Annotated in this window: 58 protein-coding genes, 1 pseudogene and 2 riboswitches; of the genes and pseudogenes, 21 read left to right on the forward strand and 38 right to left on the reverse strand. The window is 64.4% G+C overall.

Translation table 11 applies throughout. The annotated features are described in order from the left end of the window. Window positions 1–42: 42 nt before the first annotated feature. From secF to pdxT, 8 genes are all read right to left on the reverse strand, one after another. Window positions 43–1,062 (reverse strand): protein translocase subunit SecF, encoded by a 1,020-nt coding sequence (gene secF, locus ACFC25_RS14925; protein ID WP_337348611.1) that lies wholly within the window; start codon window positions 1,060–1,062, stop codon window positions 43–45. Continuing rightward, window positions 1,063–2,820 carry a protein translocase subunit SecD gene (gene secD, locus ACFC25_RS14930; protein ID WP_376046438.1) on the reverse strand — a complete coding sequence of 586 codons (1,758 nt, stop codon included), beginning with the start codon at window positions 2,818–2,820 and terminating at the stop codon, window positions 1,063–1,065. Between the two features lie 103 nt (window positions 2,821–2,923). Next, window positions 2,924–3,328 (reverse strand): preprotein translocase subunit YajC, encoded by a 405-nt coding sequence (gene yajC, locus ACFC25_RS14935; RefSeq protein WP_337348613.1) that lies wholly within the window; start codon window positions 3,326–3,328, stop codon window positions 2,924–2,926. Window positions 3,329–3,516: 188 nt separating this feature from the next. Further along, on the reverse strand, window positions 3,517–4,605 hold the full coding sequence (gene ruvB / locus ACFC25_RS14940) for a Holliday junction branch migration DNA helicase RuvB (protein ID WP_337348614.1): 1,089 nt from the start codon (window positions 4,603–4,605) through the stop codon (window positions 3,517–3,519). Next, a complete protein-coding gene (gene ruvA, locus ACFC25_RS14945) occupies window positions 4,598–5,242 on the reverse strand; it encodes a Holliday junction branch migration protein RuvA (protein ID WP_376046441.1) in 645 nt (214 codons plus the stop codon). Before ruvA ends, ruvB begins: the two co-directional genes overlap by 8 nt. 90 nt (window positions 5,243–5,332) lie before the next feature. Beyond that, window positions 5,333–5,911 carry a crossover junction endodeoxyribonuclease RuvC gene (ruvC, locus tag ACFC25_RS14950; protein ID WP_066291703.1) on the reverse strand — a complete coding sequence of 193 codons (579 nt, stop codon included), beginning with the start codon at window positions 5,909–5,911 and terminating at the stop codon, window positions 5,333–5,335. A gap of 35 nt (window positions 5,912–5,946) precedes the next feature. Next, a complete protein-coding gene (locus ACFC25_RS14955; protein WP_337348616.1) occupies window positions 5,947–6,702 on the reverse strand; it encodes a YebC/PmpR family DNA-binding transcriptional regulator in 756 nt (251 codons plus the stop codon). A 3-nt stretch (window positions 6,703–6,705) separates the two neighbouring features. Continuing rightward, complete coding sequence (gene pdxT / locus ACFC25_RS14960) at window positions 6,706–7,416, reverse strand: pyridoxal 5'-phosphate synthase glutaminase subunit PdxT (protein WP_376046445.1); 711 nt, start codon at window positions 7,414–7,416, stop codon at window positions 6,706–6,708. Window positions 7,417–7,507: 91 nt separating this feature from the next. Between pdxT and ACFC25_RS14965 the strand changes: the two genes are divergently transcribed. Both ACFC25_RS14965 and ACFC25_RS14970 read left to right on the forward strand, forming a co-directional pair. After that, the gene (locus tag ACFC25_RS14965) at window positions 7,508–8,800 is read left to right on the forward strand and encodes a MurT ligase domain-containing protein (protein ID WP_337348618.1); all 1,293 of its coding nucleotides are present in this window, start codon (window positions 7,508–7,510) and stop codon (window positions 8,798–8,800) included. Beyond that, window positions 8,797–9,546 (forward strand): type 1 glutamine amidotransferase, encoded by a 750-nt coding sequence (locus ACFC25_RS14970; protein WP_376046449.1) that lies wholly within the window; start codon window positions 8,797–8,799, stop codon window positions 9,544–9,546. The genes ACFC25_RS14965 and ACFC25_RS14970 overlap by 4 nt, the downstream gene beginning before the upstream one ends. Before the next feature lie 6 nt (window positions 9,547–9,552). Here the strand turns inward: ACFC25_RS14970 and ACFC25_RS14975 are convergent, their stop codons facing one another. Then, on the reverse strand, window positions 9,553–10,806 hold the full coding sequence (locus tag ACFC25_RS14975) for a CapA family protein (protein WP_376046452.1): 1,254 nt from the start codon (window positions 10,804–10,806) through the stop codon (window positions 9,553–9,555). 83 nt (window positions 10,807–10,889) lie between these two features. Between ACFC25_RS14975 and ACFC25_RS14980 the strand changes: the two genes are divergently transcribed. Further along, window positions 10,890–12,902, forward strand: coding sequence for a M3 family metallopeptidase (locus tag ACFC25_RS14980; RefSeq protein WP_376046455.1), 2,013 nt, complete (start codon window positions 10,890–10,892; stop codon window positions 12,900–12,902). Window positions 12,903–13,036: 134 nt separating this feature from the next. On the opposite strand, the gene pdxS is transcribed toward ACFC25_RS14980, so the two are convergent. The 6 genes from pdxS to ACFC25_RS15010 form a co-directional block, all read right to left on the reverse strand. Continuing rightward, the gene (gene pdxS, locus ACFC25_RS14985) at window positions 13,037–13,963 is read right to left on the reverse strand and encodes a pyridoxal 5'-phosphate synthase lyase subunit PdxS (protein ID WP_337351151.1); all 927 of its coding nucleotides are present in this window, start codon (window positions 13,961–13,963) and stop codon (window positions 13,037–13,039) included. A 136-nt stretch (window positions 13,964–14,099) separates the two neighbouring features. Further along, window positions 14,100–14,729, reverse strand: a complete 630-nt coding sequence (pgsA, locus tag ACFC25_RS14990; protein ID WP_337348114.1) for a phosphatidylinositol phosphate synthase — start codon at window positions 14,727–14,729, stop codon at window positions 14,100–14,102. Beyond that, window positions 14,719–15,306, reverse strand: a complete 588-nt coding sequence (locus ACFC25_RS14995) for an HIT domain-containing protein (protein WP_376046459.1) — start codon at window positions 15,304–15,306, stop codon at window positions 14,719–14,721. Before ACFC25_RS14995 ends, pgsA begins: the two co-directional genes overlap by 11 nt. Window positions 15,307–15,326: 20 nt before the next feature. Beyond that, window positions 15,327–17,336: a threonine--tRNA ligase gene (gene thrS / locus ACFC25_RS15000; RefSeq protein ID WP_337348116.1), complete on the reverse strand. Its 2,010-nt coding sequence runs from the start codon at window positions 17,334–17,336 to the stop codon at window positions 15,327–15,329. A gap of 146 nt (window positions 17,337–17,482) precedes the next feature. Then, window positions 17,483–20,971 (reverse strand): DNA polymerase III subunit alpha, encoded by a 3,489-nt coding sequence (locus ACFC25_RS15005; RefSeq protein ID WP_337348117.1) that lies wholly within the window; start codon window positions 20,969–20,971, stop codon window positions 17,483–17,485. Further along, the gene (locus ACFC25_RS15010) at window positions 20,968–21,300 is read right to left on the reverse strand and encodes a DUF6504 family protein (RefSeq protein ID WP_376046463.1); all 333 of its coding nucleotides are present in this window, start codon (window positions 21,298–21,300) and stop codon (window positions 20,968–20,970) included. Before ACFC25_RS15010 ends, ACFC25_RS15005 begins: the two co-directional genes overlap by 4 nt. Before the next feature lie 165 nt (window positions 21,301–21,465). Between ACFC25_RS15010 and ACFC25_RS15015 the strand changes: the two genes are divergently transcribed. Continuing rightward, complete coding sequence (locus ACFC25_RS15015) at window positions 21,466–21,855, forward strand: hypothetical protein (RefSeq protein ID WP_337348119.1); 390 nt, start codon at window positions 21,466–21,468, stop codon at window positions 21,853–21,855. A 92-nt stretch (window positions 21,856–21,947) separates the two neighbouring features. Here the strand turns inward: ACFC25_RS15015 and ACFC25_RS15020 are convergent, their stop codons facing one another. After that, window positions 21,948–22,268, reverse strand: coding sequence for a chorismate mutase (locus tag ACFC25_RS15020; protein WP_337348120.1), 321 nt, complete (start codon window positions 22,266–22,268; stop codon window positions 21,948–21,950). Between the two features lie 19 nt (window positions 22,269–22,287). Between ACFC25_RS15020 and ACFC25_RS15025 the strand changes: the two genes are divergently transcribed. Further along, window positions 22,288–22,710: a VOC family protein gene (locus tag ACFC25_RS15025; protein WP_376046467.1), complete on the forward strand. Its 423-nt coding sequence runs from the start codon at window positions 22,288–22,290 to the stop codon at window positions 22,708–22,710. Window positions 22,711–22,770: 60 nt separating this feature from the next. Here ACFC25_RS15025 and ACFC25_RS15030 read toward each other — a convergent pair whose 3' ends face one another. Then, complete coding sequence (locus ACFC25_RS15030; protein ID WP_337351147.1) at window positions 22,771–23,520, reverse strand: SOS response-associated peptidase; 750 nt, start codon at window positions 23,518–23,520, stop codon at window positions 22,771–22,773. 118 nt (window positions 23,521–23,638) lie between these two features. On the opposite strand from ACFC25_RS15030, the gene ACFC25_RS15035 reads away from it, so the two are divergent. The 3 genes from ACFC25_RS15035 to ACFC25_RS15045 all read left to right on the forward strand — a co-directional run bounded on the left by ACFC25_RS15035 (window position 23,639) and on the right by ACFC25_RS15045 (window position 25,717). Next, window positions 23,639–23,896 (forward strand): mycoredoxin, encoded by a 258-nt coding sequence (locus ACFC25_RS15035; RefSeq protein ID WP_310163639.1) that lies wholly within the window; start codon window positions 23,639–23,641, stop codon window positions 23,894–23,896. Window positions 23,897–23,993: 97 nt separating this feature from the next. Then, window positions 23,994–25,079 (forward strand): S-(hydroxymethyl)mycothiol dehydrogenase, encoded by a 1,086-nt coding sequence (locus ACFC25_RS15040; protein WP_376046471.1) that lies wholly within the window; start codon window positions 23,994–23,996, stop codon window positions 25,077–25,079. After that, window positions 25,076–25,717, forward strand: a complete 642-nt coding sequence (locus ACFC25_RS15045; RefSeq protein WP_376046474.1) for an MBL fold metallo-hydrolase — start codon at window positions 25,076–25,078, stop codon at window positions 25,715–25,717. Before ACFC25_RS15040 ends, ACFC25_RS15045 begins: the two co-directional genes overlap by 4 nt. Before the next feature lie 43 nt (window positions 25,718–25,760). On the opposite strand, the gene ACFC25_RS15050 is transcribed toward ACFC25_RS15045, so the two are convergent. Continuing rightward, the gene (locus ACFC25_RS15050; protein WP_376046719.1) at window positions 25,761–26,528 is read right to left on the reverse strand and encodes a biotin/lipoate A/B protein ligase family protein; all 768 of its coding nucleotides are present in this window, start codon (window positions 26,526–26,528) and stop codon (window positions 25,761–25,763) included. A gap of 16 nt (window positions 26,529–26,544) precedes the next feature. Between ACFC25_RS15050 and ACFC25_RS15055 the strand changes: the two genes are divergently transcribed. Next, entirely contained in the window at window positions 26,545–26,934 is a 390-nt protein-coding gene (locus tag ACFC25_RS15055) for a DUF2177 family protein (RefSeq protein ID WP_337348125.1), read from the forward strand. 67 nt (window positions 26,935–27,001) lie between these two features. On the opposite strand, the gene ACFC25_RS15060 is transcribed toward ACFC25_RS15055, so the two are convergent. Beyond that, window positions 27,002–27,805, reverse strand: a complete 804-nt coding sequence (locus ACFC25_RS15060) for a thioesterase family protein (RefSeq protein WP_376046477.1) — start codon at window positions 27,803–27,805, stop codon at window positions 27,002–27,004. 158 nt (window positions 27,806–27,963) lie between these two features. Between ACFC25_RS15060 and ACFC25_RS15065 the strand changes: the two genes are divergently transcribed. Continuing rightward, complete coding sequence (locus ACFC25_RS15065) at window positions 27,964–28,641, forward strand: endonuclease/exonuclease/phosphatase family protein (RefSeq protein ID WP_337348127.1); 678 nt, start codon at window positions 27,964–27,966, stop codon at window positions 28,639–28,641. Between the two features lie 23 nt (window positions 28,642–28,664). On the opposite strand, the gene ACFC25_RS15070 is transcribed toward ACFC25_RS15065, so the two are convergent. From ACFC25_RS15070 to ACFC25_RS15080, 3 genes and pseudogenes are all read right to left on the reverse strand, one after another. Continuing rightward, window positions 28,665–29,201 (reverse strand): NUDIX domain-containing protein, encoded by a 537-nt coding sequence (locus ACFC25_RS15070; RefSeq protein WP_376046480.1) that lies wholly within the window; start codon window positions 29,199–29,201, stop codon window positions 28,665–28,667. A gap of 61 nt (window positions 29,202–29,262) precedes the next feature. After that, the gene (locus ACFC25_RS15075; RefSeq protein ID WP_337348129.1) at window positions 29,263–29,454 is read right to left on the reverse strand and encodes a DUF1918 domain-containing protein; all 192 of its coding nucleotides are present in this window, start codon (window positions 29,452–29,454) and stop codon (window positions 29,263–29,265) included. 65 nt (window positions 29,455–29,519) lie between these two features. After that, window positions 29,520–29,812 (reverse strand): annotated as a pseudogene (locus tag ACFC25_RS15080) (SAM-dependent methyltransferase); the annotation flags it as partial. 42 nt (window positions 29,813–29,854) lie between these two features. Here ACFC25_RS15080 and ACFC25_RS15085 point away from each other — a divergent pair. Then, window positions 29,855–30,361 carry a metallophosphoesterase family protein gene (locus ACFC25_RS15085; protein WP_376046483.1) on the forward strand — a complete coding sequence of 169 codons (507 nt, stop codon included), beginning with the start codon at window positions 29,855–29,857 and terminating at the stop codon, window positions 30,359–30,361. Between the two features lie 30 nt (window positions 30,362–30,391). On the opposite strand, the gene ACFC25_RS15090 is transcribed toward ACFC25_RS15085, so the two are convergent. From ACFC25_RS15090 to ACFC25_RS15100, 3 genes are read right to left on the reverse strand one after another with little or no spacing between them, the layout of a single operon-like run. Continuing rightward, window positions 30,392–30,832: a DUF1810 domain-containing protein gene (locus ACFC25_RS15090; protein WP_337348131.1), complete on the reverse strand. Its 441-nt coding sequence runs from the start codon at window positions 30,830–30,832 to the stop codon at window positions 30,392–30,394. Window positions 30,833–30,856: 24 nt separating this feature from the next. Next, window positions 30,857–31,372, reverse strand: coding sequence for a DNA alkylation repair protein (locus ACFC25_RS15095; RefSeq protein WP_376046486.1), 516 nt, complete (start codon window positions 31,370–31,372; stop codon window positions 30,857–30,859). Between the two features lie 2 nt (window positions 31,373–31,374). Further along, entirely contained in the window at window positions 31,375–31,737 is a 363-nt protein-coding gene (locus tag ACFC25_RS15100) for a TraR/DksA family transcriptional regulator (protein WP_376046488.1), read from the reverse strand. 83 nt (window positions 31,738–31,820) lie between these two features. Between ACFC25_RS15100 and ACFC25_RS15105 the strand changes: the two genes are divergently transcribed. After that, window positions 31,821–31,970, forward strand: coding sequence for a hypothetical protein (locus ACFC25_RS15105; RefSeq protein ID WP_376046491.1), 150 nt, complete (start codon window positions 31,821–31,823; stop codon window positions 31,968–31,970). A 24-nt stretch (window positions 31,971–31,994) separates the two neighbouring features. Here the strand turns inward: ACFC25_RS15105 and ACFC25_RS15110 are convergent, their stop codons facing one another. Further along, on the reverse strand, window positions 31,995–33,287 hold the full coding sequence (locus ACFC25_RS15110; protein WP_376046494.1) for a lytic transglycosylase domain-containing protein: 1,293 nt from the start codon (window positions 33,285–33,287) through the stop codon (window positions 31,995–31,997). A 377-nt stretch (window positions 33,288–33,664) separates the two neighbouring features. After that, window positions 33,665–33,867: riboswitch (cyclic di-AMP (ydaO/yuaA leader) on the forward strand. Between the two features lie 3 nt (window positions 33,868–33,870). Here ACFC25_RS15110 and ACFC25_RS15115 point away from each other — a divergent pair. Further along, window positions 33,871–34,716 carry a LysM peptidoglycan-binding domain-containing protein gene (locus ACFC25_RS15115; RefSeq protein ID WP_376046497.1) on the forward strand — a complete coding sequence of 282 codons (846 nt, stop codon included), beginning with the start codon at window positions 33,871–33,873 and terminating at the stop codon, window positions 34,714–34,716. A gap of 69 nt (window positions 34,717–34,785) precedes the next feature. On the opposite strand, the gene ACFC25_RS15120 is transcribed toward ACFC25_RS15115, so the two are convergent. The 4 genes from ACFC25_RS15120 to ACFC25_RS15135 form a co-directional block, all read right to left on the reverse strand. Then, window positions 34,786–36,249 (reverse strand): YdiU family protein, encoded by a 1,464-nt coding sequence (locus ACFC25_RS15120; RefSeq protein WP_376046499.1) that lies wholly within the window; start codon window positions 36,247–36,249, stop codon window positions 34,786–34,788. A 348-nt stretch (window positions 36,250–36,597) separates the two neighbouring features. Continuing rightward, window positions 36,598–37,575: a dienelactone hydrolase family protein gene (locus ACFC25_RS15125; protein ID WP_376046501.1), complete on the reverse strand. Its 978-nt coding sequence runs from the start codon at window positions 37,573–37,575 to the stop codon at window positions 36,598–36,600. Window positions 37,576–37,657: 82 nt separating this feature from the next. Beyond that, window positions 37,658–38,551, reverse strand: a complete 894-nt coding sequence (locus ACFC25_RS15130; RefSeq protein ID WP_376046504.1) for a ribonuclease Z — start codon at window positions 38,549–38,551, stop codon at window positions 37,658–37,660. Between the two features lie 49 nt (window positions 38,552–38,600). Continuing rightward, window positions 38,601–38,813, reverse strand: a complete 213-nt coding sequence (locus tag ACFC25_RS15135; RefSeq protein WP_337348141.1) for a hypothetical protein — start codon at window positions 38,811–38,813, stop codon at window positions 38,601–38,603. A 421-nt stretch (window positions 38,814–39,234) separates the two neighbouring features. Further along, window positions 39,235–39,419, forward strand: a riboswitch (cyclic di-AMP (ydaO/yuaA leader). Between the two features lie 410 nt (window positions 39,420–39,829). Here ACFC25_RS15135 and ACFC25_RS15140 point away from each other — a divergent pair. Continuing rightward, the gene (locus ACFC25_RS15140) at window positions 39,830–40,669 is read left to right on the forward strand and encodes a hypothetical protein (RefSeq protein ID WP_376046506.1); all 840 of its coding nucleotides are present in this window, start codon (window positions 39,830–39,832) and stop codon (window positions 40,667–40,669) included. Window positions 40,670–40,796: 127 nt separating this feature from the next. Here the strand turns inward: ACFC25_RS15140 and ACFC25_RS15145 are convergent, their stop codons facing one another. Beyond that, entirely contained in the window at window positions 40,797–42,293 is a 1,497-nt protein-coding gene (locus ACFC25_RS15145; protein ID WP_337348143.1) for an SPFH domain-containing protein, read from the reverse strand. 146 nt (window positions 42,294–42,439) lie between these two features. After that, entirely contained in the window at window positions 42,440–43,201 is a 762-nt protein-coding gene (locus tag ACFC25_RS15150) for an NUDIX domain-containing protein (protein ID WP_376046509.1), read from the reverse strand. A gap of 75 nt (window positions 43,202–43,276) precedes the next feature. On the opposite strand from ACFC25_RS15150, the gene ACFC25_RS15155 reads away from it, so the two are divergent. Both ACFC25_RS15155 and ACFC25_RS15160 read left to right on the forward strand, forming a co-directional pair. Continuing rightward, window positions 43,277–44,305 carry an SPFH domain-containing protein gene (locus ACFC25_RS15155; protein ID WP_376046512.1) on the forward strand — a complete coding sequence of 343 codons (1,029 nt, stop codon included), beginning with the start codon at window positions 43,277–43,279 and terminating at the stop codon, window positions 44,303–44,305. 9 nt (window positions 44,306–44,314) lie between these two features. Continuing rightward, window positions 44,315–45,214 carry a hypothetical protein gene (locus ACFC25_RS15160; protein ID WP_376046515.1) on the forward strand — a complete coding sequence of 300 codons (900 nt, stop codon included), beginning with the start codon at window positions 44,315–44,317 and terminating at the stop codon, window positions 45,212–45,214. Window positions 45,215–45,256: 42 nt separating this feature from the next. On the opposite strand, the gene ACFC25_RS15165 is transcribed toward ACFC25_RS15160, so the two are convergent. Further along, window positions 45,257–46,075, reverse strand: coding sequence for a CPBP family intramembrane glutamic endopeptidase (locus ACFC25_RS15165; protein ID WP_376046518.1), 819 nt, complete (start codon window positions 46,073–46,075; stop codon window positions 45,257–45,259). 195 nt (window positions 46,076–46,270) lie between these two features. Here ACFC25_RS15165 and ACFC25_RS15170 point away from each other — a divergent pair, with 195 nt between their 5' ends. From ACFC25_RS15170 to ACFC25_RS15180, 3 genes are all read left to right on the forward strand, one after another. Continuing rightward, complete coding sequence (locus tag ACFC25_RS15170; protein ID WP_376046521.1) at window positions 46,271–46,738, forward strand: DUF4383 domain-containing protein; 468 nt, start codon at window positions 46,271–46,273, stop codon at window positions 46,736–46,738. 145 nt (window positions 46,739–46,883) lie between these two features. Next, window positions 46,884–48,413 (forward strand): FAD-dependent oxidoreductase, encoded by a 1,530-nt coding sequence (locus tag ACFC25_RS15175; protein ID WP_376046523.1) that lies wholly within the window; start codon window positions 46,884–46,886, stop codon window positions 48,411–48,413. Window positions 48,414–48,483: 70 nt separating this feature from the next. After that, window positions 48,484–49,221 carry a hypothetical protein gene (locus tag ACFC25_RS15180; protein WP_376046525.1) on the forward strand — a complete coding sequence of 246 codons (738 nt, stop codon included), beginning with the start codon at window positions 48,484–48,486 and terminating at the stop codon, window positions 49,219–49,221. A gap of 58 nt (window positions 49,222–49,279) precedes the next feature. Here ACFC25_RS15180 and ACFC25_RS15185 read toward each other — a convergent pair whose 3' ends face one another. Both ACFC25_RS15185 and ACFC25_RS15190 read right to left on the reverse strand, forming a co-directional pair. Beyond that, window positions 49,280–49,855, reverse strand: coding sequence for a hypothetical protein (locus ACFC25_RS15185; RefSeq protein ID WP_376046528.1), 576 nt, complete (start codon window positions 49,853–49,855; stop codon window positions 49,280–49,282). Window positions 49,856–49,889: 34 nt separating this feature from the next. Continuing rightward, window positions 49,890–50,159 (reverse strand): hypothetical protein, encoded by a 270-nt coding sequence (locus ACFC25_RS15190; RefSeq protein ID WP_376046530.1) that lies wholly within the window; start codon window positions 50,157–50,159, stop codon window positions 49,890–49,892. A gap of 512 nt (window positions 50,160–50,671) precedes the next feature. Between ACFC25_RS15190 and ACFC25_RS15195 the strand changes: the two genes are divergently transcribed. Continuing rightward, complete coding sequence (locus ACFC25_RS15195; RefSeq protein WP_376046533.1) at window positions 50,672–51,142, forward strand: PDDEXK nuclease domain-containing protein; 471 nt, start codon at window positions 50,672–50,674, stop codon at window positions 51,140–51,142. A 62-nt stretch (window positions 51,143–51,204) separates the two neighbouring features. Here the strand turns inward: ACFC25_RS15195 and ACFC25_RS15200 are convergent, their stop codons facing one another. From ACFC25_RS15200 to ACFC25_RS15210, 3 genes are all read right to left on the reverse strand, one after another. Next, on the reverse strand, window positions 51,205–51,639 hold the full coding sequence (locus ACFC25_RS15200) for a hypothetical protein (protein ID WP_376046536.1): 435 nt from the start codon (window positions 51,637–51,639) through the stop codon (window positions 51,205–51,207). Window positions 51,640–51,741: 102 nt separating this feature from the next. Next, the gene (locus ACFC25_RS15205; protein ID WP_376046538.1) at window positions 51,742–52,608 is read right to left on the reverse strand and encodes a hypothetical protein; all 867 of its coding nucleotides are present in this window, start codon (window positions 52,606–52,608) and stop codon (window positions 51,742–51,744) included. Beyond that, window positions 52,592–54,358, reverse strand: coding sequence for an FAD-dependent oxidoreductase (locus tag ACFC25_RS15210; protein WP_376046541.1), 1,767 nt, complete (start codon window positions 54,356–54,358; stop codon window positions 52,592–52,594). The genes ACFC25_RS15205 and ACFC25_RS15210 overlap by 17 nt, the downstream gene beginning before the upstream one ends. A 181-nt stretch (window positions 54,359–54,539) precedes the next feature. On the opposite strand from ACFC25_RS15210, the gene ACFC25_RS15215 reads away from it, so the two are divergent. Further along, complete coding sequence (locus tag ACFC25_RS15215) at window positions 54,540–54,902, forward strand: UBP-type zinc finger domain-containing protein (protein ID WP_376046544.1); 363 nt, start codon at window positions 54,540–54,542, stop codon at window positions 54,900–54,902. Window position 54,903: the final 1 nt, after the last annotated feature.

The raw sequence follows: 54,903 nt of genomic DNA on the forward strand, positions 1-54,903 counted from the left end.
GCATCAGTCTCCTGATGCCGGCCGGCCCCTGTGCTTCGGGTGTCAGGCCTGGGCGGGTTCGGCTGGAGCGGCGGCCTTGGACGCCGCCTCGTTCCGCCGGTGCTCCACGCGCTTGGCCTGCTTCACAAGGTCAGGTTCATTCTGGCGGAGCCAGGCATACATGGGGGCTGCCACGAAGATGGTTGCCGCCGTCCCAATAAGGATGCCGACGAACAATGCCAGCGACAGGTCTCTGAGCGTACCAGCCCCCAGCAGGCCCGCACCGATGAACAGGATGGCGCCCACGGGGAGGATTGCGACCATCATGGTGTTGATGGAACGCACCAGGGTCTGGTTCACCGCGAGGTTGACCTCCTCGCCAAAAGTCCGGCGAGTGGAGGCATCAAGATCGGCGGTGTTTTCGCGGATCTTGTCGAAGACCACCACGGTGTCATACAGGGAGTAGCTGAGCACGGTCAGGAACCCGATGATGGCCGAAGGTGTCACCTCAAAGTCGCTCAAGGCATATACCCCGGCAGTGATGAACATCGTCACCGCCATCCCGGCGATAGCAGAGAGGGACATCTTCCAGGTCCGGAAGTAGAGCGCCATGAGGAGCGCAGCGAGCACCACGAAGATGACCAGGCCGATCAGCGCCTGCTTGGTGACGTCGGCGCCCCAGGTGGGACCCACAAAGGTGGACGTCACCTCGTTGTCAGTGACGCCGTAAGCAGCCGTCAGCCCCTCCTTGATCTTGAGGGTCTCGTCGTCAGTGAGCTTGTCCGTTTGGATGCGCATGGTGGTGCCGGCCACGTTGGCCACGCGCGGAATGCTTCCCGCGACGACATCCTGAACGGCCTTTTCGCCCACGGCGGCATCGGTGGTCTTGACGTTCGACACGGTGAACTCAGAGCCGCCGCGGAACTCGATGCCCAGGTTGAACCCGCCCTTGGCCACCGGGATAAGGATGGACAGGGCAACGGCCACGGCCGCAATGAGGAACCAGATCTTCTTGGCGCCGACAAAGTCGTACGAGCGCTTGCCTGTGTAGAGCTCGTTACCGAAAGTGGCAAAGCTGGACATTTACTTGTTCTCCTTGGATGCGCTCTTGGAGGAGCCGGTAAGCTGCTCCTGCTTCTCCGCGAGGCGGCGTTCCGCGATGGTCATCCTGCGCTCTGCCTCAGCGGCAGCACCGGTGTTCTTTGCCCGGACCGCAGCAGGCTTCGAGTCAGGGGTGCGCAGGCGTCCGGCTCCGCGATACAGCGGCACTGCCCCGAGTTGCTTCGGATCAAGGCCGGAGAACCGGTGGCCCTCTCCGAAGAACCTGGTGCGCGCAAGCATCTGCAGCGTCGGGTGCGTGAACATAAAGACGACAATGAGGTCGGCGATGGCTGTCAGGCCGAGCGTGAACGCAAAGCCGCGGACGTTGCCCACTGCCACAAAGTAGAGCACGAGGGCAGCCAGCAGGTTGACTGCCTTGGAGGCCAGAACCGTCCGCTTGGCGCGCTTCCACCCGTTCTCGACGGCGGAGACCAGGCCGCGGCCTTCGCGCAACTCGTCACGGATGCGTTCGAAGTAGACGATGAACGAGTCCGCTGTCTGGCCGATTGCCACGATAAGACCGGCAACGCCGGCAAGTGAGAGCCGGTAGTTTTCGGTCCAGCCCAGGATGGCGATGGCGAGGTACGTCAGTGCACCGGCCACCACCAGCGAGGCGATCGTGACGAAGCCCAGGGCACGGTATTGGAAGAGCGAATAAACCACCACGAGCAGCAGGCCGATAACGCCGGCCAGGAGGCCCATGCGGAGCTGCTCGCCACCCAGTGTCGCGGAGATCTGCTGCTCACTCTGGATCTCGAAGCTGATAGGCAGTGCACCGAACCGAAGCTGGTCTGAGAGCGCCTTAGCCGTCTGCTCTGTGAAGCCACCGGTGATCTGCGGGCGCCCGTCGGTGATGACAGCAAGGGAGCGCGGCGCGGAGATGACCTGATCGTCGAGCACGATAGCGAACTGTGCCTTGGGGTCGGTGCCGGTTTCGCCGCCGGCTGCCACATAGAACTGGTTCAGGCGTTCGGTGACCTCTTTGAACTTGGCGGTACCTTCGTCGTCGAACTGGATGTTGACGGCCCACTCGTTGGTCACGGCACCCTGCGCGCCCTGCTGAAGCTGGAAGGAGGAGGTGACAATGTTGCTGCCCTTGACCTCCACCGGTCCCAGGATGTATTTAATCGCCGGAGTGGTGGCCGTTGCGGGCTCACAGGTCACGAGCGGCTTGGCAGGGTCGGAGCGCTCCTGCTTGTCCTGGGACGGGTTGTCGCAGTCGAGGGTCTCGAACTGGCGGTAGACCTCGGGCGTGATCCAGTTGGTGTCGCTGCTGTTGGCGGGTTCCGCCGTCGGCTTCGGCAGCTGGTCCTCAGGCGTGAGCGACTCCGTGGGGACCGCCGCGCCTGCTCCGTTGAGGAGAACAGGGCGGAAGTTCATGTCGGCGGAAGCTTGTATCAGGGCCCTCGTCTGAGTGGAGGGCGTGCCCGGAAGGCTGACCACAACGTTCCGGCCTGACTGGGTGCTGATCTCCGCTTCGGCAACGCCGGAGCCGTCCACGCGTTGGCGGATGATGGCCACCGCCTGGTTAAGCTGCTCCTCGTTAATGTCCGAACCGCCCTCAACCTTGGGCGCCAGGATCATCTGGGTGCCGCCTTCGAGGTCCAACGCCAGCTTGGGTGCCCAGCTGGCCTGTCCGGCGATGGTGCCGCCAGCAAGGACAGCCGTCAGCACAGCGAGGACTACGCCAAGCCAGACGAGTACCCTGAGGCCTGATTTTTTGGGGCCAGTTCGTGCCATTGTCGATCTTTCTCTTATTCATGCCAGGAACCGCCGGTGCGAGCAATTGCTCCCACCGGCGGCAACCTGCTGCCGTAGAGGTGCAAAAATGCGTGAGCGGGGACTAGTTGTCCTTCTTCCCCTCGTCGTTGAGGCGCTTCAGGGTCTCGTCCGGGGTCTCGGGGGCAGCGGCGGCGGTTCCGGCAGTTCCGGCGTCCTGCGTGGTCAGCGAGGAGGCGTCGTCAGGGACAACCGTGGGCTCCTCTTCTGCAACAGCAGCCGGCTCCACAATTTTGGTGACAGCCTGGCGGTGAACTGTAGCGAGGTTGCCGGGAGAGAGCTCGAGCACTACCTTGTTCTCTTCATCGTCCATGGAGACAATCCGGCCAAAGAGACCGAAGCTCGTCATGACCTCAACCCCAGGGGCGAACTGGGACTGCAGCGTTGCTTGCTGCTCCTTGGTCTTCTTGTTGCGGCGGAACATCATAAAGATAAAAATTCCGAGCATGGCGAACAAGACGATGTTCATGGGATCCACAGGGATGCTTCCGATCTGTACTGGCGTATTGGTTTAAGGCGCCGTCCTCTTTGAACCGGGTGGCCGGGCGGCGAACCACCTGGCATCCACCGGTAGCTGGTGGAGCCACCTGCGGGAACAAAGACGCGAACGTGCCGGGCGTCATACCCAGTCTAAAGGGAAAAGCTGAAAGGTCGGCGCTATGGGGTGTTGGGCGCCCAGTTGACGCCGTCTTCATCGCCGTCGCTGTCTGGTTCGAACAGGTCCAGCGGTTCCTGGCTGAACACTCCGGACGGGATGGCGTAGCCGAGGTGGGTCCAGGCCGGGGCCATGGCGATGCGGCCCCGCGGTGTCCGGCCCAACAGGCCTTCGCGGACCAGGAACGGCTCCGCGACCGTTTCCACCGTCTCGGTCTCTTCTCCCACCGCTATGGCGAGGGTGGACAGGCCCACGGGCCCGCCGCCGAACTTGGTGATGAGCGCTTCCAGGACGGCACGGTCGAGCCTGTCCAGCCCCCTTTTATCCACTTCATACATATCCAGCGCGGCGGAGGCTGCGCGGGCATCGATCTGTTCGATTCCATGGACCAGTGCCCAGTCACGCACACGGCGGAGCAGGCGGTTGGCGATACGCGGTGTCCCCCGCGACCGTCCGGCGATTTCGCTGAATCCGGCGGAGTTGACCTTCAGGTCCAGCAGGCCGGCGGACCGCCTAAGGACCAACTCAAGTTCCGGAACGGAATAGAACTCTAGATGGCCGGTGAAGCCGAACCTGTCGCGCAACGGACCAGGAAGCAACCCCGCGCGCGTGGTGGCACCCACCAGCGTGAAGGGAGGCAGGTCGAGCGGAATCGCAGTGGCACCGGCGCCTTTTCCCACCACAATGTCCACGCGGAAGTCCTCCATGGCCATGTACAGCATTTCCTCGGCCGGGCGGGACATCCGGTGGATCTCGTCCAGGAAGAGGACCTCCCCTTCGGAGAGGGAGGAGAGGATGGCTGCGAGGTCGCCGGCGTGCTGGATGGCCGGACCGCTGCTGATCCGCAGGGGTGCGTTCATTTCAGCTGCCACGATCATGGCGAGCGTGGTTTTGCCCAGGCCTGGAGGCCCAGAGAACAGCACGTGGTCCGCGCTCCGGCCGCGCATCCGCGACGCCTGCAGGACCAGCGACAGCTGTTTCCGGACACGGTGCTGGCCCACAAAATCATCCAGGTTCTTGGGCCGGAGGGCAGCTTCGATGGCCCGGTCTTCGGGCTCCTCCACGGCCGCCACAACGGACGGGTCAGCCACGGCTGCCTACGCGGTTGCCGGCCCGCGCACCGTCCTGGCCAAGCCAGCGGAGCGTGGTCCGAAGGATTTCCGCGACATTGCCACGGAAAGAGACCTCGGGGTCGTCGGCCAATGCCTTCTCGATGCTGGAGGTGGCGTCCTTTTCCGACCAACCGAGGCTGGTCATGGCGGCCACCACCTGGGGCTTCCAGGCGGCCTCGGCCGGGGTGGCTACACTGGCAGCGCCAAGCGTTCCGTGCGGCACCAGCTTGCCGGCGAGTTCCAACACGATCCGGCCAGCCACTTTAGGGCCGATGCCGGGCACTTTCGTGAACGTTTTACTGTCGCCGGTGTGGGCTGCAACCCGGATGGCCTCCGGTTCATGCACGGCAAGGACTGCCAGCGCCAGGCGTGGACCCACACCGCTGACGCTTAGCAGGACGTCGAAGACTTCGCGTTCGTCGTCAGAAGCAAATCCGAACAGGGTCAGCGAATCCTCCCGGACGATCAGGGAGGTGAAGAGCTTGCCTTCATCGCCGGCGCGGAGGCGGCTGAGGGTCTGGGGCGTGGCGTTGACGCTCATGCCCGCGCCGTTGAGGTCGATCACGGCAGTGGAAAGGCCAACGTGCGCTACGGTTCCGCGAAGGAAACTGATCAAAGCCGGGCTCCTGGTGTACCGCCGGGCTCTTTTGAGCAGAACCGGCTATCCGAACATATCTACGAATACCCTAGCAAGCGCTGCGGCCATTCACCGCGCGCGGCGCGCCTTCGCCTCGGCTTCAGCCCAGGCCCGCTGGGCGGGCGTCAGCGACAGGCTGCCGGGGCCGGTGGTGGCTACTGCGGCGCCGCTGCCAGCACGCCAGGCATGCGTGATGGCCAGCGCCAGGGCATCTGCGGCGTCGGCCGGGCGGGGCGGCGCGTCTAGCCGGAGGATCTTGGTGACCAGTTTGGTCACGGCCTCCTTGTTGGAGTTGCCGCTGCCGGTGACGGCTGCTTTGACTTCCGACGGCGTGTGCAGCGCCACCGGGATGCCGCGCCGGGCCGCGGCGGCGATCACCACGCCGGAGGCCTGCGCCACACCCATCACCGTGCTGACGTTCAGCTGGGAGAAAACGCGTTCGACGGCGAGGACGTGGGGTTCGTAGCGGTCCAGCCAATCGTCGATGGCCAGGGCGATGACCAGGAGCCGTTGGTCCAGGGTTTCGTCCGGGGAGGTACCCACCACTCCGACGCCCACCATGGTGGCCCGCCGGTTCCGCTCGACGTCGACGACGCCAATGCCGCAGCGGGTGAGGCCCGGGTCAACGCCGAGTACTCGCAGCGTCACGCTCCGCCATCCGCCCTAGGCCGCAAAGCGGAAGGTCACTCTGATTCCAGGGCGGCCTGGACTTCGTCGCTGAGGTCGGCGTTGCTGTAGACGTTCTGGACGTCGTCGAGGTCTTCCAGGGCGTCCACAAGCTTCATGAACTTCTTGGCGGCGTCCAGGTCCAGGGGAACCTCCATGGACGGAACGAACTCGGCTTCGTCGGTGTCGTATTCGATCCCCGCTTCCTTCAGGGCGTCGCGGACGGCCTGAAGGTCCTTGGGGTCCGAGTGGATCTCGAAGGTGTCGCCGTTGTCCTTGACTTCCTCAGCGCCGGCGTCGAGGACAGCCATGAGGACGTCGTCCTCGGTGAGTTCCTTCTTGGGCAGGGACACCACGCCCTTGCGGCTGAAGAGGTAGCTGACTGAACCGGGGTCAGCGATGGTGCCGCCGTTGCGGGAAATGGCAAGGCGGACTTCGGACGCCGCACGGTTCTTGTTGTCCGTGAGGCACTCGATGAGCAGGGCCGAGCCCTGCGGGCCGCGGCATTCGTACATGATCTCGGTGTAGTCGACCACTTCACCGGTCAGGCCCGCCCCGCGCTTGATGGCGCGGTCGATGTTGTCGGCGGGAACCGAGGTCTTCTTTGCCTTGGTGACAGCAAGTTCCAGGCTCGGGTTGCCGGCGAGGTCCGGACCGCCCATGCGGGCAGCGACTTCGATGTTCTTGATCAGCTTGGCGAACGATTTTGCGCGGCGGCTATCGAGGATGGCCTTCTTGTGCTTGGTCGTTGCCCATTTGGAGTGGCCTGACATGCTTTACGCTTCTCCTCTGATCATGCGGATAAAAAGTTCGTGTACGCGTTTCTCCCCAGTCACTTCCGGGTGGAAGGAGGTGGCCAGCAGTTGGCCTGAACGCACTGCAACAATTCTAGCCGTCCCCGGCAGGGTTGCCGCGTGGGACGCGTGCTCCGGGTCGGCCGGCTCCACCTGGGCAAGGACCTCCACGCCGGCGCCGGCGCGTTCCACCCAGGGGCCCCGGATGAAGACGGCGTGCACCGGGGCAACACCTGAATCCGTGGCGCTGAAATCCAGGCCTTTGAAATCCAGGTCCGTTTCGAACGATTCTCGTTGGCGCCCGAAGGCGTTGCGCCGGACTGTGATGTCCAGGCCGCCGAAGGTCTGCTGCGGGTTGCCGGCGAGGTCGGTGGCGGGGTCGGCAATCTCGTTGGCCAAAAGGATCATGCCGGCGCAGGAGCCGTAGACGGGGAGGCCTTCGCTGATGCGTTCCTTCAACGGCTCCGCCAGGTCAAAGGCGCGGGCGAGTTTGTCGATCGCCGTGGATTCACCGCCCGGAATGATGAGGCCGTCCAGGCCGTCCAGTTCCTTGGGCCTGCGGATTCCTTCACCGGTTGCGCCGGCGGCCTCCACGGCCCGGAGGTGCTCGCGGAAATCGCCCTGGAGCGCCAGGACGCCGATCCGCAGGCCCGAGCCCACGCGTGCAGAAGCGGCCGAAACGGGGTTTGTCATCCATTCAGCATAATGCGCGAACGGCCGCCGCCAGCGCCGGCCGGCCTCACCGGGCAGGGTTCTATGCCGTTGCTGGGATATATTACAGAGCATGCTTTACATCAGTGTTCCGCTCGGCAAGCTCGTCCGCCGGGTGTCCCGGCTCAGGGGCGGCGGGTCCGCCCTGCCCGGGCTGGTGGTCGAGAAAATCGACCCCGGCTTTATGCAGCGGACGCTCGCTACCCTCCCCCACGGCGTGGCGGTGGTCAGTGGAACCAATGGCAAAACCACCACCACCAAGATGGTGGTCGAACTCCTGGAAAGCCAGGGCCTGAAGGTTTTTACCAACCGGACCGGCAGCAACTTCACCCGGGGTGTGGCCGCTTCCCTGCTGGGCGAGGTGGACTGGCGCGGAAGGCTGAGCGCCGACGTCGCCGTCCTGGAACTGGACGAAGCCCATGCCGTGCACTTCGTAAACCGTGTGCCGCCCCGCTACAGCCTCCTGCTGAACGTGCTGCGCGACCAGCTGGACAGGTTCGGCGAGATCGACAAAACGGCGCAGCTGCTGCAGCACATCGCCGCAAAAACCACAGGCACAGTGGTCCTTAACCGCGAAGACCCCCGGGTGGCCCGCATCGCGGACACCCTCACCGGCCAGGACGTGCAGTACTTCGGCCTGGACGACTCCCTTCTCAGCACCTTCCCCAACGATGACGACATGCGGGCTGCCCCCGGCAGCCCCGTGCCCGCCGCCCTCCCCGCAAAGCCGGCTGCCGACGTCGTGCTCCGCAAAGTGGGGCCGGACACCGCCGACTTTGAGTACGACGGCGTCACGGTCACCACCGCGATGAAGCTCCGCGGCGTCTACAACATCTTTAATGCCGCGGCCGCGTTGGCCCTCGCCCGGAGCATCCTCGGAAGCGGCGCCGCGACCGCTGACCACAGCACGCTGCTCACGGCCCTGTCCAAGGTGGAGCCGGCCTTCGGCCGGGGAGAAAGCCTGACAGTCGACGGCCAGCCCCTGGACCTGGTGCTGGTCAAGAACCCCAGCGGTTTCCGGCTGGGACTGAAGTCCTTTCCCGCGGGCGGCTACGCCACCATGATCGCCATCAACGACAACTACGCCGACGGCCGGGACATGTCCTGGCTCTGGGACGTGGAGTTCGATTCGCTCCGCAACGGCGGCGTAGACCAGCTGACGGGCTCCCGGGCTTATGACATGGCGCTGCGGCTGCAGTACGACGACGTCCCCGTCGGGGCGGTCCAGACCGAGATCGCACCGGCGCTGTCGGCGTTCATCCGCGAAGCCAAGGGCAAACCGAAACGGATTTTCTGCACTTACACAGCCATGATGGCCATCCGCCGCGAGCTGTCCAAAATCACCACGGTAGAGGTGGTCTCATGAGCCCGGATACGCAGGACCCACACGACAGCAAGGGCACCCTCCGTGTCATGCAGCTTTATCCGCGGGACATGAACATCTACGGTGACTGGGGCAACGCGCTGGTCCTCAAGCAACGGATCAAGTGGCATGGCTACACTCCTGAACTGCTCGAGTACAACGTGGGCGACGACTTCCCTGACGAAGTCGACGTGATCCTTGGCGGCGGCGGGCAGGACAGCGGCCAGCTGATTATCCAGGACGACCTTCAATCACGCGCCGGCGTCCTGACCGACCTCGCAGAAGATGGTGCACCGATGCTGCTCATCTGTGGGCTCTACCAGCTGTTCGGGCGTTTCTTCAAAACACGCTCGGGCTCGGTCATTCCGGGCATTGGCGTGCTGGACGTGGAAACTCACGGTACTGACGAGCGCCTCATCGGCAACGTCAAGGTGGCCACTGCCGAGTTCGGCGACGTCCTCGGGTACGAGAACCACAGCGGCCAGACCACGCTGGGCAGCGGCGTCCGCCCGCTGGGAACGGTGGCCAAGGGAACGGGAAACAACAGCCGGGACGGCCATGAGGGCGCGCGCTACAAGAACGTGGTGGCCAGCTACTTGCACGGATCGCTTCTGCCCAAGAACCCTGCCATTGCAGACTTCCTCATCCGAACCGCCGCCGAACGCAAGTTCGGGACTTTTGTTCCCGGTGGGCCTGACGACCACTTCGCCGCGCTGGCCAGGGAGCACGCCGCCCGGCGCCCGCGCTGAGGGCCTCTACGGTTCCTTGGTGATCAGGAGTTCGTGCGCTCCTGCCGTGGCTGCCCCCATGGACTCCACAACGGTGGCGGTCCTTAGCCTGGTGGCAGCGTCCGCCTCGGGCGTGGCACACACACCCTGGGGTGCATCCGATGCCACGGAGCACCAGCGGTACGGATCACGGACGATGACCGACGGTGCCCAGGCGAGGTCGGAGGCGGTCCATCTGCCCGACGCGTCCTGGCTGAACTGGGCCCGCACCAACAGGCCCTCATTGTTGACGACATACCAGGGCGACAGTTCGGTGACGCCGTTGCCCAGCCCGTAGACAATCCACGTGCCTTTGTAGTTCTCGATGGGCAGCACGGAGTGGGTGTGGTGGCCGTAGATCATGGTGAACTGCCCGCTGTCCACCAACGCGTGTGCCACCTCCTGCTGCTGGGCGTTGGCTTCGCTGGCGTACTCGTCCCCGGCGTGCATGGCACCGAGCACGATGTCAGCGCCAAGAGCCCGCGCCTTGATTGCCTTGGCGATCATGGTGGGTGCGTCGAGCATGTCCACTTGCCACGGGTATTCCGGGTAGAGCCCGTTGAGGCCGTAGGTTCCCTGGATGATGGCGATCTTGGCGGCCGGAGTCTGCAGGATCAGGATGCCCTGCGACTCAGCTTCCGTCCGGTAGGAACCGGTGTGCTTCAGCCCGGCGGCGTCCAGGGCATCCAGCGTACGCAACAGGCCGTCCGTGCTCCGGTCGATGGTGTGGTTGCTGGCGGTGGTGCAAGCCTGGTACCCCACTGCCTTGGAGGCGGTGATGATCTGCGGCGGGACATTGAACGACGGGTAGGCCGAGAAAGGACCTTCAGGTCCTGCCACCGGTGTTTCCTGGTGGCAGATTGCAAGGTCGCTGGCTTGGATGTACCGGCGCTGGCCTTCAAGGAGCGGTGTGAAGTCCAGCCCGGGTTTGCCCGCCGCGGCCGCGTCCTGCTGGGCCTGCTGCCAGAGCTGGGTATGGACCAGCATGTCGCCGGTGACCAGTACGGACGTGCAACGCAATGTTGGACACGCCGGTCCGGCGCCCGGGGTGGGGGTGGGTGTGGGAGTTGGGGCCGGCGTCGGAGTGGCACTGGGCTGGCCAGTGCCCGCACTGGTGCCGGCACTTGCTGATGGCTGGGTCTGTTCGGCTATCAGACCGCAGCCCGCCATGGCCCCGGCAAAGATGACCGCGGACAAGGCCGCGCCGGCACGCGCGGCAGTGGCGCCAATTCTGTTCCCCATAAGCGCAATTCTAAGTTTGGAAACAGGCAGAAGCGCGCATTTGGCTCATTGAGATGCGCGGCCACATATGAAAGCTTTACTTCATGACGAATCCGCTCCTCAGTCCCAGCCCGTTGCCGTTCCAGTTACCGCCCTTTGCCGGGATCTCCGAACAGCACTACGCCGAGGCGGTGCACGCAGGGCTGGCCGGGCACCTCGCCGAAATCCAGGCCATCGTGGACAATCCAGAGCCCGCGACATTTGCGAACACCGCCGTGGCCATGGAGCAGGGGGGCAGGTTGCTGGAACGGGCGGCCGCGTCCTTTTTCACCCTGGTGTCAGCAGACGCCTCCGACGCGATCCGCGGCCAGGAAACAGCGCTGACGCCGCTGCTCACTGCACACCAGGACGAGGTCTACCTGAACCGCGCCCTTTTCGACCGTTTTGCAGCCATTGACACCACTGGCCTGGAGCCGGAAGGAGTGCGGCTTGTTGAGGAATACCTGAAGGAGTTCCGGCAGTCGGGGATCCAACTGGACGCCACGGACCAGGAACGGCTGAAGGCTGTGAACGCGGAGCTCTCCAGGCTCGGCACAGAGTTTGGGCAACGGGTGAAGGAAGCCATGAAGTCTGCGGCCCTCCTGCTGGACAGTGCTGAGGACCTGGCCGGCATGCCAGCCGACGACATTGCCGGCGCCGCCGAAGCCGCCCGCGCCGCCGGGCACGAAGGCAAGTTCCTCCTGACGCTGATCCAGCCGAGCAACCAGCCCGCCATGGCCGTCCTCGAAAACCGGGATGTCCGCCGTCGGCTGTTCGAATCCTCCATCGGCAGGGGCAGTGACGGGGGCAGCCTGGACGTCCTGGAACTCGTGCGGTCCATGGCCGGACTCCGCGCCGAGAAGGCCAGGCTGCTGGGCTTTGCCAACTACGCCGAACTCGTGGTGGACCGGCAGACTGCCCCGGATTTCGAAGCTGTGCAAGCCATGCTGAACAGGCTGGCCCCCGCCGCCGTCCGGAACGCTGACGCTGAGGCCGCGGCACTGGCTGACCTCGCCGGGCACCCCTTGGAGGCCTGGGACTGGGCCTTCTACTCGGCCAAGGTCCGGCGCGAGAAATACGCTGTTGATGAGCAGGCCCTCCGACCCTACTTCGAGCTGGACCGGGTGCTCAAGGACGGGGTCTTCCATGCGGCCACATCCCTCTTTGGCATCACCTTCCACGAACGGGCAGAGCTGGAAGGCTACCACCCGGACGTCCGCGTCTGGGAGGTCCGGAACGAAGACGGCAGCCCGCTGGGACTGTTCCTGGGCGACTACTACGCCCGGGAGTCCAAGCGAGGAGGTGCCTGGATGAACTCGCTGGTTGAACAATCCGGCCTGCTGGGGACCCAGGCGGTGGTCATCAATAACCTGAACATCTCCAAACCGCCGGCCGGGGAACCCACCCTCCTGACGCTGGATGAGCTGCGCACTACCTTCCACGAATTTGGGCACGCGCTTCACGGGCTCTTCTCCAACGTGACGTACCCGCGCTTTTCCGGCACGGGTGTCCCCCGGGACTTTGTGGAGTACCCGTCGCAGGTCAACGAGATGTGGATCCTGTGGCCGGAGGTACTGGCAAACTACGCGCGGCACCACGCTACCGGCGAGCCGCTCCCCCAGGAGGTCGTTGACAGGCTGAACGAGTCACGGCTGTGGGGCGAGGGATTCGCCACCACCGAGTACCTGGGCGCCGCGTTGCTCGACCTTGCCTGGCATGTGTTGGACGAAACCGGCATCCCGGACGATGTCCTGGCATTTGAGGCCAAATCCCTCGCCTCGGCCGGAGTGGCCCATGCCCTGATTCCGCCCCGCTACCGCACCGGGTATTTCCAGCACATCTTCGCCGGGGCAGGATACGCGGCCGGCTACTACTCGTACATCTGGAGTGAAGTCCTGGACGCGGAAACCGTGGACTGGTTCACCGAAAACGGTGGCATGACCCGCGCCAACGGCGAACGCTTCCGCCAGGAACTGCTTTCACGCGGGAACAGCCGGGACCCGCTGGAATCATTTCGCATGCTCCGGGGACGCGACGCCCAACTGGAACCCCTCCTGAAACGCCGCGGCCTCGAGTAGCCCCTCATCGATTGCTCCGTAGCCGCCGTTTTGAGGCCTCATAAGGGCGGTTGCGGAGCAATCGATGGGAAGAACGACGGCGGGTGGCCACCTTGGGAAAGGTGACCACCCGCCGTCGTACTGCTTTGGAGCTGTTACCAGCCGCGCTCTGCGAGGCGGTGGGGCTGCGGGATCTCGTCAACGTTGATGCCCACCATGGCTTCGCCGAGGCCGCGGGAGGCCTTGGCGATGACGTCGGGGTCATCGAAGAAGGTGGTGGCCTTCACGACGGCGGCGGCGCGCTGGGCGGGGTTGCCGGACTTGAAGATGCCGGAACCGACGAACACGCCGTCGGCGCCGAGCTGCATCATCATCGCCGCGTCCGCCGGGGTGGCGATGCCGCCGGCGGTGAAGAGCACCACCGGAAGCTTGCCGGTGGTCGCGATTTCCTTGACCAGTTCGTACGGGGCCTGCAGTTCTTTGGCCGCGACGTAGAGCTCATCCTCGGGCAGGGCAGCGAGCTTGAGGATTTCGGCGCGGATCTGGCGCATGTGCCCGGTGGCGTTGGAGACATCTCCGGTGCCGGCCTCGCCCTTGGACCGGATCATTGCCGCGCCCTCGTTGATGCGGCGCAGCGCCTCACCCAGGTTCGTGGCGCCACAGACGAAGGGAACGGTGAAGTTCCACTTGTCGATGTGGTTGATGTAGTCGGCCGGGGTCAGGACCTCGGACTCGTCAATGTAGTCCACGCCCAGGGACTGCAGGATCTGGGCTTCGACGAAGTGGCCGATCCGGGCCTTGGCCATGACCGGCACGGACACGGCGTCAATGATCTTGTCGATCATGTCGGGATCGGACATGCGGGACACGCCGCCCTGGGCACGGATATCGGCCGGAACGCGTTCCAGCGCCATCACTGCCACGGCACCGGCGTCTTCGGCGATGCGGGCCTGTTCGACGTTGACGACGTCCATGATGACGCCGCCCTTGAGCATCTCAGCCATGCCGCGCTTCACACGGCTGCTGCCCGTGACGCTGTTCGCGGACGAACCGGCTTCGCTGCTTACATCAGGTGTAGACACAAAAACCCCTATGGGTAGATAGATGACCTTCGCCGGGCGTGAGGGCGGCACAAAGCCGAAATGAACACGCACCGGATTGCCGGATCCATTGACCGGGCAGTCCTAATACTAGTCCCACTGCGGGCGGCGGGCTTAATCAGGCTTCATCCGTTGTTGCCGCTCCGGCCAGGGACTGGCGCCGGACCGAAACGATGCGTTGGATCACCGTGACGAGGCTGGCAACGGCAAGCACTGCGAGGGTTGCCTGCAGGACAATAAGAGGCAGGCCCAGACCGGTGAATCCTGTAACGACCAGCACCGAAACAAGCCGTTCGGCGCGTTCGGCGATCCCCACGTTTGCGGTAAAGCCCAATGATTCGGCCTTGGCACGCGCGTAGGAGACCACCATCCCCAGGACAAGGCAGACCATCGCTCCAATGCCGATCACCAGGTCCGCACCACCGGTGAAGAACCAGATGGCGAGGCCTGCAAACAGTGCACCGTCGGCGATCCTGTCAAGCGTGGAGTCCAGGAAATTCCCCCACCGCCCGCCGGTGTCCCGCATCCTGGCCATGATGCCGTCCAGCACATCGGAGAAGATAAAAGCTGTAATGAACAGCGTTCCCCACCACAGCTGGCCGAGCGGGTAGAAAACCAGGGCGCCGGACACCACGCCAACCGTACCTACCACCGTGACGGCGTCGGGGGAAACACCAATTTTCAGGAGCCAGCGGGCAAGCGGTGTAAACAGCGCGGTGAAGAAACCGCGCGCGTGCCTATTCAGCATCCGTCTCCCCGGGCCAGGCCTCGGCCACCTGCCGGCGCACCTCGTCGAGGGTCTGGGTGATGGCTTTAGTCTGGGCGATGATCGGGAAGAAATTACCGTCCCCGCCCCACCGGGGAACGATGTGCTGATGCAGGTGCGCCGCGATCCCCGCGCCGCCCACGACACCTTGGTTCATGCCCAGGTTGAAGCCTCCAGGGTTCGACACCTTGCGCAGCACTTTCATCGCGGTCTGCGTCAGCTCGGCGAACTCGGCGGTCTCGTCCAACGTGAGGTCTGTGTAGTCCGGCACATGCCGGTAGGGGCAAACCAGGAGGTGGCCGGGGTTGTACGGGAACAGGTTCAGCACCACATAGCAGGTCTTCCCCCGGTAGACGATGAGGGCTTCCTCATCGCTCCGGCCGGGGCCCACGCAGAACGGGCAGTCGTTTTCATTCTTGAACTGGTGCTGGCCGCCCTTGATGTACGCCATCCGGTGCGGAGTCCACAGGCGCTGGAAGGCATCCGGGACACCGGCGAGGTCAAAGTCGTCGGTCACGCCGGAATCGCCTGGATGCCCTGCGCCTGTGTTCTCCTGCACCGTATTCTTATCCGTTTCCGCTAGCTGGTCCGGTTACGGACGGCTTCTGTGATCCGCTTGACGGCCTCGGCCACCGGCACACCGTTGTCCTGGCTTCCGTCACGGAAGCGGAAAGACACTGCGCCTGCCTCGGCGTCGTCGCCCCCGGCGATCAGGACGAACGGGATCTTGTCCTTGCTGGCAGTGCGGATCTTCTTCGGGAACCGGTCCGACGACGTATCCACCTCGGCGCGGATGCCCACCGCCTTGAGCTGGTCAACGACGTCGAACATGTATTCGTTGAACGTTTCGGCTACCGGGATGCCCACTACCTGGACAGGGGAAAGCCACGCGGGGAACGCGCCGGCGTAGTGCTCGGTGAGGACACCCATAAACCGTTCGATGGAACCGAACAGCGCACGGTGGATCATCACCGGACGCTGGCGGGTGCCGTCGGCTGCCTGGAATTCCAGCTCGAAGCGTTCGGGCAGGTTGAAGTCCAGCTGGATAGTGGACATCTGCCACGTACGGCCCAGTGCGTCCTTGGCCTGGACGGAAATCTTCGGTCCGTAGAAGGCTGCTCCGCCCGGATCCGCTACCAGTTCCAGGCCGGATTCCTCAGCCACTTCGGCGAGTGTCCGGGTGGCTTCCTCCCAGGCGGCGTCCTCACCCACGTACTTCTCCGGATCCTTGGTGGAGAGCTCCAGGTAGAAGTCGTTCAGGCCGTAATCCTTGAGCAGGTCCAGCACGAACGTCAGGGTCTTGGTGAGTTCGTCCTTCATTTGCTCGCGGGTGCAGTAGATGTGGGCGTCGTCCTGGGTCATGCCGCGGACGCGGGTCAGGCCGTGCACCACGCCGGACTTTTCGTAGCGGTACACGGAACCGAATTCGAAGAGCCGCAGCGGCAGTTCGCGGTAGGAACGTCCACGGGAGCGGAAGATCAGGTTGTGCATAGGGCAGTTCATCGGCTTCAGGTAGTAGTCCTGGGCCGGCTTGCGGATAGTACCGTCAGCGTTGAGTTCCTCATCCACGCGCATGGCCGGGAACATGCCCTCCTTGTACCAGTCCAGGTGGCCCGAGACTTCGTACAGATGGCCCTTGGTGATGTGCGGGGTGTAGACGAACTCGTATCCGGCGTCGACGTGGCGCTGCCGCGAGTAGTCCTCCATCTCCTTGCGGATGATGCCGCCCTTGGGGTGGAACACCGGCAGGCCGGAGCCCAGCTCGTCCGGGAAAGAGAAGAGGTCAAGTTCGACGCCGAGCTTGCGGTGGTCACGTCGCTCTGCCTCCGCGATGCGCTCCTGGTAGGCCTTCAGCGCGTCCTTGGTGGGCCAGGCGGTGCCGTAAATGCGCTGCAGCTGCTGGTTCTTCTGGTTGCCCAGCCAGTACGCGGAGGAGGACCGGGTGAGCGCGAAGGCGTTGGAGATGAGCTTGGTGTTGGGCAGGTGCGGGCCGCGGCAGAGGTCGCACCATACAGTGGTGCCCTCTTTGCGCTCGACGTTGTCGTAGATGGTGATATCGCCGGCGCCGACCTCGACGTTGACGCCCTCGCCCGCCTCGGCAGCCTGGTTCTTCTTGCCCAGAAGTTCGAGCTTGTAGGGCTCATTCTTCATTGATTCGCGGGCCTCGTCCTCGGAGACCACGCGGCGGACGAACTTCTGGTTCTGGTTGATGATCTTGAGCATCATCTTCTCGAGGGTCTTGAGGTCCTCGGGGGTGAACGGTTCCGCGACGTCGAAGTCGAAATAGAAGCCGTCGGTGATGTAGGGACCGATACCCAGTTTGGCCTCAGGGCGCAGCTGCTGCACGGCCTGGGCCATGACATGGGCGGTGGAGTGGCGCAGGACGTTCAGGCCGTCAGGGGAATCGATGGTGACGCCCTCGATGTCGGCGCCTTCGGGCAGCTCCTGGTCCAGGTCCTTCAGCTCGCCGTTGACGCGGGCTACAACAACGTCGCGGCGCTCAAAGAAGAGTTCCGCACCGGTTGTCCCGGTAGTCACCTTGGTCTCTTCGCCATCGACGATGAGGGTGATCTGCTGGGCATCTGACACGGGTGTCTCCTATTCAAAGTTAAGGCTTCATAGCTTGTGGCGTACGGGGACCACAGCCAGCCATCGTCAATGCTATCGGTTTCCCAAGGGGCCGACCAACGGGACCCGCAGTCCCCGGGGGCCTCGTTTGGCTGGGGTGGAGCGACTCAGCCACCCATCCCGGTGATGGCCAGGCTGCGGTTGATTCCGTCCAGGGGATGGGGTACATCGGTTGTCTCGGGGCTGGAGGCCGGGAACGGGAGGGTCTCCACCCGGCTCAGGTCCCAGGCCATGTTGGCGCTGAGGCTGATTCCCCGGGGACCTGTCCGCCTGGTGGTGCCGCGGATAAGCAGCAGCCTGGTGCCGAACAGCAGCAGTCCTGCCTGTTCCTGCGCTTCGTGGAAGAAGACAGAGTCGATACAGCCGGTGCCGTCGTCGATACTGATGAAAACCACGCGGCGCCCACCACGCATGGGCGGGGTCTGAGTGGCGATGCGCACCCCCGCAACCAGCACTTCAGTGCCGTTGCGCAGGCCCAGGAGCTTGTCCGAGGTGGTGACGCCGAGCCTGTCCAGCATGGGACGGTGGCTGTCCATCAGGTGCCCGCTGGCATCAATGGCCATCAGGTCCAGCTCAGCCCGGACGTTATCCACGAGTGTTGGCGCAGGAAGGCCGGGCTTGACGTTTCGAAGTTCCACGTCACCCAGTGGCAAGGACAGTTGTCCCTCAATAACCTCGATGCCCTTCCGTGCACTTCCCGCTGACTGCATCCTTTGCAGGTGCTGGACGAGGTCTGCACGGTTGGCCGCGCCACCGGATTCACGGTGCAGGGAATCAAAGGCACCAAGCTGTGCCAGCCTCTTGATGCTGGGTTTGCTCAGCCGGGACCGCGCCCGCAGGTCAGCCAGCGAGTCATACGGCTGCCCTGCCACGATACGTTTGAGCTCGGCCCCGGAGAGTCCGTAAATGCCCTTTAGGCTCAGCCTGATCCCAAGTTTGCCGCGGTCCTGCCCCTGCCCCACGCGTTCCACCCGGTATTCGGCCTGGCTCCGGTTGATGTCAAGGGGCAGGATGGGGATGCCCAGCCTGCGGGCTTCGGCGACCAGGAGCCGCTTGGGATACATCCCGGGATCGTGCTCCCACAGCCCGGCGAGGAAAGCCTCCGGGTGATGCGCCTTCAGCCAGGCGGACTGGTAAGTGGGTACGGCAAAGGCGGCACCGTGCGCTTTGCAGAAGCCGAAACTTCCAAAGGCCTTCAAAGTGCCCCACACCTTGTCCACGACATCCGGTGAATAGCCTTTTGCCCGGGCTTCCTTCCGGAAGAATTCCTCCACCTTCGGTTCGAGTGCCTCGTTGCCCAGGGCGCGCCGGAATTCGTCCGCCCGGGCAAGTCCGCACCCCGTCATGACGTCGAAGGTCTTCAGGATCTGTTCGTGGAAGACGGTGACGCCATGGGTTTCCTGCAGAACCGGTTTCAGGTCCGGGTGGGGGTACACCTCCGGTGCAAAACCGTGGCGGTGTTCAAGGAACGGGCGCACCATGTCAGATTTCATGGGTCCCGGGCGGAACAACGAAATGTCGATGATGAGGTCGTTAAATTCGCGCGGCGCCATCTTGCCAATGAGCTCCCGCTGGCCCGGCGACTCGATCTGGAAGCATCCCAGGGTGTGGGTGCTGCGGATCAGTTCATAGGTTGGTTCGTCGTCCAGCGGCACGGCGTTGAGGTTGATAAGGCCATTGTGGGCGATATAGTCCGGGCCAGTTCCCTCCGGACCCGTTGGGTGTGCCCCCGCAGCAACCACTTCGGCTTTGGAGGGATGGAGCCGGATGACCTCACGGACAGCGAAGGCCATGGCACTTTGCATCCTGACCCCCAAAACGTCCAGCTTGAGCATCCCCATGGGGTCCATGTCATGTTTGTCGAACTGGCTCATGGGCAATCCCAGTCCGCTGGGCTGCACGGGGGTACGGTCCAGGAGCGTGGCGTCACCAAGGATCACCCCGCACGGGTGCATGGAAATATGCCTGGGAAGCCGGTCCAGCCGTTCCGTGAGGTCCACCAGCAGGTCAAGCTGCTGGTTTTCGGCGAACTCCCGTTGCTCCACCCTGCCGGCGAACTCGCGCAGTTCAGGTTTCTCCACCAGCGCTTCGCGGAACTTGCGGGCCGAAAAACGCCACAGTTGCTTGGCGATCTCCCCAACATCGCCCTCGTCCATGCCCAGGGCCATGCCGGCATCCCGGACAGCGCCGCGCGCACGGTAGCCGTTCTGCATGCTCATCAGCGTGACGCGCTCGGCACCGAAGCGGTCAAAGATCCTCCGGTATACGTTGTGCCGCTCAGCGCTTTCAACATCGATGTCGATGTCCGGCAGGGTGGCCCGGTCCTGAGACAGGAACCGTTCGAAGATCAGGTCATGCTGCAGGGGGTTCACCTGGCTGACGTCGATGAGGTAGTTGACCAGGCTGGAAGCTCCTGAACCCCGGGCGGCGGCGCGGACTCCCATGTCAATGATCATCCGGGAAACCTCGGCAACAGTCAGGAAGTAGGAGGAGAACCCAAGGTTTCGGATGATCCCCAGTTCGTGCTCCAGCCGCGAGCGCATTTCCTTTTCGGCGGTACCGGATACACCGGGAAACCTCTTGCCGATACCGGCCTCGCAACGCTGGACCAGCTCAAGGTGCGGGTCCTGGCTGATACCTATTACCGAGGCTTCAGGGACTACGGGCTGCTTCCAGCCCATGTCAGTTACTGGGTCAATCCGGCAGAGGTCGGCGAGCGCTTCTGTCTGCGCCATGAGCTGTTTGAGGTCCGCCGCACCGTATCCTGCGGCGCCGATGATTTCCTTGCCCAGCTGGAGCATTTGGGCGGACGATTTCAGCCAGGCTTGCCCGTTGGGCTGAAGGAGGGGTTCTGCGGCCAGTTCAGGCAGCGACTTCAGTGTGCGGGCCGAGTCCAGGACGTCAGCCGTGGCGGCGCCGTCCTCGGCGCAGTACCGGACGGCATTGGTGAGCACTGCCGGGACCTGGTGCTCCTCCGCAAGTTTGAGCATCCGCACCGCGTGGGCTGTGCTCAGTGGTGAGCCCGGCGAGCTCAGCTGGGAAACCACTTCGGCGACCATGGTTCCTCGCGGCATGGCATCAAGCCAGCGTTTGAAGAGGGTGCGGGGACGCAGGTACCGCCGCCCGCCCATGGCACGTCCGACGTCGGAATCCGGGCCGATCAGCACAGTCAGGACCGGCTTCAGGGTTTTCGGATCAAGCGTCCGGGAGGCGAGTTCGGCGCGGGTGACGGCTACCGGCACTGCTCCCCCGGCTTTGCCGGAGGTCCGGGCATGGGCGTCGGACACGAGCCGGCACAGCGCACGATAGCCCGCACCGCTGTTGTGGCCGCGGGCGAGGACCACCACCCGTCCAGCAAGCTGGGTTCGGTGGTCGCCGTCGTCGTCGAACACCGCAAGGTCAACACCCACGATGGGGTCAATCCCTGCTGCCATGCAGGCCTTGAGGTGTTTGACAGTGCCGTACAGGCCGTCCCGGTCAGTGCAAGCGAGCGCGGTGGCGGCGTCGGAGGCAGCAACCTGGGCGAGTTCGTCCGGCCAGGACACCCCGTAGTGGGCGCTGAAGGCTGTGGAAACGTGGAGGTGTGTGAAGGTCATGCTGTTCTGGGTTGGATTGCGTCGTGGATCCGGAGCAGCCGCCAGCGGCCGCTTCCGAGGTGGCGGCTCAGGTCCAGGGTGAGGGTTTCTTGCTTCTTGTGGCCGGTTTCAGCTGGTTCTGCCCGCACCTGGACCCGCCAGATTTCGTGGTCCACCAGCCCTGGCCCGCTTCCCAGGGGTGCGCGGCTTTCCTCGGCCCACCACTGCCTGCGTTCGAACCACCGGACAGGTTCGGCGCAGACGGTGTAGTGCTGCCCTGCCCACTGGAGGGACACCGGCTGTCCGGATGCGCTGCAAAGGACGTCAACTGTTTCGCTGAACATGCCCATGGGCGCCTCCCGGAACTGAATGAACCGTTGCCCGGGGACGGGTCATCCCGGGGTTTCGAACACGGCTGTTCGAATACATATTCGAATAAATCCAGTCTACGCCGGTGCCCCGGCAAAACCTAGACAGGGGTGGACGGACGGGACGGCAGGTAGCAGGATGGTGGCATGAGCACCAATGACGCACTCCTGAAGCAGGTAAGCATCAAAGCCCAGGACTCCACGCTCCTGGCCACTTTTGATATTGAAGGCAACATCCCGGGCTCGGGTGCGTACGTGGTGGGGCTTATGGCCGCCAGCCCTGACTACTCATCGCAAAGACGGCTGGGCATTGAATTCATGAACGGGGAGGCGATCGCCTTCTACTCGTTTAGCCATGAACAGGGAACCGAGGAGAACTACGACCTCAGCGGAGTCACGCATTCGGGCAGCACCATTACCGGAGTCTTCCCCATGGATGCTATCCACGGGCTGGGCAAGGGACACATCATGTCTGCGTTCAGTGAGGCCGACGGCCGGGAATTCCAGTCCGGCATCGCCGTCGAGGAATCACTCTAACCAGGGAAAAGAGCAGGCGCCCTGCCGGAACACATCCGGTGGCAGGGCGCCTTGGAATTACTGGAAACAGCTCGGGACTGCTGGGGACAGTGTCAGCTGTTTTCTTTATGGACCTTCAGCTCGAGTTCGATGAATCCCGAAATCATGGCCCGGTACGTTGACTCCACGATGTCCGGATCGATGTCCTTCTTTTCCGCGGCGGACCTGACGTGTTCGATGATCCGCTCCACCCGGCCGGGGGCCCGGACTTCGGCGTCGTCCCCCTTGAGGGTTCCGGCAATCCTGATCAGCCGTTCGCGCCGTGCAATGAGGGTGACGATCTGGTCATCCACCTCGTCGACTGCAATCCGCACGGCGGCGAGCTGTTCCTTGTCGGCCAGCGCGTCCCTATCGTTTCCTTGAATTGTCGCCATCTTCTGACAGTATCGAAGCATGCAGCCCAGAGTCGACTTCATCTCACTAGGTGTGCGCAGCGTAGCCGCCTCCCGCCGCTTCTATGCCGAAGGCCTTGGCTGGCCCGTGCACAAGGAATTCCCTGATGACGTGATATTCATCCAGGTCAACCACGGACTCATCCTCTCCCTGTGGAACGCCGGCCAAATGCAGGCCGAGGCCGGCGTTGATGCGCCAGGGCCGGTCCCCTGCATCACGCTCAGCCAGAACCTGGCCAGCACGGAGGAAGTGGACCGGGTCATGGCCGAAGCCGCTGCTGCCGGGGCGAGTATCGTTGCGGAGCCGGTCACCCAGCCGTGGGGCGGGTACAGCGGCTACTTCGCGGACCCGGACGGCTTCCGCTGGGAAATTGCCTACAACCCCACGTGGGCAGTGGACGACGCCGGCAAGGTCACCGTCTAGGAGTCAGGAACCCCCGCCGCACCCGGGTCTGGGGATGGGTCAACGAACGAACGGCTTGGCTTAGAACAGCGCCTCGACGGGACGGATGAGTTCCGGGGAATTGTTGCGGACGTTTCCCACTTCCCGGCCAACGGAATCCACGCGCCAGTCCCCTGCCACATCCTTCACATGGGCGCGGACCAGGTCCACCAGGAAGGCTGCATCGTCAATCTGCGGGTCGATCCACGACTCCATGGTGGCCCGGTCCATGGGCAGCGGCACACGGTCGTGCAGGGCGGTGAGCTTGCCGAAGACAGTTGACTCCGATCCCGGCGGCGGTGTGTCAGCGGTCAGGATGGAGGTGGAGAGCAGCCACCGCCCCGGCTCGCCCTCGGCCTTGGACGGATCCTTCCACCATTCGTACAGGCCGGCGAACACCAGCCCGCTGCCTTCGCCCGGATGCACGTAGTAGGGCTGCTTCGCCTTACCTGTGCCTTGTTTCCACTCGTAGTAGCCATCCGCCGGGACAGCGCAGCGGCGTGACTGGACGGCTTTGCGGAACGCGGGCTTCTCCAGGACCGTTTCGGAGCGGGCATTGATCATTTTGGACCCGATGCCGGGGTCTTTGGCCCAGGACGGCACCAGGCCCCAGCGGGCCACGTGCAACTGGCGGACGGTGGAGTCGTCAATCAGGCGCTCCAGGACTATGGGAACGTCATCGGTTGGCGCCACATTCCACGACGGCGGCAACTCGACGTCCTCCTCGAGCTGGGCATCGAATTCAGCCAGCAGGTCCCCCACGGCACGTGCCATCACATAGCGTCCACACATGGCACCAGCATGCCATTACTGCTATTCACTGTCATCCGGGGCCATCGGCTCCGGGGAATAGTGGGCCGCGGGTTACCGTTGATGGGAACGAACCCCCTTACTGATTTAGGAGAGCTCCGTGGACTTTACCCCCGAGAACGGCACCATCACCATGTTTTCCACCACCTGGTGCGGCTACTGCAACCGGCTCAAGAAGCAGCTGGACGCGCAGGGCATCGGCTACACGGAAATCAACATCGAGGAAGTTGATGGCACGGCCGAACTCGTGGAGCAGCTCAACGGCGGCAACCGGACCGTCCCCACCGTGCTTTTCCCGGACGGCACCGCTGCCACCAACCCCTCAGCCGCTGAGGTCAAGAGCCGCCTGGCTGCCTAGTGCCGGACCGGACACCCCCGGGCCTGGCGTGATAGACAGAACGGGACCAACATTCACTGTTGGTCCCGTTCTTTCTATCTGCATTAGGGAGCCTTCCATGGTCCATAAAGTCAAAGGTGTCGTAGCCCGTTCCAAGGGGGCCCCGGTCACGCTGGAAACCATCCTGGTCCCGGATCCGGGACCCGGTGAGGCCCTGGTGGACATCATCACTTCCGGTGTCTGCCACACTGACCTGCATTACAAGCTCGGCGGCATCAGCGACGACTTCCCCTTCCTGCTGGGCCACGAGGCCACCGGAGTTGTCTCAGCAGTGGGCCCGGACGTCACGGACGTGGCCGCCGGCGACCGCGTGGTGCTGAACTGGCGCGCCGTCTGCGGCAACTGCCGTGCGTGCAACCGCGGCGAGGCGCAGTACTGCTTCAACACGCACAATGCGACCCAGAAAATGACCCTGGAGGACGGCACTGAACTGTCCGCTGCCCTGGGCATTGGCGCCTTCACCGAAAAGACCCTGGTGGCCGCCGGGCAGTGCACCAAGGTAGACCCCGACGCCGATGCTGCCGCCGTCGGACTGCTCGGCTGCGGCGTCATGGCTGGGATTGGCGCCGCCATCAACACCGGCGGCGTCAAACGCGGCGACTCAGTGGCCGTCATCGGCTGCGGCGGCGTGGGTGTGGCCGCCATCGCCGGCGCCGCGCTCGCCGGCGCCAGCACGATCATTGCCGTCGACATTGACGCGAAGAAGCTGGAGCGCGCCCGGGAACTCGGCGCCACGCACACCGTTGATTCTTCGGACACCGATCCGGTGGAAAAGATCCGCGAGCTCACCGGGGGCTTCGGCGCAGACGTGGTGATTGACGCCGTCGGACGTCCCGAAACCTACAAACAGGCGTTCTACGCACGCGATCTCGCCGGAACCGTGGTGCTGGTTGGCGTCCCTACGCCAGAGATGACGCTGGAACTCCCGCTGCTGGACCTTTTCGGCCGGGGCGGGTCGCTGAAGTCGTCCTGGTACGGCGATTGTCTCCCGTCGCGGGACTTCCCGATGCTCATCAGCCTCTACAGGCAGGGGAAGCTGGACCTCGACGCCTTCGTCACCGAACGGATCACCATCGACCAGGTGGAGGAAGCCTTCGACAAGATGCATTCCGGTTCCGTGCTGCGTTCGGTGGTGGAGCTGTGAGCCTTCGGATCGACCGGCTGGTGACGTCAGGGACGTTTTCGCTCGACGGCGGCACCTGGGACGTGGAGAACAACGTCTGGATTGTGGGCGATGACCAGGAGTGCATCGTCATCGACCCTGCGCACGACGCCAAGGCCGTCGCCGCCGCAGTGGGCGGACGGACGCTGAAGGCCATCCTGCTCACCCACGGCCATGATGACCACATCGGGTCTGTTGGCGACTTCTGGGACCTCGTGCAGGCGCCCATCCATCTCCACCAGGGTGACTGGATGCTCTGGCGGAGCGTCTACCCGGAGGTGGATCCCGACCGCGACATCAGCCACGGCGACATCTTCGAGGTAGGCGGGGCGAAGCTCAAGGCCCTCCACACGCCTGGGCACTCGCCCGGATCCGTATCCTTCCATCTGCCGGATGGGCCCGACGGCGGAGGCACCGTGTTCACCGGTGACACGCTGTTCCAGGGTGGGCCCGGCGCCACGGGCAGGTCCTACAGCGACTTCCCCACGATCATCGACTCCATCCGGTCGTGGCTGCTGCCGCTCCCCCCGGAGACGGTGGTACGGACGGGCCACGGCGACAGCACCACCATCGGTGCCGAGGCGCCCCACCTGGATGCGTGGATCGCCCGGGGCCACTGACAGCCCCGGGCCGCTACAGCCGGGAGGCAGGCGGCCGTGCGGGCTACGCTGTCCCGCTGTCCAATCCGGCGTAGCTGCTGAAATCGGCAAACCGGAGGGAGGCGTAGCCCGCATAGGTGGACAGCAGCGCATCCTCGACGGCCTGGACGTCGAGCCCGGGCACCAGATCGTTGGCCGCGCCGGCGGTTGCCGGGTCCCAGTCCAGGCCCAGCGCCGCGTAACTGTCGGTCAGCACCCCGCGGATCGGAGCGGAGTCCTCCACAACGATCACGGAACTGAAGAGCCACCCGCCCGCCACCACACGCTGGGCGGTGCCTACAAGCTTGACCTGGTGCGCCGGGTCGGCCGGGTCCGTGCCGTGGACACTGAACTCCCCCGGGCAGTACTCCCCCGGAATTTCGCCCACGGCGGCCTGCACGCCCGCGCTCCGCAGGGCCTGCGCCAGCAGTTCACCGAAGAACCCGAACCGGGTCTTGGAGCCGGCGATCGCATCAGCGTGGGGTTCGATATGGTCCACGACAAGGGTGCCTTGGTGGTAGGCCGCTGCCCGCCCGCCCGCCTTGCGCACGAGGGGCTCGAAGCCGCGGTTGCGGCAAGCCTGGGCGGCGGCCTCAAAACCCGGAAGCCTGGTGTCCCGCTGGCCGAACGCAACCGTGGGGGCGGGACGGTACAGGCGGAGGGTGGAGCCGATCCGGCCGGCCTTTGCCTGGCCCAGCAGGTCCAGTGCAAGGTCAAGGTCCTCCGCCGCGCCCAGCGACCGTTCCTGCCGCACCACGGTGAGGTGTGGCCCTCCGGTTCCGGCATCCTGCATGTTGCTAAGCTCCCTTATGGTCATATTGCAATTCCTCGTTGTCGCCGCCGCGTTCGCAGCCATTGACGCCGTGTGGCTGAAGCTGATGAACCCGTTCTACCGGAGCCACATCGGCGAGTTGCTGGCGGACAAACCACACCTAGGTTACGCCGTGGCCTTCTATGTCATTTACATCGCGGGAATTGTCTTCTTTGCGCTGCGGCCAGCGCTCGACGGCGGCAGCTGGCTGACCGCCGTCGGCTACGGCGCCGCGCTGGGCGCCTTCGCTTATGCCACCTATGACCTAACCAACGCTGCGACCCTCAAAACCTGGCCATTGCAGCTCATCGTGGTGGACATGCTTTGGGGAGCCGTGCTGACCGGGCTCTCCACGCTGGTGGGCTGGCTCGTGTTCCGGACCAACTGACTTATACCCCGGCCGAGGGAACCGGCTAACTGGCCCGCGGGCGGCCGTGAAGGACCCGGGGGCCGCCTCAGGTCTTGCGCAGCGTCAGGATCTGTTCGGCACGGCCGAACGGCCCGGAGATGTCGTGCAGAACCGTGGAGGTGAGGCCAATTCCGTCCGTCCCGAACGACACCGCGTTCTCCAGTCCCAGCCACTCACCCTGTGGACGCCGGTACATGTGGATCTGCAGGTCAAGGTTGGGAAACGCGTAGCTGTCCTTTCCCGGCGGGACGCGTGCTGCGATCCCGTTGGCCGTGTCCACCATGCCCATCAGCCGGGCGAGGTCTCCGGTGTCGGCGGCGTCGGTCAGCGGGTGGGCGGTCCGAAGCCAGACCGTACCGGCACCGGGCCGGTGCCCCTCTGCGACGCGCATTTCCAGGGACCGGATATACCCACCCGGCCAGACGCTGGCGCCGTCGTACGGCTTGCATTCGTCCGGCGTGGCAATGGTGGAGTCCTCGACGGCGGCCACAGCGCTTGTGTCGCTGGTGACCAGGCGCCAGGCGGTGGCACGGATGGCCACCCGGCCGTTGGCGATGAGCTCGGCCTGCAGCAGCTCGATGGTCCTGCCCGGCCGGAGCGTGGAGGTCTCGATGTGGAATTCGCCGCCGGGGATCAGCCCCAGGATCTCGTAGCTGAGACGGGCCATCCTCATGTCCTCGCGGGGATGGTGCCGCTCAAGGCTGTCTGCCATCAGGCCGGAGGCCGGGGCCATATGCTGCTCGTGCTCGTTCCAGGCCCCTTGGGCGTGGATAGTGGAGCGGAACCGGCCGCCGCCCAACGCCTGGTAGTAGAAGTTGCCGTCGGCAAGTTCGGGCAGATCTCTGGTCAACGTTGGCCCTTCCCGTGGTTCTGGGTGAATCGCCACTAACTCTATCGGTTCGCTCAGGACGCTTTGCCCGGACGCGGCGAAATGTTGGCACCTGCAGAGTGCGTTCAAAGTAGACTCAGGAACTGGTCCTGTCAGCAACCCTCGAGAAGAGGTGTCCGATGCGCGTCATTAGCTACAACCTCCGGAAGCACAAGGCGAGCGGAGAACTCCTGGCCCTCGCCCGGAACTTTGAGATCGATGCGCTGTGCCTGCAGGAAGTCGACTCCGCCGACCTGCCCGAAACCCTCGGCCCCCTGCACCTGGCCGACACCACCAAGGGCAACCGGCTGGGGCTGGCCATCTACTACCGGGCGAGCCGCTTTACGGCCGTCAACACGCAGTCTTTCGCGCTGAAGAAGTCCATGCACGACCGCGTGCTGGCGCCCGCCCACGAACGGCTCATCGGAACCCGTGTGGTGGACAATGAAACCCAGCACGAACTGGTCATCGGTTCCTTCCACGCCGCTCCGCTCACCGCCTCCAACTCCCTGCGGCGGCACCAGATCCATGCTGCCCACGCTGAACTGCTGAGCATGGGCAGCGGACTCATGACGCTGATGGTGGGTGACTTCAACTACCCGTTCTTCACTAAGAACCTCCATGCCCACATGAAGGACTCCGGCTACGCGCTGTCCCTCAGCGATCGGCGGACCTACACCCGTTACAAGGTCTTCAAGGGCCACTTCGACTTCGCCACGTCCCTGGGCCTGGACATCGAAAGCGTGGAGACGCTGCCTCGCGGCAAGTCCGATCACCTGCCTATCCTGGTCACCGCGGAGTACGGCCAGGACACCTGACGGCCAAATAGCCTGGGGCGCCCCTAAAGGCGGGCGTCCGTCAATGAGAGCATGCGCGTCCGCAACCCAGGCCAGGCGGCGGCGAAGCCTGGGTGCAGTTCCCTGGCGTCGACCTCGGCCAGCGGAACCCAGAGCAGTTCAATGCTTTCGGGATCGCTTATGACGGGCTCAAAGGGGTCCGTGACGAACAGGACCACCGTGGTGTAGGACCAGTAGCCGACGTCCAGCACGGACGTGAACAGGACGCTGACGTTCTCCCCGGGCACGGCGGCTTCTTCGAGGGCCTCCCGCAGCGCTCCTGCAACTGCATCCTCGCCCTGGTGCAGCGCTCCGCCGGGAAGCCCCCACGTTCCGCCGTTATGGCTCCACTGGGCGCGGTGCTGCAGGAGCACGCCCCGGTCCGGATCGTAGGCGAGCACCCCGGCTGCACCGAACCTGCCCCAGAAACGCCCGAGGTCCCCTTCCACCCAGGCATCGCCGGGATCACGGGGACCCGTCCTGGCAGGAGGTTGCTGACGGTGCGGATTATTGGCGTCGGTGCCGGACGTGTGCGCGGTCATGGAATGATCCATGGCTCCAGTCTGACATGTACCTGCCGGCGGCATGCAGAACCAGGCGGCCCTATTCCCCGTGTGGCTTGTCGACGGCGAAGTCCCCGCCGGGATACATAACGGTCTCGTGGCCGTCGTCAAAGCGGACCAGGTAAGGCGGATGGCCTTCCTGTCCTTTGACTTCAAGGATGACACCGTGCCGGTCGGTCGACCCGACGGTCCTTCCCCTGACGATGATCCTGTCACCCTGAGCTGCCTCCATGGCAATCACCTCCCAGCCCCAGAGTACGACTCAACAGCAGGCCGTAACAGGGTACATTTTAGACGTCAGGCTTCGGTGAGCCGGTACACCGAGACGTGGCTGCGGGAATCCGCGGCGAATTCGCTGCCGTCCCAGTCCGCCCACCTGGATTCCAGCCTAAATCCTGCCAACTGCGCCAGCAGGTCGAGTTCGCTGGGCCAGATGTAGCGGTGGGGTGGGCGGCATTCTGGAAACACCGGACCTGGTGGTCCTGGGTCAGGAGGTTCGCGATGGTGTTAAACACCAGGAACGCCAACGCAAAGTTCTCGCCCGCGACGGCCTCGGCCATGTCACCCTGAACGACGGGAATGCGCGGATCCACGAACCCCACCGGCGCCGGGCAACGTGGCAGGATTCAGTCATGCCGCTGCACCTCGTACTCGTCTCCGACACCCATGTTCCCCACCGCGCCCGGGACCTGCCTGCGCAGGTGTGGGCCGCCGTCGAAAGCGCCGACGTGGTGCTCCACGCCGGAGACTGGGTGACAGCGGAACTGCTGGACCAATTTGAGCGGCGAAGCCGGCGCCTCATAGGGGTGTACGGCAACAACGACGGGCCGGAACTCCGCCGGCGGCTTCCGGAAACGGTGGCCGTCACACTGGAAGGCGTGCAGTTTGCCATGGTGCATGAGACCGGCACGGCCAGGGGGCGTAGCGAACGCGCGGAGTCGCACTATCCGGACGCCGACGTGTTGGTCTTCGGGCACAGCCACATACCGTGGGATACCACTACCCCGCGCGGGTTGCGCCTGCTCAATCCCGGTTCGCCGACGGACCGCCGGCGCCAGCCGGTCTGCACGTACATGGCTGCGGTGGTTGACGGTGGCCTCCTGCAGCAGGTGGAACTCGTGGAGGTGCGGAAGGACTGACCCGGAGGTCGGGAGCGTCCGTCCGCCCGGTCAGTCCCTGTCAGCCGCCAGAAGGGAGTCGGTGGCGGGGTCCGGCTGCCCGTCGAAGAAGTCGGCCAGCACGGTCTTGAAGATGGTCTCCCCCGGCGCGGCACGCAGGAACAGTGTCATCGAAGAGTGCAGCTTCCTGGCGTCGATGCCGCCGAGGATGTCCGTGGCCGAGCGGCCGGCGTGTGTGTCGATGGCGGCTGCGGACTCCAGCAGCCGCGGGCCCAGGACATCATGCTTCAAGTACGCCTGCGCTTCTTCCAGCGAATTGATGGCGTACCTGACCGACGTGGGGCTGCTGCCGAGCCCGGCAATCTGCGGGAAGATGAACCACATCCAGTGGCCCGTCTTCCTGCCCAGCTGCAATTCGTCCAAGGCCCGGCTGTAGGTGCCGCCGTGGTCTTGAGCCTCGACAAAACGCTCGAGGTCGTAGGGATCGCTCATCTCCGTCTCCTTCTCTCAGGTGTTTCAGGCTACTTCTGCGGTCAGGGATGCTGCGTGGCGGATCCAGCCATCGGGGTCCTGGCTCCAGCGGGTGATCACGACGCCGGCGCGCTGCCGGCCAGGTCCGTCCAGCACCTTCAGGAGCGGGACTACAACGTCGTTGATCAGCGGGATTACCAGCTCACCGCTGTGCGCGGATCTGATAAAGCCCTCGAGCCTGGTCAGGTCCGTATGCCGCAGCATGGCCACCCGGGACTGCAGCAGCACCACAGCGGCGAGGCGACGCTCATAGACGGGCTTCCTGCCGGGTCCTGGTTGGCCCCAGAGCAGTGAGGCCAAGGCCACCACGTCATCGCGGCCAAGGTCCTTGAACTTCCGTCCGGCGTCGCGGACGGTTCCCCGGACCGCCCCCACCGACGCACCATAGGAGCCCAGGGCACCGCCCATCCGGGACTCCACCTCGTCCGCCCGGTACCAGGCTCCTTCGTTCTGCAGCGTGGCATCAATGAAGTCCGCGGCATCCAGGACTGTCTGGTTCACGGCTACCGTCCGCGGCGCCCGGTGGAGGCATGCTCCAGGCAATAGGGGGTCCATGGCCTGGCCTCCAGGCGGCCCTCGGCGATAGGCACGCCACATACCTCGCACACGCCGTAGGTGCCATCGGCAACTCGTTGCAGGGCAGCTTCCACCTGAGCCAGGCCCGAGCTGCTCTGTTGCAGCAAGGCCGAGGCCTGGGACAGCTCGAAGGCGATGGTGGCACCCTCGGGGTCGTGCTCGTCGTCGACGTTGGAGTCCTGGCGTGCAGCATTGGTTGAGGAAATGTCCGCCCGCAGCGCCGGAAGCAGGGCAAGCTTTCGCGCACGCTCTTCCTCCAGCAGGATCCGGAACCGCTCAAAGTCAGCCATGGGAAAAGCCTACGCCGCGGCACCTTCGCAGGACTCGACAAGTGGCACTCAACGGAGCATGCTGTCACTCGTAAGCGCCTCAGATGCCGCCTGGTAATCCGTTTGACGCCGCGGGTGATTCCTACCCCATTCCACCGGGGCATGACTCCTGGGTGGACGGCGACCAGGCCCTCGTCGGCATTGAATTCGTCAGCGCCGCCGAATTTGCCAATCCAGCACCGGACTCCGCCTAGCCTTCGCGTCAGCGCCCGGCCGGGTCAGTACCAGTTGTATTGGACGGAGTGGTTCCAGGCCCCGCACGGAGACGTGTACCGGTCCCGGATGTACCCGAGGCCCCACTCGACCTGCGTCCGGTAATTGGTGAGCCAGTCGCTGCCGGCGCTGGCGTACTTCCCGGCGGGCAGCGCCTGGGCGATCCCGTAAGCGCCGGAGTAGGGGTTGGTGGCCGTGGTCAGCCAGTTGGATTCCTTGGTCCACAGCTGCGCCAGGCACAGGAACTGGTCCTGGCCCCAGCCGTAGGCGGACAGCCGGCCCGAAGCGTAACTCTTGGCTCCGGCGGGGTCGTTGACGGCACCGCCAGGAACGGAAGGGACGACGACGGGCGGCGGGCTCGGCGTCGGACCAGGGGCGGGAGGCGGAGCCGGCGCCGGCGCCGCCGGAGCAGCTGGGCCGGCCGGTGCGGCGGGCCCAGGGTTCACCGGTTTCTGGGCGGCGGCCAGGGCCGCGGCCTTGGCCGCCGCCTCGGCCTGTTGGCGGGCCTGTTCCTGCGCGGCGGCGCGCTTAGCTGCCTGCGCGGTCTCGTAGGCAGCCAAAGCCGCCTGGCCCTGCCGGAACTCCCCTTCGACGGCGGCAGTGGTGCCCTTGAGGGATGCCAGCTGCGCGGTCAGTTCCTGGCTGTGCTCCTGCTGCTCCGCAACCTGCCGTGACATGGCCTGCTGGGCCGCCTGGGCGGCGTCGAGCTTGCTCTTGGCTTCCCCTGACAGCCGTTCGCGTTCAGTCCTCGCTGCCCTTTCCTGATCGGCGAGGGCATTGGCGACCCGTTCGGCAGCCGCGGATTTGTTCACCAGGGCCGCGGTCTTGTCGCTGACGATCTGGACGATATTCAGACCCTGGATGCTGTTGGTCTGGACGGCGTCGAGGGCGACGAAGAATCCCATATTGGTGCCGCCGGTCTTGTACGACTGGGCTGCCAGGGCGCCGATTTCCTTTTTGTACTGCCCGAGTTCCGCTGTGACGCGTGCAGTCTGTGCGGTGAGGACGTCAACCCTTGAGCTGGCAGCCTGGAGCGCTGCGTCCGCCGCGGCGTATTCGGCAGCGGACGTCACGGCAGCGCCACCCAGTGCCTCAGCCTGCGTCTGCAGCCCACCCAACAGTTCGTTGATCCTGGTGACCTCCGCAGCCTTACCGGCCTCGCTTTGCTTGGCGTTTTGCACGTCCTGCCAGGAGGGGTAACCGCCTGGCGGAGGATCGTCGTCGGCATGCGAAGGCGCCGTGGCGAGCGGGGCCGCCAAAACAACCGCCAGCAGGCCCGCAACGGCAGGCAGCCTCATTCTTTGAGCAAACCGGGACATAGTTGGTGAGCTTACCGGGCGAAACTCTTGCCTAGTGGATGCTGGTCCAACATTGTTATCCAGCAGAGATCCCTCCCGTAGCAGCCCCAGGGCAGGCCTCCTTTACCACGCATCAGGCCTCAATCTGAGGATAAAAACGCCAGACGGCCTCTTTTGTTACGTGATTTCAATCACACGGCACCAGCTGTCGCAGCATATACCGCTATCGGGGCCTGACCTGCAACGTCATTCCACACACGGAAGAACCCCACCCGAAGATAAGGTGGCTTTTTGGCCTACATTCCGTTACCGGAATGTGACATTCCAAAAGAGCAGAGGTTATGGTCGAGCGGTGTCCTGGCTCAAGCCGGGGCATTCCCGTCAGTATGCCGAACCCTGCCGCTGAACCGGGACCCCAGTTACTTTCACTGGCAGGGACGGGGGAACCACGTTTCCACGGCTTCGTTCCGAAGCCTTGGGGTTAAGTCGATATCGCTCCGTCCCGTACGGAGCCGTAACCGGCCGGGTGTCTCCGACCCGAACCCGACAGCTCACCCCGCAGGCATGGGAGAGGCGATTACCCGTGTCAAAAAACTCCACTGCCGCACGCCATCGTGCGACTTCTGTCCGCCCCACCGTCCTGGTTGGCCTGTCTTCCTCGGCCAAAGCCCGCGCACTGACGTTCGGCCGGCCCGCACTTGCCGCAGTTGCCGCGTCCGGGCTGCTCTTTAGCGTTGGCACCCCGGCGCAGGCCGGCGTCCACGGCCCGGACTCGTCCGGGACCGTCAATGTGCAGGGCCAGACCAGCGCACCGGCCGCCGTTGCACCGGCCGCGGCTGCCGCTCCGGCCGCCGCAGCCACTGTCCACACGGTCGTCTCAGGCGACACCCTGGGCGCAATTTCCGCCGCCTACGGCGTGGCCCTGAACGACGTCCTGGCTGTGAACGGCCTGTCGCTGACCACCATCATCTACCCCGGTGACCAGATCCAGATCCCGGGTGCCGGCTACACTGCTCCGGCTCCGGCTCCGGTGGCGAAGGCAGCCGCAGCGCCCACTGCCCCGGCCAACACCGGCGTCCAGCTGGCTTCCACTGCCGCCCCGGCGGCGCAGGCACCGTCCGGCTCGCTCGGCGCTGCCATCCTGGCTTCCGCCTATTCGCAGCTCGGCGTTCAGCAGGACTGCACCGCCATGGTGGAGAAGGCACTGCGCTCGGTGGGCAAGAGCGTGGGAGACCTTGCACCCACCCAATTCTTCGCGTACGGCACCGTGGTGGGCACCCCTGCAGCCGGTGACCTGGTCATCACCGCCGGCCACGTGGGCGTCTACGCCGGCAATGGCCAGGTTGTTAGCGGCGGCGTGGACGGTTACAAGACCGAAGTCCACTCCATCAGCTGGTTGTCGGGAGCGTCCTTCGTCCGCGTAGCGTGAGTCCGGCCGGTTCGACGGCGGCGGGCGGCAATCAGCCGCCTGTCGCCGTCGTCCCCCGTTTTTGTTCGCTCAGGTTCCGCAGAACGTCCGGTAGCTGCCGAAGTCAACAGGCGCGGGACCGGCGTAGCGTTCCAGGCCGGGGCGCTCAGTGTACGGCTGCGTCAGGACGTCCACCAGGCGGTGGAACGGGTCCAGGTCGCCTGCGGTAGCGGCGCCCAGGGCTTCTTCCACCAAGTGGTTCCTGGGGATGTAGACAGGGTTCACCCGGTCCATCATGTCTGCGTCCGGTGCCAGGGCGAGCCACTTCTTGGTCCACGCGTCAAATGCTCCTGGGTCCGTGAACATGGTACGGGCTGCGTCGGGTGTACCGCGGGCTGCGGACCCGAGGCCCCGGAGGAACGAGGTGTAATCAACCTGCCCCTCTTCAAGCATTGCGAGCAGGTCATTCACCAGAGGCCCCGCTTCGTCGTCCCTTGCCTCCGCGCCGAGCCCCAGCTTGGATTTCATCCCGGTGGACCAGGCCGTACTGTACAGGTTGCGGAACGCGCCCAGTGACTCCACAGCGAGCGCAACGGCCTGCTCCTGATCCTCGTGGAGCAGGGGCAGAAGCGCCTCGGCCAGCCGGGTGAGGTTCCATTCAGCGATGACTGGCTGGTTGGCGTAGGCGTAACGTCCGCCGGCGTCGATGGAGCTGTAGACCGCACCGGGGTTGAAGGCATCCATAAACGCGCACGGTCCATAGTCGATGGTCTCGCCCGAGATGGTCATGTTGTCCGTGTTCATTACCCCGTGGACAAATCCTACGAGCATCCACTGGGCCACCAGGGACGCCTGGGCGGCGATGACCGCATCGAACAGCGCGAGATAGGGCTGGTCCGCCTTCGCGGCGTCCGGATGATGGCGGCTGATCGCGTGGTCGGCCAGCCGACGGAGGAGCTCCGTGTCGCCGTTGACCCGGGCGAACTGGAAACTGCCCACACGCAGGTGGCTGCTCGCAACGCGGGTCAGCACAGCCCCGGGAAGCATGGTTTCGCGGCGGACTGGCCGTCCCGTGGCCACGACGGCAAGCGACCGTGTGGTGGGAATGCCCATGGCGTACATGGCTTCACTGACGAGGTATTCGCGCAGCATCGGACCAACGACGGCGAGGCCGTCACCGGCACGGGCGAACGGGGTACGGCCTGAGCCCTTGAGGTGCACATCGCGGAGGCGCCCGTGAATATCCGTGACCTCCCCCAGCAGGAGGGCGCGCCCGTCTCCCAAGAGTGGCGAATAGCCTCCGAACTGATGCCCGGCGTATGCCTGGGCCACAGGCGTGGCACCTTCCGGGACCCGGTTGCCGATGAGCATCAGCGTCCCCTCCGGGGTCCGCAGCAACGCCGGATCCAGGCCAAGTTCGCTGGCCAGCCGCTCGTTCAGCACGAGGAGTTGCGGGGACGGAGCCTCCTCGGCCTGCCAGGGTACAGCAAGCTCCTCGAACTCCCGGGCGAAGCGGCCATCGAAGGTGAGCGTTGTTGACGTTGTGGTGCTCATCTTTCAAGACTACCCGCGCCTGCGGCGGGACCGGCGGCGTAAAATTTTTCGTACCGGTTCATCGCTGCCCAGGGCAGTCAGGGTAATGGGAAGGTCGCGGTACCCATGGTCAAGAATCCGTTCGGGCATCATCAGCACGAGGAACAGAAACCGCCCGATTCAGCCAAACACAGCCACCGGCCCTGGCTGAAGAGGGAGGATGCAGGTTTTGAACACGGGCGGAGCAGTCTCTTCTTCCTCGCCCATGACCTTCCCCAGCCGCCCACTGTGACCTGCATCCAGGGACATGAGATACCGGACGGGCAAACCACGTGCCACCACGGCCATCCCATCGGGTGACGCCGAGCGTCAGACGTGCTGCTTGAACCACGCCAACGTGTCGTTCCAGGCCGCCGTTGCCTGGGCCTCGTTGTACCGTTCACCGGTGTCGTTGTGGAAGGCGTGGTCCACGCCCGGGTAAACGGTCAGCTGGTGTGTGATGTTGTTGGCCGCCAACGCGTCCTTCAGTGCCGGCATGGCCCCCGTGATCCGCTGGTCCCGCTCGGCATAGACGCCGAAGACCGCGGCCTTGATGGCTGGGACTCTGTTGAGGTCCGGTGCCGGGCCGTAGAAAGCGGCCGTGGCTGCGAGCCCGCTGAGTTCCGTCGACGCCTGCCACGTGATTCCGCCGCCGAAGCAGTAACCGTTCATGGCGATCCTCGCCGGGTCCACGAAGTCCTGTGACGCCAGGTAGTCAAAGGCCGCGGCGAAATCGGCCACGTGGCGTTTGGCGCCGGCGCCCGTCAGCGCACCAGGTACGGCGTCGGCATCCATCCCCGCAGTCCCGCCCTCCCTGCTGAGCAGGTCCAGGGCCAGCGCACTGTAGCCGGCTTTGGCGAACCGCCGGGCAACGTCCTGGATGTGCGGGGTGAGTCCGCGGTTCTCGTGGCAGACCAGCACTGCAGGACCAGCCGCTCCCCCGTCGGGCCGGGCAAGGTAGCCCCTGATGTCGGTGCCGCTGGAGGGGAAGGTGATTGTCGACGTCGTCAGCCCTGTTGTTCCCTCGGGAACGGAGAGCGGGCTCTTGGCTCCGGGAACGGCACCGGCGGCCGCGGTGCCGTCGCCTGCCGCCGAGGACGTTGGAGAGGGGGTGGGCATGGGGTCGGTGCTCCGCGGGACTTCTTCGGGGGTGCAGCCCACGAGCAACATTGCGGCCGAGGTCGCTGCCATGCTTCCGGTGATGAAAGCGACGCGGCGGGTAAACGTGCGGTGGGTCATGTCCCCGGCACGGTAATCGTCGAAGAATTCCTCGATCAGATACTTCTCAAACTTGCCAAGCTGGATCATGGGAGCCTCCTGGGATGCCCAAACATCCTCCTCCGATGTCAGGCGACGGGCAAGGGGCGCCGGACGTTGCGGGGGTTGTTGTTTAGTGCGGATGCCGGCGTTTAGGAAAGGCGATCCGGTCCAGGTCATGGGCGGCAATGACGGCAGCCCCGCCGGCACGGTCCCGGGCCTGCCGGGCGAGGAGCGTGACGTCATCGCCATACCGCGAGGAGAAGTGCGTCAGGATCAGCGTGCCGACGGCGGCGCTGGCCGCCAACTCCCCTGCCTGCCCGGCGGTGAGGTGCCGGTACTCCCTGGCGAGCCCGGCGTCGTCGTTGCTGAATGTTGACTCCGCCACGAGCAGATCCGCACCTTCGGCCAGTTTCCCAGCGCCCGCGCAAGGGGCGGTATCCATCACAAAGGCGAATTTCTGGCCGGGGCGGGCCACCGTCACGTCCTCAAGACGGACGTTTCCCAGGCTTCTCTCACGCTCCAGGCGCCCGACGTCGGCTCCCCTGATTCCTGCCGCGGCCAGCCTATCCGGAAGGAAAGTGTGGCCATCTGGTTCGGTGAGCCGGTAACCGTACGTTTCGATGCGGTGCTTCAGCGGCTGGACCTCCAGGCCGGGCGCCACGGTTCCCGCGGCGCCGTGCGGATACAGCCGCAAATCAATCCCCGGAGAACTGACCGCTACCAGGGTACGGACGAGGTCCTCCCCCGAAGCCGGAAAGTGCAGGTGGACCGGATGGGCAACGCCGTCCAAGGCCATCCGCGACAGCACGCCGGGCAGTCCGAAGCAGTGGTCTCCGTGCACATGGGTCAGGCAGATGCGTGTGATTTGGCTGGCCGCTACCCCGGCGTGGAGCATCTGGCGCTGGGTTCCCTCGCCAGGGTCAAAGAGCAGGCCCTCGCCGTCCCACCGCAACAGGTAGCCATTATGGTTCCGCGTCCGCGTGGGGACCTGGGAGGCTGTGCCAAGAATGACGAGGTCACGCATGGGGATAGCGTAACCAAGCCTGGTTTGGCGATGAGCGCTGGGACGGTACTTAGTGCAGCAGCCAGGACCCGTCCGAGGGGGGTTCAGGTTTCCGGCGCAACTTCCGGAAGAGGGCGACAAAAGGCCATGCCAACAGTTGCAGCATGCCTGCTGTCATCAACAGGCAGACAACAAGGATAAGGACGGGCGCGTACAGGAGGAACACCCCAGCCATAGTGGCCAGATAGCCACCGATCAAACCGAGAACGGCCTCGGCGTCCATCTCAACTCCTCTTCACTTTTTACGGATTTAATCGTCAGGGCAGGCGCTTGAGCGCTTGTCATAATCCAAAGGAGACTGTCAGGGGCCAGTGATGACGCGCTTGCGTGGAGGCTCGATCCAATAAGGAATCGTCCAACACGAAATCGGGCACAGCCGTGCGATGCCTGCAATGGGGAGACTGACGCTGGCTGCGGCCACGGGGAATCCCTCCAGGATGCTGGGGTGGACTCACACCCAGTCTGCAATGGCGGCCGCATACTGCCTAACGGTCTATCCAGCCTACTCTTCGATCCTCCCGCGCGGAAGAATGGGCTCGGCAAGCAAGGAGACTCACCACTCCGGACATTCCTGTTACCTAAACGTGACTTTTAGGGGGTGGTTCATGTACGGTTTTCGGGTGGCCCATCTGGATCGGGCCACGTCCGGGGTGACGCCGAGCTCTGCCACATCCCGGGCTCCCAACACAGTAAGGCAGAGACGGGGGACCCACAGTCTTCGGGCCGTTTCGCAGCGGTCCTTGGGGTGAAGCCGTCACGCCTGAACGTGCCGGCCGGTTGACCTCTTCCGAACCCGACAGCTAACTTCGCAGGCGTTGAGAGGCAAATACCATGTCCCGTTCGCTGGATCAGTCGCGCCCTTTTCGGGCCGGGCGACACCGCGCAGAAACTGCGCCGGTCATCACCACTCCACCCACCCCAACCGGTTCCGGCGCAGAAATGCCGCATCCCGCGCCGACTCCGGCAGGACCGGCATCAGCCCCACTGCGCCGAAGAAGAGTCAGGGGCCCGGCCTTCGAGGTCCCGACTGCCCCGGAATCGTCACCCAAGGCGGACGCTGCGTCACCTGCAACCGAAGTAATTGCAGCTGTAGCACCCACGACGTCGGCTCTAAAAAGCGCGGCCGTGCAGGAGACAACGCGACGGTCCCGGGAACGACGCGAACCGGTTGGAAAGCCCGCAGAGGCCACACCCGTTGCGGCCCCGAGGAGCAGGCCGGCGACAGCACATAGCCCACAGATGGCATCCGCTTTCACTTCCGAGGCCCAAGCCGTCCTCAAGAGGGCCGCTTCGCTTCGCGTCATGGGTCATCGGATGGCCGTCGTTTCCGGCGCCCTTGCCGTAGTGCTTGCGGTCGGAACGGCCAGCCAGGCTACCGAGCTGCCCTTTTTCGGCAATGAGTCCTCCGTCCAAGATGCCCCCGACGCGGCTGATGCGCCCCGTACGACGAAGGGGACGCTGCCCACGTACAGCAGCGGACGTGCGGCACCCCAGCCAGCCGCCTCCACTCCCCCGGGCACGCCGGGCGCCGCACCGGCAGAGGCCACCCCTGGCACCGATGATTCCCAGCCAGGTGAGGATCCCGGCGCCTCTGCCTTGCCAGCCGTGGCCGACCTCCCGATGCCAGTGGACGCTCCCACGCTGGACGGGATGCTCGCGGCATCGCAGGCCACGGTTCCGCCATCCCCCGGGCCCACGGTGATCCTCGAGCCACCGGTCATGTCATCGGCCACACCCGCCGCGCCGACGTCGTCGGCTGGCCCCGCACCGGCGGCGCCCCCAACGGCGCCGGCTCCGGCAACCTCACCCACACCAACAGCCTCGTCGCTCCCGCCCTCGCCCACTGCTACAGCTACAGGAGACGCCTCAGAAGAAGCAGTCGATACACGCTCGTATGCCATCGCCCGCCTGGCATCGTATGGATGGGGCGCGGAACAAATGAATGCCCTGAACCAGTTGTGGGACACGTCAGTAAAATGGCGTCCCAGCCAGGTGGATAGAGGATTGAGCTACATCAAGGAGCGCCACGGCTCCCCGGCAAAAGCCCTCGAGTTCCGCGCCACAAACAACTGGTACTGAGCCAGGGGCCACTTAGAAGACGTAGCCACGAAGACACCAGAACGCCGCGGACCCGCAAGGGGTTCCGCGGCGTTCTGTTGGTTCCGGCCGGGTTATCCGGCGAACCCGTCCCCCGGTCCGGGAGTGATCACTGTGGTCCGGCCTGTTCCTTGACTGCGCCGTTGCCGGTGCCTCGCGTGGACGCGGCGGGGGTCGAATTGCCAAAGTTCTTAAGCATTTCGATGACGTCGAACCCGGTGGTGTCCTTGAGCATCTGTGCCGTCTGCTGGACACCCGAGGAAACATTTTTGCTCACCTGGCCTGCGCCGTCGTTGGAGATGACCGTCATATTGCTGATGGCGCTCATCGGCGCAGCGATTTCCCGGGCGATGGAAGGCAGAACCTCCAGAAGTTTGTTCAGGATGGCTGCCTCGTTGAACTCGCTGTATGCCTTGGCCTGGGCTTCGATGGCCCCTGCCTCAGCCGTACCACGCAGGCCAATGACATCGGCCTCGGCTATACCCTTGGACTTCGTTACTTCAGCCTCGGCAAGGCCACGGATCTTGTTGATCTCGGTTTCGGCATTGCCTTTGGCAGTGTTGGCTGCTGCCAGGGCCTTTGCTTCGACCTCGTTGCCGGCAGCCTTGAGCTTGCGGGTTTCGAGTTCAGCGGCAGCTTCAACCTTCGTGGCTTCCGAGATGCGGGTACGTCGGGCAAGGTCAGCCGCTGCTTCAGTTTCAACCTTGTACTTGGCGGCGTCGGCAGGCTTGCGGACCTCGATGTCGAGTTCCTTCTCGCGAAGTTCGGCCTGGCGCGCCACAACCTGTTGGTTCTTCAGGATAATCGCCTGCTGCTGGTCGGCCTGGGCAAGGGGGCCGGCGGCGTCAGCCTCCGCCTGGCGGGCATCCGTTTCCTGCTTCAATTCGGCGCGCCGGAGAGCCAGCTTCTGCTCAGCTTCAGCCGTCTTCTGGTCTGCCAGGGCCTTCGCTTCCGCCGCCTCGCGCTGGGAGTTCGCTTCGGCAATACTGGCGTTCCGTGCCACCAGGGCGGCCTCCGGCCGGCCAAGGTTCTTAAGGTATCCGCCCGCATCGTCAACCGATTTGATCTGGAACGTATCGATGACCAGACCCTGGTTGGTCATGGAGTGCTCGGCTTCTTCCTTAACGGATGCAGCAAACTGGGCACGGTCTTTGATGATCGCGTCGACGCTCAAGGTACCCACGATAGAACGAAGCGAGCCGGAGAGGGTTTCCTGGGTGTAGTGGTCAATCGCGTCCTGCTGGTCAAGGAACCGCTGGGCTGCCTTGCGGACAGAAATCTTGTCGCCCCCGACCTTTACTTGCGCAACGCCGGTCAGCTTGAGCTGTATGCCATTGTTGGAGATGGCTTCGATGGTGACTTCAACCTGGCGCGAGGACAGCGAGATGTGGCTGACGCGTTCAGTGATGGGGTTGACGAACGCCCGATTGTTGATGATGACACGGGACTGGTCATCCGAGGTCTCATCCGTCGTATTCGGATCACTCTTGCCGGTGATGAGCATGGCCTCATTCGGCTTGGCAAACCGGATGCTCGAGGTGTAGAAGATAAATCCTGCGATGAGCAGAAGGGCCAGTGCGCCCCCGCCAATCAAAAGTACTGTCATTGTTTCCCCCTATGATGTGTCAGATCGCCCTGGTCATCGCAGATCATGGAGCCCCGGAGTCCAGGTGCGGACTCAACCGCTGCCACAACTTTGTTGGGCCCCAATTGGCGACAGGCGTCATGCATCAAACCCTACCCGGCAGGGCTTCAGTCCCGCGGCCGCATGATCGGGGGGTTGAGTACAGCCCGCACCGGCTGCCCTACTGCCGGCCGGGCTGCCGGAGCCAGGCGGAACAGGGCCGCTGGCCGGCCGGCGTCCCCCGCCGTCGTCCGCCCGGTATCTTCCAGGAAATCGGGGGTGCCTGTGGCCTTGCGGTGGAAATTCCGCGGGTCGAGCCGGGTGCCCCAGACGGCCTCATACACTGCCCGGAGCTGGGCAATGGTGAACTCTTCGCCGCAAAAAGCCGCCCCCAAGGGCGAGTATTCGAGCTTTGACTTGGCCCGCTCCAAGGCGTCAGCGAGGATCCGCTCGTGATCGAAGGCGAGCTGCAATCCGCCATCCAGGAGCTGGCCCACGGGGTACCAGGCCGCGTGTTCAGCATCGCTCCCTGCCGCGAGAACCGGAAAGTCGGGCGCGAGCAGCAGGTGGGCCACAGTGAGTACATCCCCCCGCGGATCGCGTCCCTTGGGGCCGTAACTGCCCAGTTGCTCCAAATGGCCCGGGAGCTGCCCGACGCCGGTCTCCTCCGCAAGTTCCCGGCCGGCCGCCTCCAGCAGTTCCTCGCCGGCCAGCACGAAACCGCCCGGGAGGGCGAGTTTGCCTCGGAAGGGATCAATGAGGCGGGTGATCAGCAGGACGTTCAGCTCGCCGTCGCGCACGGTGAGGGCGACGACGTCGACAGTCACCGGAAAGCGCGCCGGCGCAGCAGGGGTTTCGGTCATGAAGCCATCGTAGGGAATTATCGTCATCTTGACAATAAGTTCCAGCGAGTCGTAAGGTTAGTTATCGTCGAAGTGACGACAATAAATCATAAGGAGAACCCCATGGCCAGCATCAAGCGTTACCCCTGGATCAGCCACTTCCTTGGCAGCCCCACCGGCTACGTCGTCCACCTGCAGAAAGGCCAGGTCAAGCATCAAGGGGTGGGCCAGGCATTCTGGTTCCGGCCGGCGAATTCCGTGCTCAGCGAGGTCCCCGTGGATGACCAGGAGCTGCCCACCCTGTTCCATGCCATCACCCGGGACCACCAGGACGTGAGCGTCCAGGCCAACGTGACCTACCGTTTTATCGATCCCGTCTCGGTATCCAACCGGCTCGACTTCGGACTCCAGCATGCCGGTGCAGCCCCGGCAACCGGTCGCGAGCAGGTGGCCACAATCATCGGCCAGTTGTGCCAGAGCCACGCAATCGACCAGATCGCCACCACCACGCTCGCCGAAGCCCTCGAGCGCGGTGTCAGCCAACTCCGCGCTGTCCTCACCGAAGCGCTGCGGACCGACGCGCGGCTCCTGTCCACCGGTATTGAGATCCTCGGGGTCCAGGTCCTGGCGGTCCGGCCGGAATCCGACGTCGAACGGGCACTGCAGACGCCCGTCCGCGAAAAACTGCAGTCTGAAGCCGACCGGGCCGTGTACGAACGCAGGGCCGTCGCCGTCGAGCGTGAACGGACCATCTCCGAGAACGAAATGGCGAGCCAGATCGAACTTGCCACCCGGCGCGAACACCTGGTTGCCCAGGAAGGCGCCAACGCACGGCGCCAGGCCGAGGAAAAGGCCGCCGCCGGACTGATCGAGGCCCGGGGATCCGCCGAACGGAAGGACATCGGTGCCGCTGCCGAAGCAAATCAGATCCGCCTGGTCGGTGAGGCCGCCGCAGCCAGGGAAGCCGCCACCATGGAGGTCTACCGGGGCATGGAGCAGGCGACGTTGCTGGCCTTGGCGCTCCGCGATGCAGCCGGGTCCTTGCCGAATATCGGCAACCTGACCATCACGCCGGACCTGCTCAGCGGAGCACTCGCAGGCCTGTTCAGGGAGCCCGCCGCCCCCACGACGCCAACCGCACTCACCAAGTAGGGACACGCCATGGCAAACCCCCGCCTCGTCATCGTCCACCGGCGGACTGAGCTGCAGGAGTTGCTGGACCGGCACGCCACGCGGGGCCAGGCCGAATTCTTCCTCCGCACCAGGGGCCGCAGTATCCAGGACGTGCAGGAGCGCCATGACCGGCTCACCGCAGCCCTGGCGTCGCTCCGGACCGCTGTTCCCGCCGAGTGGCGTCATGCCGAAGTGGAACGCGCGGACCTTAGCCGTTTCCTGCTCACACCTGAGGATGTCATCGCCGTGGTGGGGCAGGACGGGCTCGTGGCCAACGCGGCAAAATACCTCAACGGCCAGCCTGTGATCGGGATAGACCCGGAGCCCGGAGTGAACCCGGGCATCCTGGTCCGTCACACGCCCAGGGATGCGGCAAGGCTGCTCAAGGAAGCTGCAGCGGCCTGGCCTGCGGGGCGGCTGGGCTGCCATGAGCTCACTACCGTGACCGCGCGGCTCGACGACGGCCAGGAACTCTCGGGACTCAACGAGGTCTTCATTGGGCATGCCTCACACCAGTCGGCACGGTACCGGCTGACCGCGCCGGATGGGCGGGCCGAGCGCCATTCCTCGTCCGGCCTGATCGTCTCTACCGGCACGGGAGCCACAGGATGGTGCGCATCAATCGCCCTCGAACGCGGAGGACGCCCCCTGCCCGCACCAACAGATACCCGCCTGGCCTGGTTCGTCCGCGAAGCGTGGCCCTCCCCCATCACCGGAATCTCGTTGACCGAGGGTGTTTTGGAGTCGGGCGAAATACTGCACATAACCGTTGCATCCGACCAGCTCGTCGTATTCGGCGATGGCATGGAAGAGGACCGCCTCACGGCATCCTGGGGCCAGGAAATCACGGTACAGCTGGGCGAACGGCCGCTGCGGCTCGTGATGTAGGCATCCAGATCCCTCAATACGGGCCACGTCTGCGGAACAGGCTCAGTAGAGGAAGATCGGCAGCCAGTCGCGGTTGTGGGCATGCACCAGCGCGAGGAAGAGAACGAAGTCGAAGAGCAAATGCACCGACACCACATAGGTGAACGATTTCGTCAGCTTGAACGTGTATCCCTGCAGAAGCGCGAACGGGAACGTCAGCAGCGGACCCCAGGCCATGTAGCCGATCTCCCAAAGGAAAGACGAAAAAACCACGGCCTGAAGGATGTTGGCGAGCCAGTCCGGGAAGTGCCGCCGCAACAGGGTGAACGTGGTGCAGATGAAGAACAGCTCGTCCCAAATGCCAACAGCGTTCACACCGAGGAAGAGCCGCCAGAAGATGGTGGGGTCGGACGCGTCCGGCCAGTTTTGGTAGACCCCCGTGCTGATCAGGTACACCGGAAGAATAAAGTACCCAAGGGCCACAACAGCAAGCAGGTATAGTTTCGCGCTCAACGGCCAGCGGCGGCCCGTGTTCACGGGAAAGGTGATGATGTTCTCGCGGTAGGCGAATCGCGACACGAGCCACGGTAGGAGCACGGCCAGCGCAAGGGCACCACCCATGAGGGTCATGTGTGTGATGCTCAGGTCAGCGTTCAAGGGAACCAGGCTGATGATAACCATTCCCCCGGCAACCAGCACCAGGTGCCGCACGAACTCGCGGTCGATCAGTGCCGCGGTCACCAGGCTCGTGGCCAGCAGCCCGTAACCAAAAAGGTCATTCTCGACGCCAAAAAGCAGCACTCCGGATGCCGAGAGCAGGACCGCTGGCAATAGCTTCCAGGTGAGCGCGGTCCGGGGCGGTTGCGTCGAAAGCGTTGTCACCTCTCAAGCATGTCACTTCTGGAAAAGATGGACCGGCATGCAGTATGTTCCCATGGGCCCCCAAGGCACTGTTTCCCCTGCCCAGGCGCGGTTTTCAGGAGTACGATGTGGGCGTCGGCAGGATTCCTGCGACTCCTTGCCGCGGTCCGGTTCTCCACCTGAAGAGCCGGCAGTTTGCGTGAATGGGAGACCAAAATGACTACCGCTTCACACCCCGCCCACCACCACATGATGGGGTTGACGCTTCACAACACCGCCATGATAGTTGGTGCCGTTTTCCTGCTGGTTGGCGTCCTCGGGTTCATCCCGGGAGTCACCACCAATTACAGCGCCATGACCTTTGCCGGACATGAGTCCGGGGCCATGCTGCTTGGCGTCTTCCAAGTGTCCATCCTGCACAACATCGTGCATCTGCTGTTTGGCGCGGCCGGCATTGCCATGGCCAGGACAAACCGGATGGCCCGCTGGTTCCTGCTGGGCGGCGGCGTTGTGTACCTGCTGCTGTGGATCTACGGCCTGGTCATCGACATGAACGCGGCCGCAAACTTCGTGCCATTCAACACAGCAGACAACTGGCTGCATCTGGTCCTGGGTATTGGCATGGTGGGCCTGGGCCTCTGGCTGGGCCGGGATGCCATGGAGAAGAAGGAAAGCGTTATGTAACTCCTCCACGGTTCGTGGAAAACCGACGACGGCGGCCGTCCCCCGGGTGAAATCCCCGGGCCGGCCGCCGGCTGTCCCTCTGCGGCGGCGGCTGACGCAGCGCAAACCACAGCCGGGTAGTAGAGCAGGATCCTGAGGTGAGGCAGTGAAGGATGCAGCGGACACTGATCGGCCCGAAGGTGAACCTGCCTCTCTCTGGGTCGCGACCGCCGGAACCACCGATTTTCCCGTCCTGAGCGGAGATCTGGACGTCGACGTCGCAGTTGTCGGGGCGGGCATCGCAGGGCTCACCGCAGCGCTGGCGCTCAAACGGGCTGGCCGGAGCGTAGCGGTCATCGATACCGCCCGCATTGGAACGGGCGTCACCGGCCACACCACCGGCAAGGTCACCTCCCTCCACCGCCTCGCCTACACGGAACTTGCACGCAGCCATGGCACTGGCACTGCCCGAATCTATGGGCAGGCCAACCAGGCAGCGATTGAACACATCGCCCAGGTTGTGGCCTCCGAAGCGATCGACTGCGACTTCCGCAGGGTCGCCAATTACACCTACGCCGAAACTGACGACGCGCTCCACCTCGTGCGCGCCGAAGCCAACCTTGCCGCCCTGCTCGACCTCCCAGCCACCTTCACCGCCGAGGTGCCCCTGCCGTTCCCTGTCAAGGGCGCCGTCCGGTTCGACGGCCAGGCACAAATCCATGCCGTGAAGTACCTCCAGGGTCTGGCCCGCGCGGTAAATGGCGAGGGCAGTTTCGTCTTCGAGGAAACCCGCGCGCAGGACGTCCATGACGGCACACCTGCCCGAGTCGATACCGACAACGGCAGCATCCGGGCCCGCGACATCATCGTCGCCACGAATGTGCCGTGGGGCGGCCAGGGCCTGTTCTACCTGCGGTCCCATCCGCACCGCTCCTACATCGTGGCCGGGCGCTTGGACACGCCACCGCTGGACGCCACCTTCATCAGCGTCGACGAACCGATGCGCTCCATTCTGACCGCCAGCGTCAACGGGGCAAGCTACGTGCTGACGGGCGGCGAGGGCCACAGCGTGTCCGAGCCCGGCGACACAGCCGCACGCTACCGCAGGCTCTCAGCATTCGCCCACGACCGCCTTGGCGTGGACAAGATCGCCTACCGCTGGTCAACACAGGACGGCATGCCGCTCGACGGGCTGCCTTATGTGGGACTGATGTCCCCCACCGCCAAACACGTCTATGTGATCACCGGGCTGCGCAAATGGGGCCTGTCCAACGGGACCGCTGCCGCGCTCATTCTCGCTGACACCCTCACTGGCCGGGAGAACCCGTGGGCCCCGGTGTTCAACAGCAACCGGATCACGCCGGTTTCCAGCGCCAGACGGTTCGTGAAGGAGAATGTCAGGACCGTGGCGGCCGTCCTGGCCGGCAAACTGGGTGGCAGGTCCAGCCAAGCGGACCTGCTGCCGGGCGACGGGGCTGTCATCAAAGTCAACGGTCAGAGCACCGCCGTGTACAAGGACGCCGACGGGGAGATCCACGCCGTCTCCGCCACCTGCACCCACCTGGGCTGCACCGTCGGCTTCAACGCCGCCGAGGCCACCTGGGACTGCCCTTGCCACGGCTCCCGGTTCAGTACCGACGGCACCGTCATCCAAGGGCCGGCCGCGAAAAACCTCCCACCCGCTCCGACGCCCTGATCGCCGTCGAGGTCTTTCCCCCGGTACGTTGGACTCAACAACGAGAGACGACCATGCGAACAGGTGCTCGATGAAACTCGAAAAAGCGCAGCGTCCAGCTGACTGGCTGAACCGGATTGACCGCTCGGCCAAAGTCGAGGGCATCGTACCCGCCGTCTTTGAGTCATATCTGCGCATTCTCCACAAAGCTCACCCCGCCGGGACAGCTGCTCCTGGCTACAATTTCTCCCCCGAGGCAAGCTGGGAGGCTGTCGCGACTGCACTGGGGCGCAGGCTCTCACCTGGAATCAGATGGGCCGAGCTTTCCGGAGCATATGGGGAGCCGGCATCAGTGCCGGGGCTTGGCACCGTGTACCCGCCTGAGGAAGGCCGCCTCGATGGCGCAGGATTCCGAGCCTTGGCCCGCGTCCTCAGCAAGACGACTGACGGACCCGTCCTGGCAGCGTTCTGGACAGGGTGGGAGCCAGTCGTAGAGGACAGTGAATCAGCAAGGGCCATCCGCCAAGGGGACACCGTCTCCATCCAGGGCGAGCAGTACGTGCTCTACAGCCTTGAAAGCCGCGAGCTGGCCGACGCCAGGTGGATGCTGATGCCGGCATTCGGATGGGCTCAGGGAAACGGTCTCACGCCCAACTACCTGTGGCCGGCAGACGGAAGCTGGTGCCTTGGCACGAGTATCGACCTTGACTCCAGCGTTCTCGGAGTGCCCTCCGCTGTCCTGTCTGAAGTGGAAGCGCTCCCGGAGCTCGAAACTCTTCATGTCACGCCCTTCACCGACTTGTCCTCGTCAATACCGAAACACCGCTGAAACGGTGAGGGCACCGCGCCCTTCGGCGCGGCACCGTCAATCGTGTGCTTGTGGGAGGCTATTTGCCGCAGCTCAATGGGGTCTTCACCGTCGAAACTGATGAGTAATACGTCCGTCCCGCCTGCACGCTGGTTCCGTTCGTTGTTTGCACGAACGTCGACGTGTTCCAGTTCTTACAGAACCACTCGAGAGAAGTCAGCGTCAGGCTACGAGTGTTATAGCCCGTTTGACCTCTGCTCGCCATGGGGACCCAGGAAAGACCACACCATTCCACGATGTACAGCACGCTGCTGTGGCTGATCTGACTGGGCGTTCCGACCAGGCATTTGGTATAGGGCTTGGCTCCGACCGAGCCGTAGCCGGACGATTGCCTAGGGTGCACGACTGAGGGATAAAGCGTGCAGACGTACGGGTCAAAGGCTTGGGTGGTAATCATCTCGCCGGTGGTCTCACCGGCTAACTGCTTATAGATGGCTGGCTGGCCCGCGATCTTTTGCAGCTTCTGCAGCTCGGCGACTTCTTCTGGCGTAGCTTTACGTTCGGCCGTATTGCCCTGTCCGTCCTTCGGTGCGGCGTAGGCGGCCTGCGCCGAGGTCAGGACGAGGCTGGCCATCGCCCAGGTGAGCAGTCCCAAACTTTCTTGTGCATGTTTCCCCCTTTTGTCGCGGCTACCAATGGCAGAACGTAGCCAAATTTGTGTTCGCCAACAGGAGGGATTCCTCCTGGACGTCATTGGCGGCCGCCGCTGCCCCTTCCGGGTCGTTGGCCACGAGATATGGGGCGTAGAAGTCGAAGCCGTCTGTCCACGCGTCGAGGGTCGTGCGTAAATCCCCGTCAGTGCGCGCGGCCACTTCTTCAAAGCCTTGAAGAAGCAAATCTGCGCTCTCGCGGCTCACGGGTTGATTGGCCACCGGCCACGACAGGCTGGCCCGGTCCATGGTGTTCTCCAAGGACAGGCAAGCCTCGGCGGTCGACAATTTGGGAGCTGACGGGTCAGTTCGGGATGAGGATATCGCACAGCCTGCCGTAGAGATGATGCATGCAAGGGCAGCGGCGGCCGCTAGTCCATCGAATCGAGTATTCGCTATTCAGAACCTACAGTGGTCTTCTGAGATAAGTCCACACATTTATGGGAATGATTCTCAATTGGCCGTGGTCCTAGATGTCAGGGACGCTTCCCAATGTTGCAACAGCCTGTTGCAACATTGGGAAGGGGCCACAACGTCATCCTCCTCGACAAACTTGGGGACTCGGACGCCCGGCTCTGGTACGCAGCCGCCGCCGTCTAAAATGGCTGGTCCCGTAACGTACTCGCCCCCACCACATCGAGACGAAACTCCACGAACGTTCCGGGAAGGCGATCACCAACTTCAAAGCGACCCTGCCGTCGTCGGGTTCGGATCTTGCCCAGCAGTCTTTCAAGGACCCCTACGTCTTCGACTTCGTGGCCATGACGGGCAAACGGAATGAGCGTGAGCTCGAGGGGCAACTGGTGGTGCACGTCGAAAGGTTCCTGTTGGAACTCGGCCAGGGATTCGCTTTCGTTGGCAGGCAAGTCCGGCTGACCATCGGGGCGGACGAATTTTTCGCCGACCTGCTGTTCTACAACTTCAAGCTCCGCTGCTTCGTTGTGGTCGAGCTGAAGGCCACTGCCTTCAAACCCGAGTACCTGGGCCAGATCAACATGTACATGTCCGCCGTGGACGATCTCCTTGCCCATGCCGACGATCAGCCGACTATCGGCCTGTTATTGTGCAAAACCAAGAACAACGTGGTGGCTGAATACTCGCTGCGGGGCTTTTCCAAGCCGATAGGCATCGCCGAATGGGAGTCCGAGATAGTGAAGTCCCTGCCGGAGGAATTCACGTCAACGCTGCCCAGCATCAGCGAACTCGAAGCCGAGCTGTCGCAAGACCTTTAGCCAGGGGATCCAGGCAACCAGGCGGAATCACCGTGGCTCAGACTCGTTCGAACGAGGACACCTCAGTTGCGCTTCACCGCAGGGCTTCGCATTCCGCTGTAGGCTACGGCGACCCCTGCCAGGAAAATCAGGACTGCGAGGTAGACCGGGCCGAGGTGCCCTATCGTTGCCAACCCCCACGGGTAATGCGCGGGGAGGGCCACGGCGAGTCCTACGGCCGGGACCACAACTGCTGTGGCGAAGGCCCACCGTTCCCCTCGGCGCACCCCGAACCAGGACAGGCCCGCAATGGCGAACCCGGTTGCAGCGATGAAGCCGCTGAGCGCAATGTGCAGATGGCTGATGTAGTGATGCAGCTGCGGGCTGAATGCCTCGACTTCCGCCATCCCCTTGTCCACTTGATCGGGGCCGATACCCAGCTCAAGGAAGGCGCCCGTGAAGTTGAGTCCCAGAAAGACTGCGGCGTACGCAACGAAAGCCAGCCCCGCAAGCGTCATGAGAGCGGCTCCCGCCCTAAGGCGGGCCTGGTTCCCCGGGGTAGTTTGGATAGCAGTCACAGCCGCCGCCCCCTCTCCTCTTCATGTAGGTACTCGATAAGCTCACGTAATGCCGGCCCCGGCTGCCGGCGAACGGGACAGTGCGAGTGCCCATCCGCCGGCCACTCCAATTGCAAGCAGAACGGTCACGAAGCCGGTAGCCTGCGCGCTCGCCCATGTCAGGGCCCCGCCGTACCGCAGCAGGGCAACCGCCTGCAGAATGACGAAGGCAACGGAGGTCAGGGCCACGGGCCGGACGGTTCGGAGGTCGCCGCTCTTTTGGCCCTGGGCGGCGGCCCACCCAAGACCGATCAGCCACGCCCCGATCGCCCTCGCGGTGAGCTCGGACAGTGGCCACGGCCACCACGTCGCGGCAGGAATGGGTACTGCCAGGAGCGCCACGCCGTACAACAGCAGTACGCCGGCAATTCCCACCAGGAGCACCCGGAGTGCAGGCGGTAGCACTGGCCGTCCCGCCGTTATGGACTTCGGGACAGGACGGCGGGACCGGACCTGTCTCCAGCTGATGACGACCATTGCCACGGGCACCATGGCGTAGATTGCCAGCCACGCCCACGTGGCTATCTGGGCAGTGGGAGCAGCGTCTGGTGACAAGTGGAATCGATCAAGATGAAGCAGCGTGACTCCGAGGGTCAATGTGGTGAAGACGAACACGGGCCAGACTGCCAGCCTCGCTGACTCCCAACTTGCTGAGCGGGCGCCGGTTACCTCCAGGCCGGCGGCCGACCAGTATGCCGCACCGAGGAAGACCGCGGTCATGGGCGGATTAACTGTCCACGCGAAGAATTCATCAGTCTGCAGAGTAAACACGAACAGCACGAGCCCGGCAAGAAACACGAGGAACGCAGCGACGTAGAGCAGCCACCGCATCGGCGGAATCAGCGGTGTGACCTCACTTGAAGCGGACATCTCCGGGCAGTTCCTCTCGCGAGGCCGCCTCACTAGGGGCGGGGGGCGGGACAGGCAGGGGGTTCTCCGCCAAGTAGGTGTGAAGCATCGAGACCACTGTGGCGCCGTCCCCGACCGCGGTCGCCACTCTTTTGATCGAACCGGCCCGGACGTCACCGATTGCGAAAATGCCGGGCATGCTGGTTTCCAACGCCAATGGCTGCCTGTCCGGCCTGACGGACCCGGCGTCCCTGTTTTCCCGGCTGACGCCCGTGCGCAGAAAACCGGCCGGGTCACGCTCTACGGTGTCGGGCAGCCACGAGGTCCGCGGCACCGAACCGATAAGCACGAACAAGCCACCCGCCTCGATCTCCTCGCTCGGGGTTGCGTCGGGAGCTCCGGGTGCGGCAACCTCGACGGCGGCAAGGAATCCATCCCGATCGCGGGCCCCCACGATCACACTGCCATAGCGGATCGCAACGTTCCGGGTGGCCTCAAGTTGGGAGATGAGGTAGTCCGACATACTGACCGAAAGAGTGGGTCCTCGCACCAGGAGCGTCACGTGCTTAGCGTACTTCGCAAGGTGCAGAACCGCCTGGCCGGCCGAGTTGCCCCCACCTACGACGCAGACGTGCTTTCCGGCCATCGACGGCGCCTCGGAGACTGTGGCCCCGTAGAAGACGCCTCTGCCGACCAGATCCTCCAGCTGAGGCAGGCCGAGGCGACGGTAGTCCACGCCGGTAGCTACCACCACTGAGCGGCACCGTACGACACTGCCATCGGAAATCGACACGGCGTAGCATGCTCCGTCTACGCCAATCCCCTCCACCTTCCGCAGGAACAGAAAATCCGTGCCCAAAGTCCAGGCCTGGTGAAATGAGCGGTAGGCCAGGTGGGCGCCGCTCACACCGCGGGAGAAACCAGGGTAGTTGCGGATCAACGAACTCGTGCCGGCCTGGCCTCCCACAGCCTCGCCCTCCACCACCATGGTGGAGAGGCCCTCGGACGAGGCATACACGGCGGTCGCGAGACCGGAAGGGCCAGCTCCCACGACCACCACATCGAAGATCTTGTTCGCTGGTGGCGGCCGTGTCACCCCCATCGCTTCGGCGATCTCCAGGTCGCTGGGGTTCTCGAGGACAATTGGTGGGACGGTGAACTCCAGCACCATGACCGGCAGCATGGGGTCGCGCAGGTCCACGCTCTCCAGCGTCCGTTTCGCCGTCTCTGACCCGGCAGGGTGGAAAACCACCGGGATGTGGTTTCGACTCAAGGAGTCGCGCAACGTATGAGTTCTTTCGTCGCCTACCTCCCCGATCAACCGGACCGCCTCAAACCCGACCCCTTGGGCCAGGTGCCAGTCGTCGAGGGCGTCGGTAATCGCCCCATGGAATTCTTCGTCGCGCAATCGTTCGGGACGTATGATCACCAATTCGGCGTATCCCTGCGCGATCGCCCGGAATACAGTGGGAGCGCTGGCGAAGTCACCCCATATCACCACAACGCCACGCTTGGCGGCCGGGTGATAGCCATAGGCACGGCGCAGGAATTCCAGTCCACCGCGGTCAGCCGGTCCGTAGCACCCGAGTATAAGGGCGACCTGGCGATTCCAGCGCCGGAGCCCCTCCAGCACCGCCCTCCCATGGGCGTAGTCGGCGCACGTCACCACCTCGTAGTCGGCGCCGTACCGTCGACGTAACTCATCTCCAAGAATGCGCCGAGAGGTCGGGTCTGTGGTGGCAATCAGCATGATCGGAACCGAGGGATCCATGGCCGCCGTCTTTCCGGTTCAATGGTTCGGTGGCGCTCACGATACTCGCGCCATGACATTGGGGACAAGGGCCTTTGTTCCCCCGATTCCGCCATTCCGAGGGCGCTGGGATTCTGCCAGAATAGCTCCCGACGATGGGCAGGCTGGATGCAGAACCCGAGCGATGAAAATAGAGGACCCCATGGAGGACCGCCCAATTCCGGGAATCAACCTCGCCGCCACACCCAGCGGAACAGGGTGCCAGGAGTGCCTTAGCGGTGACGGCCCGGGGTGGTGGCTGCATCTTCGCCGCTGCGCCCAATGCGGCCACATCGGATGCTGTGATTCATCACCCTCACAGCATGCCAGTGCCCACGCGCGCACCGCTGGTCACCCCGTCGTGAGGTCCTTCGAACCTGGGGAGGACTGGTTCTACGAGCACACCACGAAGAAGTTCTTCCGCGGCCCGCGGCTTCCGGATCCTCAGTCCAAACCAGCGGACCAGCCAGCACCTGCGCCGGCAGACAAGGTACCGGCAGACTGGCGGGAGCGCCTGCACCGGTAAC

The sequence above is a fragment of the Pseudarthrobacter sp. NPDC055928 genome, assembly GCF_042270935.1.
Lineage (GTDB): Bacteria > Actinomycetota > Actinomycetes > Actinomycetales > Micrococcaceae > Arthrobacter.

Coding starts and splice junctions, on each gene's coding strand:
- secF (WP_337348611.1), bottom strand. CDS start 1,062: ATGTCCAGCTTTGCCACTTTCGGTAACGAGCTCTACACAGGCAAGCGC.
- secD (WP_376046438.1), bottom strand. CDS start 2,820: ATGGCACGAACTGGCCCCAAAAAATCAGGCCTCAGGGTACTCGTCTGG.
- yajC (WP_337348613.1), bottom strand. CDS start 3,328: ATGAACATCGTCTTGTTCGCCATGCTCGGAATTTTTATCTTTATGATG.
- ACFC25_RS14955 (WP_337348616.1), bottom strand. CDS start 6,702: ATGTCAGGCCACTCCAAATGGGCAACGACCAAGCACAAGAAGGCCATC.
- pdxT (WP_376046445.1), bottom strand. CDS start 7,416: ATGACAAACCCCGTTTCGGCCGCTTCTGCACGCGTGGGCTCGGGCCTG.
- ACFC25_RS14965 (WP_337348618.1), top strand. CDS start 7,508: ATGCTTTACATCAGTGTTCCGCTCGGCAAGCTCGTCCGCCGGGTGTCC.
- ACFC25_RS14970 (WP_376046449.1), top strand. CDS start 8,797: ATGAGCCCGGATACGCAGGACCCACACGACAGCAAGGGCACCCTCCGT.
- ACFC25_RS14975 (WP_376046452.1), bottom strand. CDS start 10,806: ATGGGGAACAGAATTGGCGCCACTGCCGCGCGTGCCGGCGCGGCCTTG.
- ACFC25_RS14980 (WP_376046455.1), top strand. CDS start 10,890: ATGACGAATCCGCTCCTCAGTCCCAGCCCGTTGCCGTTCCAGTTACCG.
- pgsA (WP_337348114.1), bottom strand. CDS start 14,729: ATGCTGAATAGGCACGCGCGCGGTTTCTTCACCGCGCTGTTTACACCG.
- ACFC25_RS15005 (WP_337348117.1), bottom strand. CDS start 20,971: ATGACCTTCACACACCTCCACGTTTCCACAGCCTTCAGCGCCCACTAC.
- ACFC25_RS15010 (WP_376046463.1), bottom strand. CDS start 21,300: ATGGGCATGTTCAGCGAAACAGTTGACGTCCTTTGCAGCGCATCCGGA.
- ACFC25_RS15015 (WP_337348119.1), top strand. CDS start 21,466: ATGAGCACCAATGACGCACTCCTGAAGCAGGTAAGCATCAAAGCCCAG.
- ACFC25_RS15020 (WP_337348120.1), bottom strand. CDS start 22,268: ATGGCGACAATTCAAGGAAACGATAGGGACGCGCTGGCCGACAAGGAA.
- ACFC25_RS15025 (WP_376046467.1), top strand. CDS start 22,288: ATGCAGCCCAGAGTCGACTTCATCTCACTAGGTGTGCGCAGCGTAGCC.
- ACFC25_RS15030 (WP_337351147.1), bottom strand. CDS start 23,520: ATGTGTGGACGCTATGTGATGGCACGTGCCGTGGGGGACCTGCTGGCT.
- ACFC25_RS15040 (WP_376046471.1), top strand. CDS start 23,994: ATGGTCCATAAAGTCAAAGGTGTCGTAGCCCGTTCCAAGGGGGCCCCG.
- ACFC25_RS15050 (WP_376046719.1), bottom strand. CDS start 26,528: ATGCAGGATGCCGGAACCGGAGGGCCACACCTCACCGTGGTGCGGCAG.
- ACFC25_RS15055 (WP_337348125.1), top strand. CDS start 26,545: ATGGTCATATTGCAATTCCTCGTTGTCGCCGCCGCGTTCGCAGCCATT.
- ACFC25_RS15065 (WP_337348127.1), top strand. CDS start 27,964: ATGCGCGTCATTAGCTACAACCTCCGGAAGCACAAGGCGAGCGGAGAA.
- ACFC25_RS15070 (WP_376046480.1), bottom strand. CDS start 29,201: ATGACCGCGCACACGTCCGGCACCGACGCCAATAATCCGCACCGTCAG.
- ACFC25_RS15075 (WP_337348129.1), bottom strand. CDS start 29,454: ATGGAGGCAGCTCAGGGTGACAGGATCATCGTCAGGGGAAGGACCGTC.
- ACFC25_RS15085 (WP_376046483.1), top strand. CDS start 29,855: ATGCCGCTGCACCTCGTACTCGTCTCCGACACCCATGTTCCCCACCGC.
- ACFC25_RS15090 (WP_337348131.1), bottom strand. CDS start 30,832: ATGAGCGATCCCTACGACCTCGAGCGTTTTGTCGAGGCTCAAGACCAC.
- ACFC25_RS15100 (WP_376046488.1), bottom strand. CDS start 31,737: ATGGCTGACTTTGAGCGGTTCCGGATCCTGCTGGAGGAAGAGCGTGCG.
- ACFC25_RS15105 (WP_376046491.1), top strand. CDS start 31,821: ATGCCGCCTGGTAATCCGTTTGACGCCGCGGGTGATTCCTACCCCATT.
- ACFC25_RS15110 (WP_376046494.1), bottom strand. CDS start 33,287: ATGAGGCTGCCTGCCGTTGCGGGCCTGCTGGCGGTTGTTTTGGCGGCC.
- ACFC25_RS15120 (WP_376046499.1), bottom strand. CDS start 36,249: ATGAGCACCACAACGTCAACAACGCTCACCTTCGATGGCCGCTTCGCC.
- ACFC25_RS15125 (WP_376046501.1), bottom strand. CDS start 37,575: ATGATCCAGCTTGGCAAGTTTGAGAAGTATCTGATCGAGGAATTCTTC.
- ACFC25_RS15130 (WP_376046504.1), bottom strand. CDS start 38,551: ATGCGTGACCTCGTCATTCTTGGCACAGCCTCCCAGGTCCCCACGCGG.
- ACFC25_RS15135 (WP_337348141.1), bottom strand. CDS start 38,813: ATGGACGCCGAGGCCGTTCTCGGTTTGATCGGTGGCTATCTGGCCACT.
- ACFC25_RS15140 (WP_376046506.1), top strand. CDS start 39,830: ATGGCATCCGCTTTCACTTCCGAGGCCCAAGCCGTCCTCAAGAGGGCC.
- ACFC25_RS15145 (WP_337348143.1), bottom strand. CDS start 42,293: ATGACAGTACTTTTGATTGGCGGGGGCGCACTGGCCCTTCTGCTCATC.
- ACFC25_RS15150 (WP_376046509.1), bottom strand. CDS start 43,201: ATGACGATAATTCCCTACGATGGCTTCATGACCGAAACCCCTGCTGCG.
- ACFC25_RS15155 (WP_376046512.1), top strand. CDS start 43,277: ATGGCCAGCATCAAGCGTTACCCCTGGATCAGCCACTTCCTTGGCAGC.
- ACFC25_RS15160 (WP_376046515.1), top strand. CDS start 44,315: ATGGCAAACCCCCGCCTCGTCATCGTCCACCGGCGGACTGAGCTGCAG.
- ACFC25_RS15170 (WP_376046521.1), top strand. CDS start 46,271: ATGACTACCGCTTCACACCCCGCCCACCACCACATGATGGGGTTGACG.
- ACFC25_RS15180 (WP_376046525.1), top strand. CDS start 48,484: ATGAAACTCGAAAAAGCGCAGCGTCCAGCTGACTGGCTGAACCGGATT.
- ACFC25_RS15190 (WP_376046530.1), bottom strand. CDS start 50,159: ATGGACCGGGCCAGCCTGTCGTGGCCGGTGGCCAATCAACCCGTGAGC.
- ACFC25_RS15195 (WP_376046533.1), top strand. CDS start 50,672: ATGACGGGCAAACGGAATGAGCGTGAGCTCGAGGGGCAACTGGTGGTG.
- ACFC25_RS15200 (WP_376046536.1), bottom strand. CDS start 51,639: ATGACGCTTGCGGGGCTGGCTTTCGTTGCGTACGCCGCAGTCTTTCTG.
- ACFC25_RS15205 (WP_376046538.1), bottom strand. CDS start 52,608: ATGTCCGCTTCAAGTGAGGTCACACCGCTGATTCCGCCGATGCGGTGG.
- ACFC25_RS15210 (WP_376046541.1), bottom strand. CDS start 54,358: ATGGATCCCTCGGTTCCGATCATGCTGATTGCCACCACAGACCCGACC.
- ACFC25_RS15215 (WP_376046544.1), top strand. CDS start 54,540: ATGGAGGACCGCCCAATTCCGGGAATCAACCTCGCCGCCACACCCAGC.